This is a genomic window from Rhizobium sp. P1_E1 (assembly GCF_056406015.1).
In genome coordinates, this window is the sequence record NZ_JBFUAY010000025.1 from 1 (window position 1) to 57,671 (window position 57,671).

Genomic DNA, 57,671 nt, shown 5'->3' on the forward strand with positions numbered 1-57,671 from the left:
GACGGGCATACCTCTTGGTACGTCCGAGCCGATCGCCTTTGATCCTGGCGGAAAGATGCCCGGCCCTTCGGGTTGGCTGAAACGGGCCGGCTGATCGACCGGCCGGCTTGGCCGTAGAGCTTGGYTACGACGCGCGCCGGCCGGTCGACCATCCGACTCCGTTTGAGCCAACAGAATGCTTCAAGCTGACCAGGAAAGGCTCTAGGAAAACCGGAGCCCGGCAATTCCGTCGCCGGGCTCTGGCACCTCCAGCTTTTTGCCGCTAGGAAAAGRACGGCAGCATTCAGGGAGGAACTGGCATGGGCGACAATCCGATTTATGAGATCCGCGACGAACGCTTCGGCGCAATGGTCATCGGCAGCGCCGGCCTCGAGGAGCTTTATTCCGGCTGCCGCTGGACGGAAGGCCCAGTCTGGTTTTCCGACCTGAACTGCCTTCTCTGGAGCGATATCCCGAATGAACGCATGATGCGCTGGACACCGGACGGTACGGTCTCCGTCTTCCGCTCGCCCTCCAACTACGTCAACGGCAATACCCGCGACCGGCAGGGCCGGCTGGTCTCCTGCGAACATGGCGGCCGCCGCGTCACCCGCACCGAGACGGACGGCACCATCACCGTTCTCGCCGACAGCTACAAAGGCAAACGGCTGAACTCGCCGAACGACGTCGTCGTACACTCCGACGGCGGGGTCTGGTTCACCGATCCGACTTACGGCATCCTGTCCGATTACGAGGGCCACAAGGCCGAGCCCGAGCAGCCCACACGCAACGTCTACCGGATCGATCCGACAAGCGGGGCGATCGACGCCGTCGTCGAGGATTTCATCCAGCCGAACGGCCTTGCCTTCTCGCCCGATGAGACGAAGCTTTATATTGCCGATTCCGGCTCCGCAAAACATGACGTGCCGCGCCATATCCGCGTTTTCGACGTCATCGACCGCAGGACGCTTGCCAACAGCCGCTATTTCTGCAGCCTCGATGTTGGCCATCCCGACGGATTCCGTTTCGATGTCGCCGGCAATCTCTGGACGAGTGCCTCCGACGGTGTGCACTGCTTTTCGCCCGACGGAACACTGCTCGGCAAGATCAGGGTGCCGCAGACGGTGTCCAACCTCACCTTCGGCGGCCCCAAGAAAAACCGGCTTTTCATCACCGCAACGCGTTCGGTCTATTCGATTTATATCAAGACGACCGGCGCGCAATATCCATAGATCAGGCCTTCGGTCTATCGGGGCGGCCGTGCAGCGGCTCGGCCCGATGCCAGTTTTCCAGGATGCGGCCATCAGTGTGTTTCTGCCGCGCCCAGCGGACGCCGTTCGAGATCACCTTATGCACGGTCTTGTCGTGATAGATCGGGTAGGTCTCGTGGCCGGGGCTGAAGAAGAAGATGCGCCCGCGCCCGCGCTGGAAGGTGCAGCCGCTGCGGAACACCTCGCCGCCGGAATACCAGGAGATGAAGACAAGCTCGTCCGGCTGCGGAATGTCGAAGGGCTCGCCGTACATTTCCGAGGCATTGACCTCGAAATAGGGCGGCAGCCCCTCGGCGATCGGATGTGACGGATTGACCACCCAGACGCGCTCCAGATCGCCATCCGGCGTCTCGCGCCAGGAGAGGTTGGCATTGGTGCCCATCAGCCGGCGGAAGAGCTTGGAGTGGTGGCCGGAATGCAGCACCAGCAGCCCCATGCCCTTCAGCACGCGCTGCTGCACACGGTCGATCAGCCCGTCGCTGACTTCCTCATGGGCCATATGCCCCCACCAGAGCAGCACGTCGGTATCGTTGAGCACGCTGTCCGGCAGGCCTTCATCAGGGTCATCCAGCGTGCCGCGGCGGATTTCGAAATCCGGATGGGCGATGCCGGCGGCGATCGCTCCGTCGATACGATCAGGATAGATCTCCTGAACCTCCTTGTGGAGTTGCTCGTGGCGTCCCTCGTTCCAGATGGTGACCTTGATTGTCATGGCATTCCTCGATGTCTAGGCTGTGATGTTTCAGGCGAAATTGTCAGGCGGTTGCCGGACGAATCACCCGGCCGGCGGAATCGAACAGATGGCAGGCGGCGGGATCGGCCGTCAGCGACACGCGGTCACCCGGCCGCACGGCGATATCGCCCTCAGCGCGCACCACGATCGGCTGCTCTTGCGAGCCTACGGTCATGTAGGTCTCGACGCCGAGGCGCTCGACGATGACGACTTCGGCTGTAAAGTGGTCCTGGCCATCGGCGGCGATCTTCAGATGCTCCGGCCGGATGCCGAGCTTGGCATCGCCCTGCGGCAGCGCGCCGTTGGCATCGGCGAGATCGAGCGAAAGCCCGATCGGGCTGTTGAGATGCACCTTGCCGGCCGCCGGCCGCGTTATAGTGACAGGAATGACGTTCATCTTCGGCGAGCCGATGAAGGTCGCGACGAATTCGTTGTCCGGCTCATGATAGAGCGACATCGGCGCACCCGCCTGCGCTACCACGCCCTTGTTCAGCACGACGATGCGGTCGGCCATCGTCATCGCTTCCACCTGGTCGTGAGTGACGTAGACGACCGTCGCCTTCAGTTCGCGGTGCAGGCGTTGCAGCTCGGCGCGCATCTGCACGCGCAGCGCCGAATCGAGGTTCGACAGCGGCTCGTCGAACAGGATCAGCGCCGGCTTCTTGATGATAGCGCGGCCGATCGCGACGCGCTGGCGCTGGCCGCCGGAAAGCGCGGCCGGGCGGCGGTCGAGATAGTCGGTGAGCTGCAGGATCTCGGCAACACCCTCCACTTGCCGGCGGATCTCTGCCTCCGGCACCTTCTTCAGGCTGAGCGAGAAGCCGATGTTTTCGGCAACGCTCATATGCGGATAGAGCGCATAGGACTGGAACACCATGGCGATGCCACGTTTGTCGGGCGGCACGTCGTTGATGCGCTTACCGTTGAGGATGAGGTCGCCATCGTCGATGCCTTCGAGGCCGGCGATCATGCGCAGCAGCGTCGACTTGCCGCAGCCGGACGGACCGACGAACACCGCGAATTCGCCGTCTTCCACGGTGATGTCGACGCCCTTGATGACYTCGAGCGCGCCGTAGAACTTGCGAACGTTTCTGAGATTGATCATCTGTTTCTCTTTCTTGATCTCAGCCCTTCACGCCGCCCGAAAATGTCTGGACGAGGAAGCGCCGCGCAAAACCGAAGGCGACGACGGCAGGCAGCAGGTAGATGAATGCCAGCGCCGTCAGCAGGCCGTAATCGATCTCGTTGATGCGCAGAAAGGCGCGAAAGAGACCGAGCGGCAGCGTCTGCAACTCCGGCGACGACAGGAGGATCAGCGGCAGCAGGAAATCACCCCAGGCCGACATGAAGGCGAAAAGCCCGGCCGCAGCCAGCCCCGGCAGCGCAAGCGGGATCAACACCCGGCGGATGCGCTGTAACAGTGTTGCCCCGTCCATCAGCGCCGCCTCCTCGTAGTCCCTCGGCAGCCCGTCGAAGAAGGTCTTCATGATCCAGAGCGCCAGCGGCAACTGCATCGTCGCAAGCACCAGGATCAGCCCGAGATAACCGTCGATGAAACCGGTCCAGCGCATGATATCGCGGGCATAGCTGCCGAAGATCGGCCTGAGCACCGCCGCTTCCGCGTTGTTCAGCGTCAGCAGGAACTTGTAGAGCGGCACGACGAGCGCCGTCGGCGGCAGTACCCGGATGAGCAGGATCGCGTAGAGGAACGGCAGCTTCCACCAGGCCCGGGTGCGCGATAGCGCATAGCCGCCAAGTCCGGAAAGCACCATGACGAGCAGCGTCGCGCCGCCGACCACGAACAGCGAGTTGAACAGCCACTTCGCCCCGTCCTCCTTGGTGAAGACCCTGATATAGTTGGCGAAGGTCCATTGCTCCGGCCAATGCAGGAAGAGCTGCGCGTTGCCGTCGAGCGAGGCGAGCAGCACCCAGAAAAAGGGTATCGCGCAGAAGATCGAGATCAGCGACAGGATCGCATAGGCGATGACATCGGATCGACCCTTGTCTGCAGTTTCGCTCGGGGAAACGACGGCCATGTCAGACCTCCACCTTCATGGCCCGGACATAGGCGATGCCTAATATCAGCGAGATGACGAGCGCGACGACGGCGACCGCAGCACCGTAGCCCAGCTGGAACGCCGTGAAGGACTGGTTGTAGATATAGATGCTGACCACCTCGGTCGCCCCGCCCGGCCCGCCGCGCGTCAGCGCATAGACGAGGCCGAAGACGGCAATGGTGGAGACGGCCGAGATCAGCATGTAGAGCAGGATCGTCGGCATCATCAGCGGCAGGGTGATGCGGCGGAACATCTGCGAGGGTGTGGCGCCGTCCATGCGGGCGGCCTCATAGATCTCCGTCGGAATGGTACTGAGGCCGGCCGTTAACAGGATCATCGCCGTGGCGATACCACGCCAGGTATTGACGACGATGATCATCGACAGCGGGAAGACCTGCAGCCAGTCGGCCGGCGTGATGCCGACGAAGCTGATGATGCGGCTGAGTGTGGCATTGTCGCCGCCCGCCAGCATCGAGATCCACATGAAACCGGCGACGACTTCGGGGGCTGCGTTCGGCAACAGGATGATCGACGAAAACACCCGCCGAAAGCGGATCGGGCGGCGCAGCGCAATCGCCGAGATCAGCCCGAGCACGAACTGGCCGATCACCGCCGAACCGATGACGAAGACGAAGGTGACGAACAGCGAATTCCAGAACTTCGCGTCGTTGAAGAGCCGCGTATAGTTCCTGAAGCCGACGAAGCGGGGCCGAAGGGCCGCGGCCCCGGTCAGCGCCTCGTTGGTGAAGCTCAGATAGATCGAATAGAGGGCCGGATAGATGACGAAGGCCAGAAGCAGCACCAGCGAGGGCAGCAGGATCAGCAACCATTGCCGCTCGGCACGCTTTTCATGAGAGTTTCTGGCCATGGAAGCTCACAACCTTATCGAATGAAGCCGGCGATCGAATGAAAGCGGGAAGACGCGGCGATGGCGCCGCGTCCCCGTCCTGGCGGAAGAGAGGGTGCCGGAGCTTACTTGACCATGTCGTCGCCGAGCGTTTCCTTGACGTAGTCGACAAGGATCTTCTGGGCGCCGGCGGCATCGGTCTCCTTGCGCAGCAGCGCTTCGGTGGCCCGCGCCACGCCTTCCGAAACCGTGCCGAAACCGGAGGCCTGTTTCAGGAACACGCCGTTTCCGGCCGCCGCATGGATCGGAACCAGTTCCGTCAGCTTCTGGAACTCGGCATTGTCAGCCGCATCCTTGCTGGCCGGGATGTTGCCGATGCGGGCGGCGTAGGAAACCTGCGTCTCGATCGAGCCGATCTCCATCAGCGCCTTGATCGCCAGCTCGGTATTGGCCGACTTGGAATTGACGGCCCACGGCGCGGCGAGATTGGCAAGTACGTACTGGCCGCTGCTCTGGCCGGGAACGGTCCAGGTGCCGACCACCTTCGTCACGTCAGGGATCGGATTCTTGCTTTCGCGACCCCAGTCGAAAATATAGCACCAGGAGCCGCAGGTGGTGGCGACGAGCTTGCCGGCCGGGAACATCTGGTACTTCGGCACGACCCAGGGCTCAGGCCCGAGCAGCGGCTGCGTCGGCATCAGATCCTTGTCGATCAGTTCCTTGTAAACGTTGAAGACAYCCTTGATGCCTTCGCCATTCAGATCGAGCTTGCCGTCGGCATCGACGAGCTGCGGCGTCTTGGAACCGACGAGCAGATGCTGGAAGCCTTCGTCGAAGGCGCCGCTTCCCCACGAGACGCCGGCCGGGAAGAGCAGGCCGTAGGCGCCGGTCTTCTGCTTGATTTCGGCCGCGCGGTCGAGAAGCTCCCGCCAGGTCTTCGGCTGTTCGGTCGAGATGCCGGCCTTTTCGAGAACGTCCTTGCGATAATAGATTTCCTGGATGCCGAGCATGAACGGCATCACATAGGTTTCGCCATCCGGGCTGACGGCAAGCTCCTTGGCGACGTCATAGAGCTTGGCGTAGCCATCCCAAGCCTTGAACTCCTTGGTAACAGGCGCGAGGTAGCCGGCTTCCACCATGTCGGCGACCGCAGCCGTGGTCGGGATGGAAAAGAGGTCGGGCGCGTTGCCGGCGCCGAGCTCCGTCAGAAGTTTGGTCAGGTAGTCCTTGTCGGGCGCCGGATATTCGATGACCTCGACGGTGACGCCATATTTCTTTTCGATCCGCTCGACCGTCGACTTCATCGCGTCGATGCCGGCCTGACCGTGATTTGCAATGCGGATTGTTTCAGCCTGCGCCAGCGTCGAAACCGCGCTCAGCAGAACGGCGCATAGGCCGCCAAGAACCATCTTCTTCAATTGAAGTCCTCCCTTTTTTAGAGACACGGCGCCCTCCAGCACCGGTTGCGAAAATGTACACGCATTCCCAACACTGACAAGATGGTTTTTGAAAAGATTCGAACGCGAGTTTTAATATACTGATATTGCTTATCTATATAGATATTGCCATCGCTATACCGTTTGTGTAATCGTGTGCACAGTGCATTCAGGGAGGAATTTTCATGACTAGGAAATTGCGCCTCGGTGTCATTGGCGCTGGCTTGAAGGCGGCGGAATATGCCGAGAGCTGGGTCAAGATGCCGGAGGTCGAATTTGCTGCACTCGCCGACACCACGGCGGCTTCACGCCAGCGCCTGATCGACGTCTGCCTCGCCGCCGGCGCACCACAACCGAAGAGCTTCGAGGATTATCGCCGGATGCTCGCGGAATGCCGGGGCGAACTCGACATCGTCTACGTCTCTACCCCGCATGCCTTCCATGCCGAGCAGGCAGCCGCCGTTGCCGAGGCCGGCCTCGACCTCTTCCTGGAAAAACCGATGGTGACGACGGTCGCCGAGGCCGAGAGGCTGATCGCCGCGCAGAAAAAGAGCGGCGTCACCATCGTCACCGCCTTCCAGGGCGGCCTCTCGCCGCTGGTGCTCGACACGCGCCGGCGGGCTCTCGCCGGCGGATTCGGCGAGTTGATCGCCATATCCGGCATGATTTGGGAAAGCTGGTCGTCCAACTATGACGGCCATTGGAAGCAGCAGCCTGATATCTCCGGCGGCGGCTTCATGTTCGATACCGGCGCCCATATGATGAACACCGTCTGCCTGCTCGCCAATTCGGATTTCGACAGTGTGTCGGCCTACATGAACAACCACGGCAGACGGGTCGATATCGCCACCGCCGTCTCCGCCCGGCTGAAAAGCGGCGCGCTGGCGACATTGACGGCCGCCGGCGAAGGCCCTCCGGGCTGCGCCTCCTACATCACCTTCTTCTATTCAAAGGCGATCGTGCGCATCGACGCCTGGGGCGGCTGGCGCGAGATCAGTGTCGGGCGCACCGCCGAGCCGCGCGAGGAGGCCGAGATTCTCGGCAACCCGATGAAGAATTTCCTCGCCATTCGCGAGGGAAAGATGGAAAACTCCGGCTCCGTTGAAATGGGCCTCAGATTCGCTAGGCTATGGGATGCAATCAAGGAATCGGCAGCGGCCGACGGCGCTTCCGTCAGGATCGTCGCCCAATAGGCGCCGAAGATGAGCGGTATGAGCAGACGGCGGATCACATCGAAGGAACTGGCGAAACTCGCCGGCGTCTCCTCCGCCACCATTTCCCGCGCCTTCTCGCCGGATTCACGCATCGGCAGCGCGACGCGCGACCGCATCCTCGCCGTCGCCCGTGAACATGGCTACCAGCCGAACGCTATCGCCCGCTCGCTGAACAACCAGCGCTCGCGCCTCGTCGCCCTGGTCGTCAATGCGATCGGCAACCCTTGCGAGGCCGAGGAGCAGCAGCTTCTCGTCCACCGCCTGCAGGCCAGACAATTGCTGCCGATCATCCTCTGCTGCGCCGATCATTCCGACCGGCTGCAGTTGATGCGCCTTGCCTCCACCTATCAGGTCGATCACGTCGTCGTCTTCTCCGACATGGTATCGATGCAGGATGCCGTCGATATCTTCCACACGACGAAGCCGATCATCGTCTCCTTCGAGCCGCTCGACAACGAAAACGTCTCCAGCATCCGCATCGACGGCTCTGAGGCCGCCGACGAGATCATCGACAAGATCGTCCGCGACGGTAAGAAGCGTTTCGCCTACCTCTCCGGCACCAATTCCAGCTGGATCGACAAGCTCAGGCGCAAATGGTTCGCTGATGCGCTGACCAAGCGCGGCCTCGCCTTCGAGACGCAGGCCTTCGGCGATTATTCCTATGATTCCGGCTTCAAAGAAGCCGTGCTCCTGCTGCACCGGGACAAGGTCGACGCCATCATCTGTGGCAATGATGTCATGGCGATCGGCGCACGCGATGCGGCCCGCCGGGTGCTCGGCAAGAACACCCCTGATGATATCGCCATCGTCGGCCAGGATGGCATTGCCATGGCCGCCTGGGATTGCAATGACCTCACCACGCTGAGCCTCGACCACGTCGCCTTCATCGATGCCGTCGTCGAATTGATCGAACGCCATGACGCTGAGATCGAAGGCCCGCACAGCATCACGCTCACCTGCACCGCCCGCTGGGGCTCGACCGCCTGATGCATGTCGCCTGGAAGTGTACAGCGGTTCCGGGATGACGACATGCATGAAAAAAGCTAAAGCCCGTCGCATGAATCAAGTTCGCTGTGACGTGCTTAAGCGGCTCGCCCATCCATTGCATCGAGGAGGAATACCGATGACCCGATTTTCACGCGCCGAGAGGCGCCGCAATGTCCCTGATGCCGCAATCTGGAGAGCCTGAAATGCGTTCCGTCGTTTCCTTCAATGAAGGCTGGAGTTTCCACGAGGGCTTCGGCCAGCGCCTGCTCGAAACTTTCGATGCCGCCAAGTCGGTCAGCCTGCCGCATACCGCCGTCGAACTGCCCTTCAGCTATTTCGACGAGACCAGCTATCAGCGCGCCTTCACCTATCAGAAGGTGCTGCGCTGGCTGCCGGAATTCGAGGGCCGCGAAGTCTCGCTCGTCTTCGACGCCGCCATGGCCGACAGCGTCGTCTATCTGAACGGCGAGGAAATCATTGCCCATAAGGACGGCTACACCCCCTTCGAGGCCCGCCTCACCGGCAAGCTCGCCAAGGGCGAGAACCTCGTCACCGTCAAGATCGACGGCAGCGAAAATCCTGACATTCCGCCTTTCGGCGGCCGCATCGATTATCTGACCTATGCCGGCATCTACCGCGATGTCTGGCTGAAGGTCACCGACCCGGTCTCGATCCGCAATCTCAAGATCGAAACCACAGACGTTCTCGACCCGGAGAAATCGGCGACCATACGCGTCGACATCGCCAATCCCGAGGGCCGCAGCTTCTCGGCGACGGTCACCGCCACGCTGAAACAGGCCGACGGCACGGTGGTCGCCACTGCCGCAACCGAAACGATCGGCGACAGCACCAGGCTTTCCTTCGGCGGCCTCACCGGCATCGCCCTCTGGGACATCACCGATCCCACGCTCTATGACGTCACCGTCGAGCTCAGGACCGAACATGGCTCCGACCGTCTCTCCACACGGTTCGGCTTCCGCACCGCCGAATTCACGCCGGAAGGTTTCCTCCTCAACGGCAAGCCACTGAAGCTGCGCGGCCTCAACCGCCACCAGGCCTTCCCCTATGTCGGTTATGCCGCCGGCCGTTCCGCCCAGGAGCGCGACGCCGACATCATGAAGACGGTGCTGAAGTGCAATATCGTCCGCACCTCGCATTATCCGCAGTCGAAATGGTTCCTCGACCGATGCGACACGATCGGTCTGCTGGTTTTCGAGGAGATCCCCGGCTGGCAGCATATCGGCGATGCCGACTGGCAGCAGGAATCGATCGAAAACGTCCGCCGCATGATTGAGCGCGACTGGAACCACCCCTCGATCATCATCTGGGGCGTGCGCATCAACGAATCGCAGGATAGTCACGATTTCTACGCCGAGACCAATCGCCTCGCCCGTGAACTCGACAGCACCCGCCAGACCGGCGGCGTGCGTTATCTCACCGAGAGCGAGCTGCTCGAAGACGTCTATACGATGAACGACTTCATCCTCGGCAATGAAGAGCTGCCGGGCGCCAACCGCCCGCGCACCGCGCTGCGCGCCCAGCAGGAAAATACCGGACTGTCCCACAAGGTGCCGTACCTCATCACCGAGTTCAACGGCCACATGCACCCGACGAAGATTTACGACCAAGAGCAGCGCCAGGCCGAGCATGTGCGCAGGCACCTGGAAGTGCTGAATGCCGCCTATGGCGATCCTGATATCTCCGGCGCTATCGGCTGGTGCATGTTCGATTACAACACCCACAAGGATTTCGGCTCCGGCGACCGCATCTGCTATCACGGCGTCATGGACATGTTCCGCGAGCCGAAATTCGCGGCCTATGCCTATATCAGCCAGTGCGACCCTTCCGAGGAGATCGTCATGAAGCCGGCGACCTTCTGGGCGCGCGGCGAACGCAATATCGGCGGCGTGCTGCCGCTGATCATCCTGACCAACTGCGACGAGGTGGAGCTGCGATATGGCGCGCTCAGCAAGCGCATCGGTCCTGATCGCGAGAATTATCCGCATCTGCCGCATCCGCCCGTCGTGCTCGACCATCGTCATTTCACTGCCGACGAACTCGGCACCTGGGGTCTCGAATGGATCGACGGCACCTTCACCGGCTATATCGGCGGCGAGCCGGTGGCCAGCCTGACGCTGGCGGCCGATCCATTGCCGACGACCCTGGAGGTCGTTGCCGATAGCAGCACGCTGAAAGCCCGTGAACGCGATAGCACGCGCGTCATCATCCGCGCCCTCGACCAGCGCGGCCAGCGCCTGCCCTTCATGAACGACAGCATTTCGCTGAAGGTGCACGGCCCGGCAAGGATCGTCGGTCCGACCAACGTGCCGCTCCAGGGCGGCACCGCCGGCTTCTGGCTAGAGGCGACGGGGTTCACTGGCGAGATCACCGTCGAAGCGGTTTCGACGCGTTTCGCGCCGGTGTCGCTCAGCGTGACAGCTGCCTAGCGCATAATCCCGAAAATCGAAATCGATTTTTGGAAAGGATTATGCGCAAACTCAAAGTGTTAGAGCGTCCCTAGCGCGCCTTATAGACGCGCGGCGCTCTAATGACTGTTACGAAATCCTGAGCTGGCTCTCGGGATCGAAGAAGACGGCCTTGTCGAGATTGAATGCGAGGCGGGTGTTTTGTCCTGGAGCGATGCCGGTATCGGCGCGCAGGCGGGCGACGACGGATTTGCCGCCGAGCTTGGTGACGGCGAAGGTGTCGGAGCCGGCCGGTTCGACCACCTCGATCAGGCAGTCGCCCTCGGTCAGCGAGCGCGCCTTGCGGTCGGCGCCATCGGGATCGGTCAAGGCCTCCGGCCGGATGCCGAAGATCACCTGTTTGCCGGTATAGGCGGTCAGGCCATTGTTRCCTGCGATGACSGGGAGCCTCAGCGGGGCGGCATTCGGCCGSTCCAGCGAGACYTCGAGCCCGCCGGCGCCGTTCTCGACGGTGGCGGTGAGCAGGTTCATTGCCGGCGATCCCATGAAGTCGGCGACGAAGATGTTGGAGGGGCTGTTATAGATCTCGGCCGGCGTGCCGAACTGCTGCAGCACGCCATCCTTCAGCACGGCGATCTTGGTCGCCAGCGTCATCGCCTCGATCTGGTCGTGGGTGACATAGACGAAGGTGGTGCCCATGCGCTGATGCAGCCGCTTGATCTCGGTGCGCATGTCGACGCGCAGCTTGGCATCGAGATTGGAGAGCGGCTCGTCGAACAGGAAGACCTGTGGATTGCGCACCAGCGCTCTCCCCATGGCGACACGCTGGCGCTGGCCGCCGGAGAGCTGGCTCGGCTTGCGGTCGAGCAGATGACCGATCTGCAGCATGTCGGAGACTTGCCCGATCGCCTTGACACGCTCCTCCTTCGGCACGCCGCGGATCTCCATGCCGAAGGCGATRTTGCCSGCCACCGTCATGTTCGGATAGAGCGCATAGGACTGGAACACCATGGCGATGTCGCGCTTGGAGGGATGCAGGCCGCTGATGTCGCGCCCGTCGATCTTGATATCGCCGGAGGTGATCGTCTCCAGCCCGGCAATGGTGTTGAGCAGCGTCGACTTGCCGCAGCCGGACGGGCCGACCAGCACGAGAAAGCCGCCCTTTTCGAGTTCGAGGTCGATCCCCTTGAGAATGTCGACGGCACCGAAGCGTTTTCTGAGACCGGAGATTTCGAGGAAGGCCATGGATTACCCTTTGACAGCGCCCGCCATCAGACCGCGCACGAAGTAGCGGCCGGCGAGGATATAGACGATGAGCGTCGGCACGGCTGCGATCATCGCAGCCGCCATGTTGACATTGTATTCGACCACCCCGGTCGAGGTGTTGACGACATTGTTCAGCGCCACCGTCATCGGCATGGATTCACCGGTGCCGGCATAGGCAGACGCAAACAGGAAGTCGTTCCAGATATTGGTGAACTGGTAGATCACGGTGACGACGATGATCGGCAGCGAGTTCGGCAGCATGATGCGGCGGAAGATCTGGAAGAAGCTGGCGCCATCGACCTGGGCGGCCCGGACCAGCTCGGTCGGAAAGGCCTCGTAGAAATTGCGGAAGAACAGCGTCGTGAAGCCGAGGCCATAGACGACATGCACGAAGACCAGATTGACCGTCGGATTGCCGAAGCCGAAGCTCAAACCCGTGGCATTCTGCAGCGTCATGCCGAAGCGGCCGAGGCTGCCGAGGATCGTTGCCATCGGCAACAGCACCGACTGGAACGGGATGAAGCAGGCAAACAGCATCAGCCCGAACACCAGTGTGTGGCCGGGGAAGCGCCATTTGGTCAGGACATAGCCGTTCAGCGCCCCCATGATGGTGGAGATCGCGACAGCCGGCACGACCATCTTGATCGAGTTCCAGAAGTAGCCCTTGATGCCGGCGCAGGTCAGGCCGACGCAGGTCTCGCCCCAGGCCTTGACCCAGGGGTCGAAGGTCGGCGATTGCGGCAGCGCCAGCATGTTGCCGTTCTGGATCTCGTCCATGGTCTTGAACGAGGTGGTCAGCATGACGAAGAGCGGCATCAGATAGAGGACGGCAAAGATCAGCAGCAGGCCGTAGATGACAGTGCGGCCGATCCAGCGGGTGTTGTTGCTGTTCTTGCTGTCGTTCCTGTGATCGCTGCCATGCGGCAGCGGTGCGGTCGAGGTTGCTATCGGAGAGGTCACGCTGCTCATCGCGCCTTCTCCTTCAGTTCGGAATAGAGATAGGGAACGATGATTGCCGAGATGGTCATCAGCATGATGATGGCGCTGGCCGAACCGACGGCCATCTCGTTGCGCTTGAAGGTGTATTCATACATGAAGTTCGACGGCAGCCAGGCCGAGCCGCCGGGGCCGCCCGAAGTCAGCGCCACCACCAGGTCGTAGGACTTGATCGCCATATGGGCGAGCACGATGAAGGCGGACAGGAAGATCGGCCGCAGCAGCGGAATGACGATGCGCCGATAGAGCTGGAAGGCGGAAGCGCCATCGATCTGCGCTGCCTTCATGATCTCGCCGTCGATGCCGCGCAGACCCGCCAGGAACATCGCCATGACGAAGCCCGACGCCTGCCAGACGCCGGCGATGACGACGGTGTAGATGACGAAGTCCTTGTTCTTGATCCAGTCGAAGTGGAAGCTCGTCCAGCCAAAATGGTGCAGCGTCTGTTCCAGCCCGAGGCCGGGATCGAGGAACCATTTCCAGGCAACACCGGTGACGATGAAGGAGAGCGCCATCGGATAGAGGAAGATCGGCCGGAGCAGACCCTCGCCGCGGATCTTCTGGTCGAGCAGGATGGCGAGGAACAGGCCGAGCGCCAGGCAGATGCCGATATAGAGGAAGCCGAAGATCGCCATGTTGGTGATCGAGGTGTACCAGGAGGACGGCGGATCGCTCTCGAAGGTCCAGCGCCACAGCCGCTGATAGGCGCGTGCGCCGGTCAGCGCATAGGAGGGGAAGGTCTTGGAATTGGTGAACGACAGATAGGCCGTCCAGACGATGAAGCCGTAGACGAAGATGATGGTGATGACGAAGCTCGGCGCCAGCACGATCTTCGGCAGCGCATCCTGCAGCCGGCCTCTCAACGAGATCGCCGTCGATTGCCTCGGCGTCAGAACCGGATCGGTGGTCGCAACGGTGCTCATGGAATGTCATCTCCTTCCCGCAATCGGCCCCGCATGATCATCCCTGCATGATCGGCGCGGAGCCTGAAGCTTCCCCGCGAGCAGGCGGGGAAGCATTTTTAGTCGACAGTGGCCTCAGCGGGCGTCGTCGATCGCCTGGACGAGCTGCTTGACGGCTTCGTCGGAGGTCTTGATCTGGCCGTGGACGAACTTCGAGACGACATCCTTATAGGCATTGGCGATGGCCGGAGGAGCGCCGTACCCTTGCGCCAGCGAGCCGAACAGCGTGCCGCCTTCGTTGGCTGCCTTCAGGTCGGCGATGCCCTTCTTGCCGCAAGCGTCGAAGTCGGTGTCGGGAACGTCGGTACGGGCCGGCACCGAACCCTTGACGACGTTGAAGGCCGACTGGAAGCTCTTCGACAGCGTTGCCGTTGCCAGCGCCACCTGGGCAGCCTTGCGGTCGTCGGGGACGTTGAACATGCCGAACATGTCGGAGTTGTAGACCACGCTGCCGTCGGTGCCGGGGAAGCGGTAGCAGAGGAAGTCGGTATCCGGCGTCTTCTTGGCGGCGACGAATTCGCCCTTGGCCCAGTCGCCCATCACCTGCACCAGCGCATCACCCTTGATGACCATGGCGGTCGCCAGGTTCCAGTCGCGGCCCGAGAAGTTCGGGTCGACATATTTGATGATCGTCGCCAGATTGTCGAAGGACTTCTTCATCGTGTCGGACTTCAGCGATTCCTCGTCGAGATCGTTGAAGGCCTTCTTGTAGAATTCCGGCCCACCGGTCGACAGCACGATGGAATCGAACATCGTCGCTTCCTGCCAGTTCTGGCCGCCAAGAGCGAGCGGAATGACACCGGCGGCCTTGGCCTTGTCGAGCAGTGCAATCAGCTCGTCGAAGGTCTTCGGCTGGGTGCCGCCGATCTTGTCCATCACAGCCTTGTTGATCCACAGCCAGTTGACCGAGTGGACGTTGACCGGGGCTGCAACCCACTTGCCGTCATAGACCGAGAACTTCTGCAGCGCTGCCGGAACCGACTTGTCCCAGCCTTCCTTCTTCGCCGTCTCCGTCAGATCGCCCATGACGCCGGCCTGGGCATAATCGAGCACGGTATAACCGAGCATCTGCGAGGCTGTCGGATAGGTGCCGGCCGCGACCATTGCCTTCAGCGCCGTCATCGCCGCATCGCCGCCACCGCCGGCAACCGGCACGTCCTTCCAGGCAAAACCTTCCTTCGAAAGATCCTGCTTCAATACGTTCAGCGCCGCTGCCTCGCCGCCAGACGTCCACCAGTGCAGCATCTGCACTTCCTTCACGTCGGCGGCATGGGCAGCACTGAGGCCAGCCATCATCACGACAGCAATAGCTGCCGAGCTCAAAAACTTGCGCATGAATTTCCTCCCATTTGCAAATCGGCGGCGGGACCCTCCCTGCCGCCCGATGCTTCCCGCCATTGCAGCGGTCAGCATACGGCCGCACTCCTCCGCGCGGTTGACAATTTAAAACGTTATAAGCCTCCTGTCGTCAAGCCCTTTCTCGACTCTCGAGAAAAATATGGCTATTTCCGTAAGTTACTGAATATAATTAATATTTAATCCGTGGCTAACAGAAAGTTAAAAATTAAAACGTTTTCATTCGTCGATTGCACGCCGGATTCATCGTGTTATGGTATCGGCAATTCCAGCATGGAAAGCCAAGGGTGACCGAACCGTCCCGACCGCAGCGCGGCGAAAATCTCGATATCACGCATAAGCGCGGCAAGCCGACCTTGCGAACGATCGCCACGATCGCCGGCCTTGCCGTGACGACGGTGTCACGGGCGCTTTCCGATGCGCCGCAGATTTCGCTCGAGACCCGTCAACGCGTGCACCGCATCGCCCGCGAGATCGGCTATCTCCCTGACCGGGCCGCGCAGCGCCTGAAGACCGGCCGCACCAATGTCATCGCTATCCTGCTCGATTCGCACGAGGAAGTGGTCGGCTTCAGCACCTCGATCATGTACGGCATCGCCAAGGCGCTGAAAGAGACCTCCTACCATCTTGTCGTCGCCCCGAACTTCCTGTCGACGACCGATATCGAGGCCGCCGAATATATCATCCGCAATCACCTCGCCGACGGGCTGATCTTCACGCGCACCGAACCGCTCGATGCCCGCGTCCGCCTGCTGCTCGAGACCGGCTTTCCCTTCATCTGTCATGGCCGCACCGAATATTCGACGCCTCACCCCTATGTCGACTACGACAATTTCACCTTTGCCTATGAGGCGACGCGCCGGTTGATCACCAAGGGCCGCAAAAAGGTGGCGGTGATCCTGCCGCCGAAACGGCTTACCTTCTGCCAGCATATCCTGCATGGCTTCATGACGGCGGTGCGGGAGGCGGGCATCGCCTATGAGATCCCCGAGGCAGTCGATCTCGATACGCCAGCAGGCGTGCTGCGCGACTTCATCAGCAGCCGCGCTGATGCTCCGGATGCTCCGGATGGTTTCATTTGCCCCGGCGAAGTTTCGGCGCTTGCCGTCATCAGCGGCATGAGCGATGCCGGCCGCATACTGGCCGCCGATTATGATATCGTCGCCAAGGAGACGTCCCGCCTTCTCAGCCAGTTGCAGCCGAAGGTCGACACGATCCACGAGGATCTGACGGCGGCCGGCGAGGATCTGGGACGCATGCTGCTGCAGCGCATCAACAATCCGGACGCCCAGGATCTGCAGCTTCTTCTGCCGCCGCAGATCAACTTTCCGATCGGTTAGGCTACCCGGCTGCGAGGAGCGTTGGGATCAGACCCAAAAGCCATGAAAACCCCAGTGAAATCAACGACATCTCATTCCGCAATGACGCTCACGCTTCAAAACTGTTTCCATGACGCGTGATTTGTCCTAGAAGCACCGCGTAATCCGGTCGCAGCCCACCCGGTCAAAACAAGGGATCCAAAATATGAAAACCATCGTCGTCTGCTCAGGCGGACTGGACTCCGTTTCGCTTGCCCACAAGGTCGCGACGGAAAAGCAACTTATCGGCCTGGTCTCATTCGACTACGGCCAACGGCATCGCAAGGAACTCGACTTCGCCGCCAGCTGTGCCTCACGGCTCTCCGTTCCCCATCATATTATCGACATCGCCAGCATCGGCGGTCATCTCAGCGGATCGGCCCTGACGGACAATGTCGAGGTTCCCGATGGCCACTACGCCGAGGAGACCATGAAAGCCACCGTCGTGCCGAACCGCAATGCCATCATGCTGGCAATTGCGTTCGGTCTGGCTGCGGCGCAAAAGGCAGATGCCGTTGCCGTCGCCGTGCATGGCGGCGACCACTTCATCTACCCGGACTGCCGACCGGGCTTCATCGATGCTTTCCAGCGCATGCAGAATGAAGCGCTGGAAGGTTATGCCAGCGTGAAACTGCTTGCCCCCTATGTCGATGTTTCCAAAGCGGCGATCGTTGTTGACGGCGCGAAACACGGCACGCCGTTTTCGGAGACCTGGTCCTGCTACAAAGGCGGCGAGCTTCACTGTGGACGCTGCGGAACCTGCGTGGAACGCCGTGAAGCTTTCCATCTTGCCGGTGTTCCCGATCCCACGGAGTACGAAGACCGCGATTTCTGGAGAGCGGCCGTGTCGCGATACTCGGCCACGGAGGTGCGTTGATGTACCGCATCACCAAGGAGTTTCATCTCTCCGCCTCCCATCAATTGGATCACCTGCCTGCCGACCATCAATGCGCTCGGCTTCACGGTCACAACTACATCGTCATCGTCGAACTAGCTGCGGAAAGCCTGAATGATGATGGCTTCGTTCGTGATTATCACGACCTCTCGCCACTCAAGCGCTATATCGACGAAACATTCGATCATCGTCACCTGAACGACGTCTTCGGCCATTCGAAAGTCACCTCGGAATTTCTGGCAAGGCACTTTTACGACTGGTGCAAGCAGCGCTTTCCAGAGACCTCATCCGTTCGCGTCAGCGAGACCCCCAAAACCTGGGCGGAGTACAGGCCGTGAGCGTGGGGAGCATTCGCGTCAGCGAAATCTTTGGCCCGACCATACAGGGTGAAGGTGCCTTGATCGGGCTGCCGACGGTGTTCGTGAGGACAGGCGGCTGTGACTTCAGGTGTTCCTGGTGCGACAGTCTTCACGCGGTCGACAGCGCGTTCCGGGATCAATGGATTCCCATGTCCACTGAGGCGGTCTGGCATAAGGTTACGGAACTCTCGGGGGGCAAGCCACTGACGGTTTCTCTCTCCGGAGGCAATCCGGCGATACAGCCCTTAAGGCCATTGATCGAACTCGGCCATTCCCAAGGATACCGCTTTGCACTGGAAACACAGGGAAGTGTGGCCCAGGCTTGGTTTCGCGATCTCGATATCCTGGTCATCAGCCCCAAACCGCCATCAAGCGGAATGCTGACGGACTGGGACCAGGTGGATCACTGCCTTCAACTGGCCGCCGGTGGACCGGAGGTCGCATTGAAGATTGTCGTCTTCGACGATGCCGACTACGAATTCGCCCAGCGCGCGGGTCGGCGCTATCCCCAAATTCCCTTGTTCCTTCAGCCCGGCAATCATACGCCGCCGCCGCCCGATGACGATGACGCGCGCATTGATATCGACGGCGTGATGGATCGGATGCACTGGCTTGTCGAAAGGGTGACGGCCGACCAATGGTTTGCGGTACGCGTACTACCCCAATTGCACGTGCTGCTCTGGGGTAACAAGCGAGGAGTATAAGTTTCTAGCGCTCCGGAAAGGCGAAGACATCGACCGGCTCGCCGAGCCCGCGCAGCGGGAAGGTGCCGAGGCTGTCCATGTCTTTCGCGCAGTCCGCCATTTCGACAAAGGCCCGCGACAAGAGTACCGGACGCTTGACCTCCTTGGTCAGGGTTTCCAGCCGTGAGGCGACATTGACCGCCGGGCCGATGACGGTGAAATCGAGCCGCCGGCGCGAGCCGATATTGCCGTACATGACGTCGCCGACATGCACGCCGACGCCGTAGCGCAGCGGTTCGCGTCCGTTGCCCGCATACTGCTGGTTCAATTGCGCCATCAACGCCTGCCCTTCGCGGATCGCCTGCAGCAGATCGTGACAGGCCGTGTCCTTGCTCAGCGGGAAGATCGCCAGCAATCCGTCGCCCATGAACTTCAGGATTTCTCCGCCATACCGTTCGATCGGGTCGGACATGGCGTCGAAGTAATCGTTGAGCAGATGGATGACATCGTCACGCGGCCAGAGATCGGAAATCTCAGTAAAGTCGCGCAGGTCGCAGATCATGATTGCCGCACCGACGGTCGCGCCGCTGCCGCGCGTCGTGACGCCCGACAGGATCTGTTCGCTCGCATGCGGTCCGACATAGGTCTGCAGCAGCGTGCGCGCCATGATGTTCTTCAGCCGGATTTCGCTGACGAGGGTCAGTGCCGGCAGCAGATCGCGCAGGAAATCGACATGCTCGTTCGTAAAACCGCCCGGCCGGCTGGTGGAAAATGTCGCGACGTGCCGTTTGCCGAAAGTGTGCTCGACTGGCCAGGCGATATACTCCGTGAGACCGTCGTCGCGCAGTTCCTGATAGAATGAATCCTCGTCGTCGGCTGTATCTTCCAGCTGTTTGCGCACCTCCTCCGCCCCCTGATGGATCGCGTTGACGGGACTCTTCAGGAACTCCGGCGTATTTTCGATACCATAGGCAAATGTGTTGATCTTCGCCTCGGCCAGGCCCAATGTCGCCCGCGCCACCGGCACTCCTGATGCCAAAAGCTTCTCGCACATCTCCACCAGGATATTGTCGATGAACCGCTCGCCGCGCGTCTCGTTCACCAGCCAGTCGAGAATCCGTCTTCTGCGGACCGGCCAGACGCCTTCGCCCGCCTCGACGGCAGTCCCGGCCTTGTTCAAAAAAGACGACATCAAAAACTCCCGCTACGCCACGTCACAGGCGAGGACCAAATTTAGTTTCCGCTGAATGTGGGCGATGAGAGAGCAAATGATAAGAGGGAGACTGCGATCAAGCCTCAGAAATCCCAGTCCTCGTCCTCGGTCGCGACAGCCTTGCCGATCACATAGGAGGAACCGGAGCCGGAGAAGAAGTCGTGGTTCTCGTCGGCATTCGGCGAAAGCGCCGACAGGATTGCCGGATTGACCTTGCACGCCTCAGCCGGGAACAGCGCCTCATAGCCCAGATTCATCAGCGCCTTGTTGGCATTGTAGTGCAGGAATTTCTTGACGTCCTCGGTCAGCCCGACGCCGTCATAGAGCGCTTCGGTATATCTAGCCTCGTTGTCATAGAGCTCGAGCAGCAGCTCGAAGGCGAAATCCTTGATCTCCTGCCTTCTCTCCTCACCGAGCCGCTCCAGCCCGCGCTGGAACTTGTAGCCGATATAATAGCCGTGCACCGCCTCGTCGCGGATGATCAGTCGGATCATGTCGGCCGTGTTGGTGAGCTTGGCGCGGCTCGACCAGTACATCGGCAGGTAGAATCCGGAATAGAACAGGAAGCTTTCAAGGAAGACGCTCGCGACCTTCTTCTTCAGCGGATCGCCGGAGCCGTACTGCTCCATGATCAGCGCCGATTTCCGCTGCAGGAATTCATTCTCCTCCGACCAGCGGTAGGCATCGTCGACGTCAGGCGTCGAGCACAGCGTCGAGAAGATCGAGGAATAGGAGCGCGCATGCACCGCCTCCATGAAGGAGATGTTGGAAAGTACCGCCTCCTCATGCTGCGTCACCGCATCCTCCATCAGCCGGATGGAACCGACGCCGTTCTGGATCGTGTCGAGCAGCGTCAAACCGGTAAAGACGCGGATGGTCAGCTGCTGCTCGACCGGCGTCAGCGTCGCCCAGGAAGGAATGTCGTTCGAAAGCGGCACCTTCTCCGGCAGCCAGAAATTGCCGGTGAGCCGGTTCCAGACTTCGAGATCCTTATCGTCCTCGATGCGGTTCCAATTGATGGCGCGCACGCGGGACGCAGGTTTGATTTGCATGTTCATCGGGTGGTCCTTTTCGGGCGTCAGCGTCTGCATGGCGAAGGGAACTGCGGAACCCTCCCGCTTCTTGCAGCGTCAGCCGCAATCAAATCATAAGGTGCAGGATACGCAGCCCTGCACCTCGGTGCCGGACAGCGCCATCTGGCGAAGGCGTATGTAGTAGATCGTCTTGATGCCCTTCTTCCAGGCATGGATCTGCGCCTTGTTGATGTCGCGCGTCGTTGCCGTGTCGCGGAAGAACAAGGTCAGCGACAGGCCTTGGTCGACATGCTGGGTCGCCGCCGCATAGGTGTCGATGATCTTCTCCGGCCCGATCTCGTAGGCATCCTGATAATAGTCGAGATTGTCGTTGGTCATGAACGGCGCCGGATAATAGACGCGGCCGATCTTACCTTCCTTGCGGATTTCGATCTTCGAGACGATCGGATGGATCGAGGAGGTCGAGTGGTTGATATAGGAGATCGACCCCGTCGGCGGAACCGCCTGCAGGTTCTGGTTATAGAGGCCGGAGGCCATCACCGCCTTCTTCAACGTGGCCCAATCTTCCTGCGTCGGAATGTGAATGCCTGACGTCTCGAACAGCGCCCTGACCGTCTCCGTCGCCGGCTCCCAGAGCTGCTCTGTATATTTGTCGAAATAGTCGCCGGAGGCATATTTCGAATTCTCGAAGCCCTTGAAGCTCGTACCGCGTTCGACCGCCAAAAGGTTCGAGGCGCGGATTGCGTGATAGGTCACCGTATAGAAATAGATATTGGTGAAATCGACGCCTTCCTCGGAGCCGTAGAAGATACGCTCGCGGGCGAGATAACCGTGCATGTTCATCTGGCCGAGGCCGATCGCATGGCTCTCGTCATTGCCCTTCTCGATCGAGGGAACCGAGGAAATGTGACTCATGTCGGAAACGGCTGTCAGCGCCCGGATCGAGGTCTCGATCGTCTTGCCGAAATCTGCCGAATCCATTGCCGCCGCGATATTCAGCGAGCCGAGATTGCAGGAAATATCCTTGCCGAGATGTTTGTAGGAAAGGTCGTCATGATATTCGCTCGCCTCGCTGACCTGCAGGATTTCCGAGCATAGATTGCTCATCGAAATACGTCCGGCGATCGGGTTCGCCCGGTTCACCGTGTCCTCGAACATGATGTAGGGGTAGCCGCTCTCGAACTGGATTTCGGCAAGCACCTGGAAGAATTCGCGCGCCTTGATCTTCTTCTTCGAAATGCGGGCATCCGCCACCATCTCGCGATATTTTTCCGTCACCGAAATCTCGGTGAAAGGCACGCCATAGACGCGTTCCACGTCATAGGGCGAGAACAGATACATATCCTCATTGTTCTTGGCGAGTTCGAAGGTGATATCGGGCACGACGACGCCGAGTGACAGCGTCTTGATGCGGATTTTTTCGTCGGCATTTTCGCGCTTGGTGTCGAGGAAGCGCATGATATCGGGATGATGGGCATTGAGATAGACCGCACCCGCGCCCTGCCGCGCCCCGAGCTGGTTGGCATAGGAGAAACTGTCTTCGAGCAGCTTCATCACCGGGATGATACCCGAGGACTGGTTCTCGATATGCTTGATCGGCGCGCCTGCCTCGCGGATATTCGTCAGCGACAGCGCCACGCCGCCGCCGCGCTTCGACAATTGCAGCGCCGAATTGATCGACCGGCCGATCGATTCCATATTGTCCTCGACGCGCAGCAGGAAGCAGGAAACCAGTTCGCCGCGCTGCTTCTTGCCGGCATTGAGGAAGGTCGGCGTCGCCGGCTGGAAACGGCCGGAAATGATCTCGTCGACCATGTCGCGGGCAAGGGCCTCGTCGCCACGCGCCAAGGCCAGAGCCACCATGCAGATGCGGTCCTCATAGCGCTCGAGATAGCGCTTGCCGTCGAAGGTCTTCAGCGTATAGCTGGTGTAATATTTGAAGGCGCCGAGGAAGGTCGGGAAACGGAATTTCTTGGCATAGGCCTGGTCGAACAGATCCCGCACGAAATTGAAGGAATACTGGTCGAGAACCTCCTGCTCGTAATATCCCTCGGTCACGAGGTAATCGAGCTTTTCCCTCAGATTGTGGAAGAACACCGTGTTCTGGTTCACATGCTGGAGGAAATATTGCTTGGCCGCCAAACGATCCTTGTCGAGCTGAATCCGCCCCTCATCGTCATAGAGGTTCAGCATCGCGTTCAGCGCGTGATAGTCGAGGGTTTCGGCTGCTTTCGGCGGCCTCTCCCCGGCGGGCTGAGCAAAAATTTGATGCGGTTTTGCGCCCGCATCCCGCGTCAGGGTTGTTCCCGTGTCCAAAATCGTTCCATTCCGTGTTTGACCTTGGCGACGTCGTCGTCGGTGCCCATGAGCTCGAACCGGTAAAGGTACGGCACCTGGCATTTCTGCGAGACCACGTCGCCGGCGAGCCCGTATGTCTCGCCGAAATTGCTGTTGCCCGCGGCGATCACGCCGCGGATGTGTCCTCGGTTTTCCGCATCGTTGAGGAAACGGATCACCTGCTTGGGAACGGCACCCTTGCCGCCGTCGCCGCTATAGGTCGGCACGATCAGCACGAAGGGTTCGCGGATATGGAACGCGTCTGCGCCACCTGGCGGAATGCGCGCCGCGCGCAGACCGAGCTTGGCGACGAACCGATGGGTGTTCTCGGATCGGCTGGAATAATAGACGATCAGGCCCATCGCTTGTCCTCAGGTCAGGAGAGCGCGCTGATCATGTCGGGACGGAAGCCCGCCCAATGCTGCTCGCCGGCGATGACGACAGGCGCCTGCATGTAGCCGAGGCTGCGGACGCGATCGAGCGCTTCGGCATCCTGCGAGATATCGACGATGTCATAATCGACGCCCAGACGGTCGAGGGCGCGGTAGGTGGCAGTGCACTGGACGCAGGCAGGCTTGCTGTAGACGGTAATGGTCATGATATTCCTCGTGACGATGCGATTGGGCGCAGGACATCGATCGGAAATCTGTCGATATCCGTCGAAAAATTCTCTGATGATTTTGAGCTGTGCGGCTGTTTAGCCGCTGGGCGTACTCCGCCCTCTACCTCTAGCGGGTGGCGGCCTGAACTGAAATTCTGACATGACTTCACCCCGAAGTGGCTCATGAGGAGGTTCGGGCCTGCGAAACGCGATGCGGAGATTCCCCGCAGCCATGCAACGCGACCTTCCGGACACCCCGCCCGTGGACGTTTCGTTCGAGGCAGGTCTCCTGGCTCACGGGTCAAAGCGCCTGCCCAGCCTTCCCGGAGCATCATGCTCCAGTGACCTGAAATCGGACAGTTGCTCGCCGCTTACAGTTGCGGGGGCAGCCCCGGCATTGCCGCGCCATGATGGCGAAGCGCACCGAATTCCCGTCTTAGTCACCGATCCTCACGAATCGACGGAACCTCGAACACTAGATATGGTACGCGAATCGATCATGACGTCAACAAGTTGTTGTGGCGGCGCAACAATGGCGGCAACGAATCGCCGCGCCTGTGTATGATGTGGATAACGAAGCGTTAACGGAAAAGCGCTGTGGAGAACGCATCATAAAGAGAGCCGGCAGAAGCCGGCTCCTCAAACGACATTCATATTTTTATCCGAAGCAACCGCAGTGCATTGATCGTCACCAGCACGGTGGCGCCGGTATCGGCAAGAATCGCTGGCCAGAGCCCGGTGATCCCTATGATCGTCGTCACCAGAAACAGCGCCTTCAGCCCGAGTGCGATGGTGATATTCTGCAGGATGTTGCGCATCGTGCGTTTGGAAAGTTCGATCATCCGCGCCACGTCGCCAACGCGTCCGTGCAGCACGGCAGCATCCGCCGTCTCCAGCGCCACATCGGTGCCGCCGCCCATGGCGATGCCGATGTCGGCAGCGGCCAGCGCCGGAGCATCGTTGATGCCGTCGCCGACCTTGGCCACGATGAAGCCCTGGCGCTTCAATTCGCCAACGACCCGCTGCTTATCCTCTGGCATCATCTCGCCGCGCCAGTCGATGCCGAGCATGCCGGCAACGGCTGCTGCCGTCCGCTTGTTGTCGCCCGTCAACATCATCGCCTTGACGCCTGCTGATTTGAGGGCAGCGAGCCCGGCCTCGGCATCCTCACGCGGCTCGTCACGCATGGCGATCAGGCCGGCCGCAACACCGTTGACGAGCAGCACCGACACGCTCTTGCCCTCGTCGTTCAGCGCCGTGATGCGTGCATCCTGTTCCGCGCTGAGCGTCCCGCGCTCGCGGGCGGCAGGTGGCGACAGCAGATCCAGCGCCTCACCGCCGACTTTGCCGCTGACACCCTTGCCCGGCARCGCTTCAAGCTCGAAGGCCGGCGGCACGGGAACGCCGTCCGTCTTGGCGCGGTTGAGGATCGCCAGCGCCAGCGGATGGCTGGAACCCTGCTCCAGCACCGCCGCGCGCGACAGCACCTGCGCCTCGCTCAGGCCAAAGGAAATGATGTCGGTCACCTGAGGCTTGCCTTCTGTCAGCGTGCCTGTCTTGTCGAAGGCGACCATCGTCACCTTGCCGAGCGTTTCCAACACCGCGCCGCCCTTCATCAGCAGCCCGCGCCGCGCACCGGATGAAAGCGAGGCGGCGATCGCCGCCGGCGTCGAGATGACGAGCGCGCAGGGGCAGCCGATCAAAAGGATCGCAAGGCCCTTATAGACCCATTCGCCCCACGGCCCAGCGAACAGCAACGGTGGAACGACCGCGACAAGCGCTGCGACCACGACGACGCCGGGCGTGTAATAGCGCGAGAACCGATCGATGAAGCGTTCGGTCGGCGCCTTCGATTCCTGAGCTTCCTCCACCAGCTTGACGACGCGGGCGATGGTATTGTCGGCGGCAGCCGCCGTGACGCGAACCCTGAGCACCGCATCGCCATTCACCGTGCCGGCAAAAACGACGGCATCGACGCCCTTGCGAACCGGCGTACTCTCGCCCGTCACCGGCGCCTCGTCGATCGCGCTCTCGCCTGAGATGATGATGCCGTCCGCCGAGATCCGGTCGCCAGGACGAACCATGATGATGGCGCCGACCGAAAGGCTTTCCGCCGGCACCTCCCGTGTCTGCCCATTGTCTTCGAGTAGCGCACTCTTCGGCACCAGGGCCGTCAGCGACTGGATGCTTTCGCGCGCCTTGCCCGCTGCCACCCCTTCCAGCAGCTCGCCAACGAGGAACAGGAACACGACAGTTGCCGCCTCTTCGCCGGCATTGATGATGACGGCGCCGACAGCGGCGATCGTCATCAGCATCTCGATCGAAAACGGTGTTCCTGAGAGGGCAGCCATGACAGCGCGCCGAGCGATCGGCACCAGCCCGATCAGCATGGCGACGATGAAGACATAGGACGCAATCGCCGGCACGAGATGGCCGACGGCATAGGCGGCAACGAGTGCCGCACCCGAAAGGATGGTCAGCCGGCCTTTCCTGCTCTGCCACCAGGGACCGGCCATCGGCGCATGGTCGTGCCCGTGCAGCCCCTCGATTTCCTTCTCGCCATGTTCGTGAGAATGGTCGTGGTCATGACTTGCATGATCGTGCCCTTCATGGTCGTGGTCATGGCCCGCGTGATCACCGTGATCATGTCCATGGTCATGACGGTGCTGCGAGCCGTGTTCATGCGCAAGCGCAGCGTTTCCGGCAAGCGGCGCGACGGAATAGCCGAGCCCGGTCACCTTCTTCTCAATCGTCTTGAGATCGCTGCTGCCATCATGCCGGACGGTCATCGTGCCCGCCATCACCGAGACGGAAACATCGGCGACACCCGCCACGCGCCTGACCGCCGTATCGATCTTGGTTGCGCAGGCGGCGCAATCCATGCCGCCAACCCGGTATCGTGTTTCGCTCTCAGCCATGAACCGCTTCCTTGTCAAGTAGAAGCATCCCTCCTACATCCTCTAGCGACTAGAGGTGCAAGAGGAAAATTATGAAAAGGATCACGATCGGTGAAGCCGCCCGCCAGAGTGGCGTCAAGGTACCGACAGTGCGTTATTACGAGAGCATCGGGCTGCTCGCGGCGCCGAGCCGCAGCGAGGGCAACCAGCGCTCCTTCGAACCCACCGATATCAGCCGCCTCGCCTTCATCCGCCACGCCCGCGAACTCGGATTCGAGATCGAGGCGATCCGCACGCTGCTCACCCTGCAGGATGATCCGCACCAATCCTGTGCCTCGGCCGACGCCATCGCCAAGGCCCGCCTCATCGAGGTCGAGCAGCGCATCCGCAGCCTGATGGCGCTGAAAGCCGAGCTGGAAACCATGGTGGAAGGCTGCGGCCACGGCCGCGTCGATCAATGCCGCGTCATCGAGGTTCTCGCCGACCACGGCCAGTGCACGCATCCCCACCACTGATCTCCGCCCTTGCAGGCGATCCGCGACCGCGCCAAAACTGAACGAGACAGAATCGGGCGAAGACATCAATGAACCAGAAGCGGATTGCAATCATCGGCGGCGGCCCGGCGGGTCTAGCGGCTGCCGAACTGCTTTCCCGTTCCGGTCATGCGGTGACCGTCTATGACGCCATGCCGACCTTTGCCCGCAAGTTTCTGCTGGCCGGCAAGTCCGGTCTCAACATCACCCATTCCGAGGATTATGCCCGTTTCACCACGCGCTTCGGAGCGGCCTCCGCCCGTCTGCGCCCCGCTCTTGATGCCTTTACCCCTGATGATATCAGGAATTGGGCAAGCGAGCTCGGGACGGAAACCTTCATCGGCTCGTCCGGCCGGGTTTTTCCGAAGGTGATGAAGGCCTCGCCTTTGCTGCGCGCCTGGCTCAGGCGGCTGGAGGCACAGGGCGCCACGCTGCGCACCCGCCACCGCTGGACCGGTTTTGCCGAAGACGGCTATGTTTTCGAAACGCCCGAAGGGCGCGGCATCGTCCATTGCGACGCAGCCCTGCTGGCGCTCGGCGGCGCAAGCTGGCCGCGCCTCGGCTCGGATGCTACCTGGGTACCTTGGCTGGCCGGCAGGGGTGTGGAAATTGACACTTTTCAACCCGCCAATTGCGGCTTCGTCGTCGGATGGAGCGGGAACTTCAGCGAGCGTTTCGCCGGCGAGCCGGTAAAATCAGTCACCGCCACGTCCGAGGCCGGCACTTTTCCCGGCGAATTCGTCATCACCGGCAGCGGCATCGAAGGCAGCCTCGTCTATACCCATACGGCCGCGTTGCGCGACCGGCTGCTGAACCATGGCAGCGCTTCCCTGACCCTCGACCTTGCACCCGGCCGCACCATCGACAGGTTGAGCCGCGACCTTGCGCGGCAGGACGCTAAATCGAGCTTTTCAAACCGCCTGCGCAAGGGCGCCGGCCTCAACGGCGTCAAGGCGGCGCTGCTGCGCGAACTCGCTGCCGAGCGCGACCGAGCCGATCCGGAGCGTCTCGCCCGCATGATCAAGGCTCTGCCGGTGCCGGTGATCGAAACCCGCCCGATCGCCGAAGCGATCTCCTCAGCCGGCGGCATCCGCTGGACCGGCGTCGACGAAAGCTACATGTTGAAGGCACTGCCGGGCACCTTCGTCGCCGGCGAAATGCTCGACTGGGAGGCGCCGACTGGTGGCTATCTCCTCACCGCCTGCCTAGCGACCGGCCGGGCGGCAGCCCGTGGCATCGAGGCCTGGCTGCAGCGCTAGAGCGCTGGAAGCTGTCAGCCTTGAGGCAAAACAACAAGATCATCCTCAATCAGACCGAGGCCGGATGGAAGGTCATAGCGAGACCATTCATGCAGTAGCGAAGCCCGGTTGGCTTCGGGCCGTCATCGAAGACATGGCCGAGGTGACCGCCGCAACGGCTGCAGTGCACGGCGGTACGTGCCATGCTGAAGGTCGTGTCGCCGGTCGTGCCGACGGCATTTTCAAGCGGCGCCCAGAAGCTCGGCCAGCCAGTGCCGCTGTCGAATTTGGTGGTCGAGGAAAAGAGGTCCTGGTCGCAGCCGGCGCAGGCGAAATTGCCCTTTCGCTCCTCATGCAGCAAGGCACTGGTGAAGGGATGTTCCGTCCCCGCCTGGCGCAGGATGACATATTGATCCGGCGTCAGCAGCTTGCGCCATTCCTCCTCGGTGTGGGTCACCGCAAACCTCTCGCCGGCGATTGCCTTGCCGGCCGGGCCTGAGCGAACCGCAAGCGCCCCAAAAGCAGCGCCCATCAGCAACAATCGTCTGTTCAGCATGGTCGGATCTCCTCATCTGGCAAACCTTGCTTCTGTACAGAACTACGAGGGAGAGGGGTCATTTGTTACGCCATGGCTGCCCAAACACCGAAACGTGATTTCAGCCACTTTCGTCAGGAGGCGCCGCACGCTGACGAGCGCCAGCGCCGGCCGATTGCAAACCAGCCGCTTTTCCATCAGAGTGTGCTGAAATTCGGTGGGAGGAGCCGATGCACGAACACTCAGCGCACGCCGAGTACGTCTACACGTCTGCCCAGCGCGACTCTGCGGCAGCCAGTTCTCCTGTTGTCGCCTCATGGCGGCGGTGCATGACCATGCACCAGCTCGCCCCCGAGGACCAGCGGGCTCCACTGCGCCTCACCGACCTGGAATTCCGCCGTGCGCGCGAGCAGTCCGATCAGCTGATCGCCAGCGCGACGGAAGAGCTCGATCGCCTCTTTACCACCGTTGGCAGGGCCGGCTGTTGCCTGCTTCTGACCGACAAGAACGGCATCGCGCTGGAGCGCCGGGGCGCTGCCGGCGACGACAAGGAATTCCGCGAACTCGGCCTCTGGACCGGCTCGGTCTGGACAGAGGCCAGCATCGGCACCAACGGTATCGGCACTGCACTTGCCGACGAGCGTGCCGTCGCCATCTTCCGCGATCAGCATTTTTTCAGCTCGAATACCAGCCTCAGCTGCACGACGGCGCCGATTCGCGATCATCGTGGCCGGGTGGCCGCAGCCCTCGACATCTCCGCATGTCGCGAAGACGTCAACGAGATGACGCTGGCGATCCTGACGCAGACCGTGCGCGATGCAGCGATGCGCATCGAGCTCAACCTCTTCCGCTCGGCCTTTGCCGGCGCCCGTTTCCTGATGGTCCCGGCCGGCACCAATTCCGCCGCCGCTTTGCTGGCCGTCGACAGGCACGATTTGGTGCTCGGCGCGACGCGCGCCGCCCGCGTCGCGTTGCAGCTGGACGACAAACGCATCGCCGCCGGCATTCCGGCAGCCGATGCCCTGCGCGAGGCTGGCGTTTCCCAGCAGGACGAGATGGTCGAGGCGGAGAAGGCGGCACTGCTGCGGGCGCTGTCGCGCGCCGGCGGCAATGTTTCGCAGGCGGCGATCGCGCTCGGCATCAGCCGCGCCACACTACACAGGAAGATGAAGAAGCTCGATCTCCACTGATCGGAGCAAAGGTCCCGCTCCTGGAGCAATCGTGACCCGATGCTGTCGCAGGTCTGCGACACTGTGCACTGCGGTATGGAAGACCCGCCCTGTTCCTTCCCCCAAAACATGCTCATTTTCCTCTCACTGGTTCGCTTGGGAACCTGGATCATCAAGGGAGGATGACATGCTTCATCAGAAAATCGTCGAGTCGCCGTTCAAGCTGAAATACGGCAACTATATCGGCGGCGAGTGGCGCGAGCCGGTCGAAGGCAAATACTTCGAAAACCTCACGCCCGTCACCGGCGGCAAGCTCTGCGACATTCCCCGCTCCAATGAAAAGGATATCAATCTCGCGCTCGACGCCGCCCATGCGGCAAAGGAAAAATGGGGCCGCACCTCCGCTGCCGAGCGCTCCAATATCCTCATGAAGATTGCCCAGCGCATGGAAGACAAGCTGGAATTGCTCGCCCAGGCCGAGACCTGGGACAATGGCAAGCCGATCCGCGAAACCATGGCGGCCGACATTCCGCTGGCGATCGACCACTTCCGCTACTTCGCCTCCTGCATTCGCGCCCAGGAGGGTTCGATCGGCGAGATCGACCACGATACCGTCGCCTATCACTTCCATGAGCCACTCGGCGTCGTCGGTCAGATCATCCCGTGGAACTTCCCGATCCTGATGGCCACCTGGAAGCTGGCACCTGCACTTGCCGCCGGCAACTGCGTCGTGCTGAAGCCCGCCGAGCAGACACCGGCCTCGATCCTGCTCTGGGCCGAGATCGTCGGCGATCTGCTGCCGCCCGGCGTGCTCAACATCGTCAACGGCTTCGGCATAGAAGCCGGCAAGCCGCTGGCGACCAGCCCGCGCGTCGCCAAGATCGCCTTCACCGGCGAGACGACGACCGGCCGGCTGATCATGCAGTATGCCAGCCAGAACCTCATTCCGGTGACATTGGAGCTCGGCGGCAAGTCGYCGAACATCTTCTTCGCCGATGTGATGGCCGAGGACGACGACTTCCTCGACAAGGCGCTCGAAGGCTTTGCGATGTTTGCCCTCAACCAGGGCGAAGTCTGCACTTGCCCGAGCCGCGCCCTCGTCCAGGAATCGATCTACGACCGCTTCATGGAAAAGGCCGTGAAACGCGTTGAGGCGATCAAGCAGGGCAACCCGCTCGACACCGCGACGATGATCGGCGCCCAGGCTTCGACGGAGCAGCTGGAAAAGATCCTCGCCTATCTCGACATCGGCAAGCAGGAAGGCGCCGAGGTACTGACCGGCGGCTCGCGCAACGATCTCGGCGGCGAGTTGGCGAACGGCTATTATGTCAAGCCGACGATCTTCAAGGGTCACAACAAGATGCGTGTGTTCCAGGAGGAGATCTTCGGACCGGTGGTTTCGGTCACAACCTTCAAGAACGAGAAGGAGGCGCTCGAAATCGCCAACGACACGCTCTACGGCCTCGGCGCCGGTGTCTGGAGCCGCGACGCCAATCGCTGCTATCGTTTCGGCCGCGAGATCCAGGCCGGCCGAGTCTGGACCAACTGCTACCACGCCTACCCGGCCCATGCCGCCTTCGGCGGCTACAAGCAGTCGGGCATCGGTCGTGAAACCCACAAGATGATGCTCGACCACTACCAGCAGACCAAGAACATGCTGGTGAGCTACAGCCCGAAAGCACTCGGCTTCTTCTGAGAGCAGCCGATGATGTTATGATGAAAAGCCTTCTCCCCCGACACGGGGAGAAGGCCTTGTCTTTAGAGCGGCACGCATCCCGTAGGACGCTCTAACGCTTTGAATTTGCGTATAACCTTTCCGAAAATCGATCCGATTTTCGGGGTTATCCGCCGGAGGAGGCAGCCATGGAAACCACCGTCAACGGCGAAGCGCGTGTTCTCGCAACCGACACAGCTCTCGATTTGGTCGCAGAAATCAAGCGGGATCATCCCGATATCCTCTTCCACCAGTCCGGCGGCTGCTGCGACGGCTCCTCGCCGATGTGTTATCCGACTAATGAATTCATGATCGGCGACAACGACGTCAAGCTCGGCGAGATCGGCGGCGTACCGGTCTACATCAGCGCCAGCCAGTTCGAGGCATGGAAGCATACGCAGCTGATCATCGACGTCGTACCGGGCCGCGGCGGCATGTTCTCGCTCGACAATGGCCGGGAGAAACGCTTCCTGACCCGCTCCCGCCTCTTTGGCGGCGGCGAGGCTTGCACAGTGCCTGATGTGAAGGTCAGGGCGGTTTAATGCCGTCGCCTTATCGGGTACGAATTTTGCCTGTAGTATTCCCATAGTACCTGCACTCTGTCGCTGTTTGCTACTCTCCGCCAGTTGGTTTCAAAGGGAGGAAACGATGCCAGCCTCAAAGATCCTGATGATCACCGGTGATTTCACCGAAGAYTACGAAACGATGGTGCCGTTCCAGACGCTGCTCGCCTGCGGCTACACAGTCGACGCCGTCTGCCCCGGCAAGAAGGCCGGCGAGACCATCGCCACTGCCATTCACGATTTCGAAGGCGACCAGACCTATTCCGAAAAACGCGGCCATAATTTCGCTCTGAATGCCACCTTCGACAGCGTGCGCGCCGAAGATTACGATGCGCTCGTCATCCCCGGCGGGCGGGCGCCCGAATATCTGCGCCTCAATGCCGAGGTCATCAAATCCGTGCGACACTTCTTCGACGCCGGAAAACCCGTCGCCGCCATCTGCCACGGCGCACAGCTGCTTGCCGCTGCCGGGGTTTTGAAGGGCCGCACCTGCTCGGCCTATCCCGCCTGCCGGCCGGAAGTCGAACTTGCCGGCGGCATCTATGCCGACATCGCTATCAGCGATGCAGTCTCGGACGGCAATCTGGTCACGGCACCCGCCTGGCCCGCCCATCCCTCGTGGCTGCGTCAGTTCATGGCCGTGCTCGATGCCGCAGCACTGCTGGAAACCAACGCCGCCTAAGAAGGGCGGCACCGGGAGGACGACATGTGTGAATTGTTCATCAAGGCGGATGCGCGGCTCTGGGAAAGCGCCACCCGGTCACTGCGCATCGACGGCATGGTCACCAGCGTCAGGCTGGAGAATTTCTTCTGGTCGAAGCTCGAGGAGATCGCCCGCCGCGACGGCATGAACGTCGTCCAGCTGATCACCCGGCTGCATCATGAATCGATCGATGCCGGCCATGATCTTGGAAACTTCACATCCTTCCTGCGGGTCTGCTGCGCCCGCTATCTCGACCTGCAGCTCGCAGGTGACATCCCGGCCGACGTCACCCGCCCAATCTCCGGTCTCGACGCCCCTGGAATTCTCGGCCGAGAACGGGCGAAGTATCACTGAAAGCCGGTCCGACCGGACCATCGGACAATGACGGACGGAACTGCCCGCGGATAACTCCTCGGGCAGTTCCGCAAGATGTCTGACCTGGTCTTCCCCAGCGGGCTTGCACTGCCGGCCAGCCTGGATCAACAATGCGCGGCATCATCCAGCACCGGCACCGTCAGGAGATCGATTGCCATGAACGACCAGAAAGCCGTGATCGTCACCGGAGCCGGCGGCAACCTCGGCAGCGCCGTTGTCCGCGAGCTTGCCAACGCCGGCGCAAAACTCGTCTGCATGAACCGTTCGAGCAGTGAGCTGGAAGCCTTGGCCGGTGATCTTCCTGCCTCCACCGAGTTTCTGTCGATCGCCGGAACGGATCTCACCGATTATGCTTCCTGCGCCGCCGCCGTCGCCCGGGCCGTAAAGCGCTTCGGCGGTGTCAGCGCATTGGTCAATACCGTCGGCGGTTTCCAGATGGGGCCGGTCGGGCCGGAGGCCCCCGCGCAGTGGGAGACGATGATGACCGCAAACGCCCGCACCGCGCTGACGATCAGCGCCGCGGTTCTCCCGACCATGAAGGCCGCGGGCTACGGCCGCATCGTTCATATCGCCGCCGCGCCCGGCCTGAAGGCCGGCGCCAAGCAGGCCGCTTACGCCGCCTCGAAAGCCGCTGTCATCCGTCTGACCGAGGCGATCGCTGCCGAATGCCGCGACGACCGCATCACCGCCAACTGCATCCTGCCCGGGACAATCGACACGCCTGAGAATCGCGCGGCCATGCCCGATGCGAAGACCGATGGCTGGGTGTCGCCGCAATCGATCGCCCGCCTCATCGCCTTCCTGATTTCGCCGGCCGCAGCCGTCGTCACTGGCGCAGCAATCCCCGCGACCGGCCGCGAATAGTGGAAGACGCGGCGTGAGCCGCCGTCGAAACGCGCTTCAACCGCCGCGCCGAGCTTTGGCCGGCCTCGCCTTGCCTTCCGTTTCGGCGGCAGTCCGTTTGTCGTGAGCAATGGGTGATGAGACTACAGAGACCTGCGAGTTTTAATCAGTGACACACGATCTGGCTTGAGGTTCGGTTCGCCTTAAGGCAGCCTCGTCTCCGCCCGCTCATGCGACGGGCACAAGACAGCGGGCGGACACAATGGTCGTGAGGATCGCATTGCGGCGGCATTTGCCAGAAGGCGGGTGGTTTCGATGACAGACGGTCCGGCATTGCGCGCTGTCGGCGCAAACAGCCTGCTACGCGAGGAATGGTTCCTGGGCGTCAGCGTCGCAACGAGCTTGGCGTTTCTTGTTTTCCAGGAGCAGCTCTTCGGGCAGCTTTCCGATCCGCTTTGGTTCACTGTCGTTTTCGCGTGGCTGTTCGCTGCCGTCCTCGGCTCCGCTCTGTCGGTTGTCCGGCACGCGGATCATTTGGCTGAGCGGCTGAAGGAACCCTACGGCACGCTCATTCTGACGCTTGCCATCACCTCGATCGAGGTGATGGCAATATCAGCCGTCATGCTTCACGGCGAGAACAATCCCACGCTTGCGCGCGACACCCTGTTCGCCGTCGTCATGATCATCCTGAACGGCATGGTCGGTCTGTCCTTGCTGCTGGGCGCATGGCGGCGACCGGAACAGCAACATAATCTGCAGGGCGCCAACGCCTATCTCGGGGTCATCGTACCGCTGGCGACCCTGAGCCTGGTGATGCCGACATTTCTTGCAGGCCCGGACGGACAGCATCCATCCGCACCGAGACAACTGATACTGGGTATAATATCGGTCGGCCTTTACGCTACGTTTCTGTTTCTTCAGGCCGGCCGCCATCGGGACTATTTCACTGACGACAGCAACCGGCACGAGCCCATCAGCGAACGTGTCCCTCGCCACGGACCGGTCTGGCCTCATGCCATTCTGCTTTTCGCCTATATGGCTCCCGTCGTCTTTCTCGTCGAACAGCTTGCCCTGCCGATCGATTACATTATCGAAACCCTGCATGCTCCAACCGCATTTGGCGGTGTTGTCATGGCCATCCTGGTCGCTACGCCTGAGGCAATCAGCGCCGTGCGTGCGTCCATCGCCAATAATCTTCAGCGTTCCGTCAATATCTTCCTTGGTTCGGTGCTGTCGACGATCGGGCTGACGGTGCCGGCGATGCTTGTTGTCAGTCAGCTTTATGGACACCCCGTGACACTCGGCCTGGAGCATGGAGATCTGGTGATGCTCCTGCTCACTCTTGCCGTCAGCATCATCACCTTTGCCAGCGGCCGCACGCATCTCATGCAAGGCGCTGTCCATCTGGTGCTTTTCCTGGCTTACGTGCTGCTCATTTTCCAGCAATGAAACCGCCCGATGGCGACCGCGCGAGGGCAAGCAAGTAAAGATTCCCGCGCTTGGTCTGTCTTCCGCTATGATGACGGGAGCTATGGCACAGCTTGCAAGATGGCTGCACGACTTACGTGGCGATACGGAGACCGGACTTGGGCTCACTAGTGGTTGGCGGGCTTGTATTTCTATGTCTGTCGATGGCGACGTCGATAGGATTGATCGTGCGTGCCCGCTTGCCCGATCACCATCTCAATGCGGAATCCAAGGACGCCATCAGGCTGGCAACCGCAGTGGTGGGAACGCTGTCGGCCCTGGCGCTCGGCCTTCTGATCGCATCCGCCAAGTCGACCTACGACAACGCCGAAGTGGAGATGAGAACGGCGGCTGCACGGGTACTGCTGCTTGACCGCGTCATGGCGCAATACGGGCCGGAAACCGACAAGGCGCGGCAATTGCTGCGTGAACTCATCGAGAAACGACTGAGCCGCGGCTGGACTGCCGAAACCACCGACGAGCCATCCGCCAAAGCGCTGGGAGAATATCAGGATATAGAGTCGGTTCAGGCCGACCTTCGATMACTGGCGCCGAAGGATGCGGCGCAGCGCTCTCTCCAGGCGCGTGCTCTGGAGGTGAGCGGCATGGTAGCCGAAACCCACTGGCTGCTGGTCGAATCCGGTAAGGAGGGTTTGCCCTGGGCCTTCCTTACCGTTCTCGTCTGTTGGCTCGCGCTGCTTTTCGCGACCTTCGGGCTGCAGGCGCCGACCAATCCGACGGTGCTGTCAATTCTGCTTGTTTGCGCCCTGTCCGTTGCGGGCGCGATTTTCCTGATTTCGGATATGGCCAATCCCTATGTCGGGCTGGTCCATGTTTCGGATGCACCTTTGCAGTCTGCCATCGAACGCCTCGGGAAACCCTAGAGCCACGTCATGGCGTCCGTCGAGAGTGAGCTTCGACACAGTTTAATTGTGCGCCAGCCGCTATTGCAATTTGCAGCAATGCCGCGACATAATATCGCATGCCCGGAACTTTTCGGAGAGGGGTCGTCTCCGCCGAGGCACGCATGAAGACTGGGGCTCGTAAACATCGGGGCGGCGGCAATGCGTGTGAGATTGTATCAGGGTCTGCACCTGTCCGTGGTGCTTGCCGGCATGGCAATTCTCGCTGGCTGTGAGGAAAGTGGCAATACTTACGTTGCTCCTCCTCCACCTCCAGTACGCGTCGCCCAACCGGTGCAACAGCCGGTGACGATCTATTTCGAACTCACCGGCAATACCGCGCCGCTCAATGCTGTCGATATCGAGGCGCGCGTCCAGGGCTATATCCAATCGATCGACTACCAGGACGGCATGACGGTAATGAAGGGCACCAAGCTCTTCGGCATCGAGCGCGACACCTATCAGGCGCAACTGGATCAGGCGAAGGCGTCACTCGCCTCGCAGCAGGCTTCCCAAGTCGGCGCCAAGCAGGAGTATGACCGCCAGCTTAATCTGTCGAAGCAACAGGTCACCACGCAGACCGCAGTCGACAGCGCCAAGGCAACGCTCGACGAAGCGAATGCATCCATCCTCAACGCTCAGGCCAATCTCGATCTCGCGACGATCAACCTCGGATATACCGAGGTGCTTGCCCCCTTCGACGGCACCGTCACGGATCACCTCGTTGATATCGGTGCGCTTGTCGGCGTATCCGGCCCCACCAAACTCGCCAGCATCGTGCAGACGGATCCGCTTTATGCCTATTTCAACGTCAGCGAAACTCAGGTGCTGATTATCAAGGAAAGCCTGGCGAAGCAGGGTCATACCTTCAAGCAGACGGACCTTCCCAGCATTCCTGCGGAAATCGGCCTGCAGACGGAACAAGGTTATCCGCACAAGGGCCATCTCGACTACGTCTCGCCGCAGCTCGATGCCTCCACAGGCACGCTTCAAGTGCGCGCGCTGTTCGACAACAAGGACCGCGCCATGCTGCCCGGTCTCTTCGTGCGGGTTCGGGTGCCGGTCGGCCATAACGACAAGGCTCTGCTGGTGCGCGACGACGCCATCGGAACGAACCAGTTGGGCAGCTACCTGCTTGTCCTCGGCAAGGACGACGTCATCGAGCAGAAGCAGGTCAAGACCGGCCAGCGTGAAGGTGCGCTCCGCGTCATCGACTCCGGTCTCGATCCGGCCGACTGGGTCGTGACCCAAGGTATCCAGCAGGCCATCCCCGGCAGCAAGGTCACGCCCGAGAAAATAGAAATGAACCCGCCGGCAGCTGCCGCCGGCGATGCCAAAGCCAAGACCACCACGCAATGAATTCGCCACCATGGTTCATCTGAACGTCTAAGGACAACAGCATGATCTCGCGCTTCTTCATCGAGCGACCGATACTCGCCAACGTTCTGGCGTTGGTTTTCGTGCTCATCGGCGCGGTGGCCCTTTTCCAACTGCCTGTGGCGCAATATCCGAATGTCGTCCCGCCGACGGTACAGGTGACGACACGCTTTCCGGGCGCCAACGCCCAAACCCTCGTTGACACCGTCGCGCTGCCGATCGAGCAACAGGTCAACGGCGTGCAGGACATGCTCTACATGCAGTCGACGAGCGCCAGCGACGGCACTTATTCGCTGACCGTGACCTTTGCCATCGGAACGGATCCGGACCAGGCCCAGGTTCTCGTACAAAACCGCGTTGCCATAGCGATGTCATCGCTTCCCGAAGCGGTGCAGCTTCAGGGCGTGACGACGCAAAAGAAATCGACGGCGATCCTCGGCTTCGTCACCCTGACCTCGCCCGATAGCCGCTATGACAGCCTGTTCCTGTCGAACTATGCCGTCATCAACCTGCAGAATGAACTTGCCCGCCTGCCGGGTGTCGGCAACGTTACCGTGTTCGGCGCCGGCCAGTATGCCATGCGAATCTGGATGGATCCGAACCTGCTGCAGGCGCGCGGCCTGACACCGCAGGATGTCGTCAGCGTCGTGCAGCAGCAAAGCCAGGAGGTCGCTGCCGGCCAGATCGGCATTCCGCCGGTGCCGAAAGGGCAGGTCTTCCAATACACGCTGAACGTCAATGGCCGGCTGAACGAGGCGGCAGACTACGAAAACATCATCGTCAAGGTCGAGAGCGGACAGGGCGGCCGCGTTACCCGCATCCGCGATATCGGCCGCGTCGAACTCGGCGCCCAAACCTACAGCCAGTCCTTCATGCAGAACGGTCGACCGGCGGCCGGTATCGGCATTTTTCAGCTGCCGGAGGCGAATGCCATCGCGGTGGCCCAGGCGGTGAACACGAAAATGCAGGAGCTCTCGAAGAGCTTCCCGCAGGGCCTCGAATATCACGTGCCGTTCGACACGACGAAATTCGTCGAGGCCTCTATCAACGAGGTTTACGTCACCTTGATCGAGGCGGGTGTTCTCGTTCTCATCGTCATTCTCGTCTTCCTGCAGGATTGGCGGGCGATGCTCGTGCCGGCAACCACCGTTCCGGTTACCATCATCGGCGCCTTCGCGGCCATGGCGGCATTGGGCTTCACCGTCAACCTGTCGACGCTGTTTGCCATCGTTCTCGCCATCGGCATCGTCGTCGATGATGCCATCGTCATCGTCGAAGGGGTTGCCCGGCACATCGAGGCGGGCATGTCCGGCCGACAGGCGGCCGAGAAGGCGATGGAGGAACTGCTCGGCCCGGTCATCGGCATTACGCTGGTGCTGATGGCCGTTTTCATTCCGGCCGCCTTCCTGCCCGGCCTGACCGGGCAGCTCTATCGGCAGTTCGCCCTCGTCATCGCAGCCACGGCGCTGATCAGCGCGATCAATGCCGTCACCCTGAAACCGACGCAATGCGCGCTTTGGCTGCGCCCGCCTGTCCCACCAGAGAGACGCAACGTCTTCTATCGCGGCTTCAACAGGGTCTACGACAGGGGTGAACGCAGCTATGCCGGACTGATCGGATCGATGACCCGCCACAGCGGTATCATGGTCATAGCAGCATTTGCGCTGATCGGGGTCGCCGTCTGGGGGCTCGCCCGCCTACCGACTGCGTTTCTGCCCATCGAGGATCAAGGCTATGTGCTGATCAGCGCGCAGTTGCCCGACGGCGCCTCGAAAGAGCGCACCGACGCGGTGATGGAAGAGGTCGGCAAGATCGCCGAAGCCACACCCGGCGTCGATCAGGTGCTGACCATCAGCGGCATTTCCGTTCTCGATAACAATGCCAGCCTGCAGAATGCCGGCGTTGCCTATGTCGTGCTGAAAGATTGGGACGAGCGCGGCAAGCAGAAGGGGGAGGATCTGCTGTCCATCTACCAGCATCTGAATAGCGCGCTGCAAAGTGTGCTGGCCGCCAAGACGCTGGTGATCGTCCCGCCTCCGATCCAGGGCGTCGGCAATGCCAGCGGCTTTACCATGCAGGTCGAAATCAGGAACGGCATTTCCGACTACCCGCTGCTGCAATCGCTTGCCGATACGATCGTCAAGAACGGCAGTGCCCAATCGTCGCTGCAAAGGCTGAGCACGCCTTTTCGCTCGAACGTGCCGCAACTCGCCGTTTCCGTCGATCGCATCAAGGCGGAGACGCTGGGAATTACGGTGGGGCAGGTCTTCTCCGCTCTCTCCGGCTATGTCGGATCGAGCTATGTGACCCAGTTCAACAAATTTGGCCGCACCTTCCAGGTCTATGCGCAAGCCGCTTCCGATTTCCGGGTCAGCGCCGAAGACATCCGCAATCTGAAGGTCAAAGCCGGTGACGGGACGATGGTGCCACTCGGCACGGTCGTCGATGTCTCGACGACGCAAGGCCCGTCTCTGATCAGCCTCTACAATCTCTACCCCACAGCAACCATCGTTGGTGGGTCTGCCGCCGGCTTCAGTTCCGGCCAGTCGCTCGACGTCATGGAGCAGATTGCCGATCGCACACTGCCGCCGGGCACAGGTTTCGAGTGGACGGCGCTGTCCTATCAGGAGAAGGCCGTGGGAGGGCAGATCTATTTCATCTTCGCGCTCGCCATGCTCCTCGTCTATTTCGTGCTCGCGGGCCAGTATGAAAGCTGGATCTTGCCTTTCGCCGTCATTCTCGCCGTGCCGCTCGCCCTCCTCGGCACGGTGGCAGCACTCACGGCAGCCGGCGTTGCCAACAATCTCTATACGCAGATCGGCCTTATTCTGCTGATCGCGCTTGCATCGAAGAATGCCATCCTGATCGTCGAATATGCGCGGGAAAAGCGGGCGGAAGGCATGGAAATCCTGGACGCGGCCGTCGAGGCCGCCCGCCTGCGCTTCCGGCCAATTCTGATGACCTCCTTCGCCTTTATCCTCGGCGTCCTGCCGCTGGTGCTGGCGACCGGCGCCGGCGCATCGGCCCGCAAGTCAATCGGCATATCGGTCTTCAGCGGCATGATCGCCTCGACCTGCCTGGCTGTGCTCTTCGTACCGTCCTTTTACGTCGTGTTGCAGCGCCTCGAGGAATATTGGAAAGGCCGCGCAAAGGCCGCAGGCGTCGCAGAGGCAGAGATGCCGAAGGTTCAGTAAGGCTGTTGCAACAACCTGTTGCGCGATCACCTGCGGTTTCGCGCCGGGGCAGGTTGTTGGCGGCACTTCACAGTGCGAGTTTCGAACAAGCGCTATAATCCCGAGGTCAGTACCCTGTGGCAGGCAGGCGACACACGTTGCAGATTGTCCCGCAGGCAAGCGATACCCCGCCCTCCACCCAAAGGCACCATGCGGCATAGGGCCTGGAAATCCGATCCGCAGGTTTCGCGCAGGATCATCAGTTCCTCGCGTGGCGAGAAGGCCGGCATCATGGCCCGAGGAGCAGGCGTGGTCGCAACCGTCGCAGCAGCACCGCCGGTGGCTGGGCTTGATCCGGCTGATCCTCCCCCAGTTGATCCTCCTAAAGCCGCAACGGCTTGTTGGCACGGCGCCGATAGAGCGGCATTGTGCTGTTGCAAGCAGCTGAGTGCCTCCGTGCCGCCCGGTGTGACGCCCGAGCATTGCGTCATGAAATCGCGTTGGCAGGCCGATTTGACGGCGTTGCGCTGCGCCTGCGTCGGCTGATGTGCCGGTGCGCCCGTCGCCGGCGCTGGGGTGGTCGACCCAGTGGTCGCGGGCGCAGCCGGAGCCGGCTCCGCGGATGTCGACTTGGGTTTGCTCACCGCCGACACCGCCTTCCGGCAGCCAGCCGACAGTGTGGCATTATGCTGTTGTAGACAAGTGAGCGCCTCGATGCCGCCCGGCGTCACCCCTGAACATTGCGCTATGAAATCGGATCGGCATTCCGCCCTGATCGCATTGCGCTGCTCTTCAGTCGGCGCCTGTGCGGACGCGACTCCAGCTGAGAACGCCGCTACACAGAGCGCTGGCAATCCCAAGACAGCAAACCAAAGACGACGCCTTCCATGCGGAGCCGTCAGTAAAGAAGATGCCCATTGCCGCATTTATTCCTCCCCCTATAAATCCATGATCTACTTCATGAAATCGAACGCCCTGCTGAATAGGATAATAAACGCCCGCCATTCGGTGGGACGTTGCTTGCCGTTGCGAAAATATTAAAACGCCGGCTCCACGTATATTAGAATATTGCTATTTTAGCAACGATCGTGCGCCTGAAAACTGATCAAGGGAAACGTATCACTCATCAGCTTTCTGATCGGAAACCATGCATATCAAAGCAAGTTAACAGGCTCTGCGAATACGTGCTGCCGTCATGCCGCAGCCTCGTATCCTCTTGAAGCCGGGCTCTCGCGGCCTTCAAGCCGAAAGCGTGCAATCATGTCGGTAAGTGCAAGCGCCTCGGACGATAGCTGTTGGGTGGCAGCATTCGTCTCTTCCACCATCGCCGCATTTTGCTGCGTCATACGATCAATATCGTTCACCGACGCGTTGATCGAATGAAGTGTCGTTGCCTGTTCGCGGCTTGACGAGGCGATGAGTTCAATATGGCCGACGATGTGGACGATCTCGCTGGAAATCTCCGTCAGCGCATCGCCCGTGCGGCCGACGAATTCGGAGCCGGACGCAACCTCTCGAACGGAATTATTGATGAGCTCGCCGATTTCCTTGGCTGCGCGAGCCGATCGCTGCGCCAGCTCCCGCACCTCCTGCGCCACGACAGCAAAGCCCTTGCCGGCCTCACCGGCTCTCGCCGCTTCGACTCCCGCGTTCAGGGCCAAGAGATTGGTCTGGAAAGCGATGGAGTCGATGGCGCTGACAATCTGAACGATCTTGCCCGACGCGTCCTCAATCCGTCCCATGGCCGAAACCGCGTCTTGGACCACTGAAGCCGAGGCGTCGGCGCCCTGTTTGGCGCGTTGGACAAGCGCAAGCGCTGCTGCTGCCCGTCCTGAAGAGGTGTTGACGGCGGAAGAAATCTCCTCCACTGCCGCTGCGGTTTCTTCAAGTGCAGCCGCCTGCTTTTCCGTTCGACTGGCCAGGTCATCAACGGCTTCCGCCATCTGTCGGCCATTGTCGCTAATGAGGGAAGACGTCTCGCGGATATCGCAGAGCGTCTCCCTGAGACCCGCCACCGACATGTTGAAATCGATACGGATCCGGTCGAGTTCGGCGGCAAAGGGCGTATCGATCGAAAAATTCAACTCCCCGCGCGACAGCCGTGTGAGTCCGTCTGCAAGCGCCTCAATTGCGGCGTCAACCTGGGCCTTGGCGCTACGTCGCTGGAGTTCGTTGTGGGCGCGCTCAGATTCCGCATCACTACGTGCGATCTCGGCCTGTTGTTCCATTTCGACATTCGACAGCGCATTTTGTTTGAAGACGGAAAGCGCACGGGCCATTTCCCCGATTTCGTCGCCCCGTGCCTCGCCGGTGATTGTGGTATCGAGCCTTCCCTCTGCGATCTTGCGCATCGCTGCGGTAATCTGGGTGATCGGTCCCTTCAGGGTGACGACCAGCGCGGCACCTGCGGTCATAGCAATCAGGATGCCAATGACAATCGCGCCGCCGGATATCCTATTGGCCTGTTGACGATCCTGCCCAGCATTTTGCCTCTGCGTCTCGGCGAATTGAGCAAGCAGGTTCCAGGTGTTGTCGATCTGCCCCGCAGCGCTGTCGAACTCAGCCAGCTTGCGCACCGCACCTTCGGAGAGCGCTGCCGCGTCCGCCGCAAGCAGATCGAGGACGGGTTGAGCCTTCTTCGGAATTTCGGCAAAGACCGGATCGTCGTTCACCACGCCGGCGAGACGGTCGAGCTCGGTCTGATACATGTAGATCGACTGCTGGACTTTCTTCACTCGCGCGTCGTCTGGATTGCCAGCGAGTTCGGCGAAGCCGACGCGGATCTCGTTATTGCTGTTAACGATGGCGCGCAGTTCGTTGCCGACATTCGTCGCCTGAGAGATATCCTTGTCCGACGCGGCAAGCGCAAGCACGGAGGTCCGCATCAGATCGTCGCCAATCGTCTTGAGACTGTCGCCAGTTGCAGCAAGATTGGCGACGGCGGTATCCGTTGCTGGGACATCCAAAATGTCAGGCGACACCTTCGAAGCGTTGGCGATGGCATCCACAGCAGCGGCATACTGCGCGGCGAGGGCTTCGGTCGCTACAGCAGGCGAAAGCTGCTCCTTTGCCTTTTGCAAATCGGGCGCATATTTGGCTAGCAGGCTTACTTTGTCAGCCGGCGTCGTCGCGTTCGTATAGTCATTGCGAAGTTTTGTCGCGACACTGGCGGCGGCGCTGATGGAGACGGAATTGCTCAGGCCGCTCTTGTTGGCATTTTCCATCTTTTTCGCACTGGCCATCAGCATGAACGAGCGCTTGCCAACCTGCCCTTGCAGGTCAAGTAGTGCAGCGGAAGCAGCGTCCACATCACTGAGAATTTTCTGCTGTCCCGTTTCGATTTRCCAGATCGCTTCGATCTTTTGCGGGATGATTTGCGACTGATCAAGCGCCCGGTCAAGAAGCCCCACATCGGTCGTCGGCCTTAGCCTCTCGATCGTCTGCTTCAGGTTTGCCAGTTGCTCTCGGGCGTCCGCAAGCGCGGTATCACGAGCTTCCTGCGACGGTTTCATCAGAAAGCCGGTCATGCTGGAAGAAACATGTTTGAACCCGTTCAGGGACTGCAAGACATGGTTGGAGATCTCCATCCGTCCCTCGAGCAGGCTGGACGCGTAGTACCCCGTCAGTCCCACTGCGCATAGACTAATGACGAATGGTGCCAAAAGTACGAGCACCTTCGTCTGAATGCGAACCCGCGACATCAAGCCATTTACCACGAATGCACCCTCACCACCGATTGCAGCTAAGCTGTCATTCTTTGCTTAAGAACCGATAAATGAGTTGATCCGAGGACCATGCACGCTTCGCCTATCGGGGAGAAGGGCGTGGTTCAGACACTCGAACAAGCATGTAAGCAGATCGGGTATTAATCATAAGCGGCCCGTGCTGAGGAACTTCTGGAAACGCAAAAAGCCCTCCTTGTCGTCTGCGCTGAACAGGCAATGCACCCGCTCTACGAGGACGTAGTTGGTATCGATTATCTCTTATCAAGAGCCAAGGGGCTTATTCGCCCATCTATGGCTGGCTGCACGCTCCGCGTATGTCTGTTGATGCGCGATCTCGCCGTGGAGGCGATCCTCATTGCCGATTCATCGCCGACGACGTCACAGGAAGTGTGAGCAGGCCGCCGGTTGAGGGAGTATATTGGTCAGATTATCCCGCAGATCTTCACTTTACGGCCTTCTCATAGACGTTCGGTTTTGGGGCTGCCAACGACTAAGAGGCCATTCCTACTCGTAACTCGAGCTCGCCAAAAGGGATGCCATGGACACGCGACAAATTCCCTTCAAGGTGACCGCCGTTCGCTTCGTACGAGCGGTCAGGGTCTTCATGACATCGGAGGTCGGCAGCAAAGCTGGCTTGATGTTTGCCGGGCTCGTGGCGCTCTTGTTCGCGCTCAGCAGCCTGAACGTCGTCAACAGTTACGTTGGCCGTAACTTCATGACCGCGATCGCCAATCGCGAAACGCCCGAATTCATCCGGCAGGCAATATTCTATATCGGGGTCTTTGCGGCATTCACCATCGTCGCGGTCGTCTCCCGGTTCATTGAGGAACGCCTTGCGCTGCTCTGGCGGGAATTCCTCACCCGGCGGGCCATCAATCTCTATCTCGCCGACAGGGCTTATTATCAGCTGGATGTGTCGGGACAGCTTAGCCACCCCGACCAGCGGATCACTGAGGACATGCGTGTATTCACGGTCACTACGCTGTCCTTCGTCCTGATGGTACTCAACAGCAGCCTCACAATCATAGCCTTTTCCGGTGTGCTGTGGTCGATAAGTCCCCTGCTGTTTGTGGTGGCCGTTCTGTATGCCGCTTGCGGGTCGTACCTGACGATCGCGCTTGGGCGACCGCTCATCAAACTGAACTACGATCAGCTCGACAAGGAGGCCAGCTTCCGCTCCGGCCTAATTCAAGTTCGAGAAAACGCCGAATCCATTGTGCTGGCGCATTGCGAAGAACAGCAGAGCTTTCGTCTACTGCAGCGACTCGAGGACGCGGTCACCAATTTTCGCAAAGTCACCGCGATCAATCGCAACGTGGGATTCTTCACCACGGGTTACAACTGGCTGATCCAAATCATTCCCGCCTTAATCATTGCTCCTGCCTACATGAGAGGGGACATCGACTTCGGCGTGATCACCCAGTCCGGCGCAGCTTTCGCAATGCTGGTGGGAGCTTTTTCGCTGATCATAACCCAGTTCCAGTCCATCTCGACGTTCGCTGCGGTCGTGGCGCGGCTTAGCTCGCTGATGGAGGCTATAGAACAGGTACGAGCACCCGTAGGATCAGGTATCGCGATTGTCGAAGAAAAAGGGCGTCTGGCCTATGAGACGTTGACTCTGCTGTCATCGGCGAGCGAAGTTCCTTTCGTCAAAGACTTGTCGGTTTCGATCCCCATCGGGATGCGTGTCTTGATCACGGGGCCGGCTCAAGCTGCACGCGTCGCGCTGTTTAGAGCGACAGCCGGCATTTCCTTCAWGGGCTCCGGGCGCATCATTCGCCCAGGTCCCGACGATATACTCTTTCTCCCTCAGCGGCCTTATCTGCCGACAAGCACGCTGCACCAGATTCTCGTACGCAACGTACGCTCGAGCAAAATCCCGGACGACCGCATCATCCAGCTCCTGCACGAGCTCAATCTCGAACGGGTGCTAGCACAAGCGGGCGGGTTACATGCCGAGAAGGATTGGGAAAAGTTGCTTTCGCTGCAGGAGCAGCAGCTCCTCGCGCTCGTCAATATTCTTCTCGCGGCCCCGCAGTTCGTCTTCCTGGATCGAATCGACACGACGCTCGGTCTCGAACAATTTCCCAGGATCCTGCAGATACTTTCTGATAATTCGATCACCTGCATCAACAACGCGGAAACTGACGTCCTGCGCGATTGCCACGATGCGGTGTTGGAATGCGGTGAGGATGGCAGCTGGACATGGACGGTGAACCGCGCCTGAGACAGGGCGCGGCAACGCCGTTAATTTGGTTGTCGTACACCCGCAACAGGTTTAATTTAGCAAATCCTCGTTGCCCTCTTTGGGGGAAGGTCGTGCGGAGATGCTAGTCAAAGATGTGATGACCACGAAGCTTGTCGGTGTATCACCGGATAACAGCGTTCGGCGAGCCGCCGAAATCATGCTCGCAAATCAGGTTAGTGGCGTCCCGGTCATCGACGATGCGGGTCGCCTGATCGGGATCCTCAGTGAAGGTGATCTGCTGCGGAGAACGGAGTTAGGAGGGGCAGCCGCCGCCGAACTCGGAACGTTTGCCCTTACCGCCGAAGAGAAAGCCACGGCTTACGTCAAGAGCAACGCGTGGAAAGTTGCCGACGTCATGAGCCGCGACCCGGTCGTCGTAGGCGAGGACACGTCTCTGGGCCAGGTCTCAGCCTTGATGCAGAAACACCGGATAAAACGTATTCCCGTGATGAGAGATGGCGTGCCGATTGGCATCATCAGTCGTGCAGATCTGCTGAAGGCGATCGTTGCTGCCGATCGTGATGAAACCGCACCAGGTGACGAGGCCATCCGTCGCAGCATTGCGATACGCCTCAGCGAAAATTCAAGTCTTCTAGGAAAAGACATGGCCGTAACGGTTACTGACGGTGTGGCCCACCTGTGGGGAAGCATCGACACGGAGGAATGCAAGAGGGCAGCGCGCGTCGCTGCCGAAAGTGTCAGGGGCGTGACGCGAGTGGTTGAACACTTCTCCGGCGATCGTCCGTGAGAGTCAGCGGGCTCTTTGCCATCGGCTTCGGATTAAACCTCAGACACCTTCGAATTTGACTGTGCTTCAGACGCGTTTCGTGAGAGTATTAGCTCTTACGCATAGACAGCCTGGCACGAAGCCGTTTTCGACGGCAGGGCGATACATAGGAGCTGGAGGCATTGGTGATGGACCGCCGCAACGGCGTGCCAGCGCCTTAGGCTGATTGAAACGGGCACCATATCGCATATTCGGTCGATAACGATCGCGGGGCAGATTATGCCTCGCGCTTAGCATTCCTTCCGCCAAGCATCGCACCGCCCTCTTCAATCGCTGGCACTTAAAAACTCCTGGCATTTAAAAACTCGACGATTTCTCGCCTTGGAAGATCTTACCGTAGCAATCTGGGCTCAGAGGAGGAGATACCATGGTTTCGCTCAAGACGACTGGAGACGCAAAGGTCGCCATACACAAGAAGATAGCAACGGGCGGCCCCCTTTCGAAAAAAGAATTACAGTCGATGGACGCCTATTGGCGGGCATCGAACTATCTGTCGGTGGGTCAGATCTATCTTCTCGACAATCCGCTGCTGAAAAAACCATTGAAACGCGAGCATATAAAGCCACGGCTGCTTGGCCATTGGGGCACGTCGCCGGGCTTGAACATGCTTTACGTGCACCTCAACCGCGTGATCAAACGCGATGATCTTGAAATGATCTACGTCATCGGACCCGGACATGGCGGACCGTCGCTGGTTGCACACGCCTATCTCGAAGGCACCTACAGCGAAGTCTATCCCAATATCGGCCAAGACGACGAAGGCATGAAGAAGCTGTTCAAGCAGTTCAGCTTCCCCGGCGGCATCCCCAGCCATGTTGCGCCGGAAACCCCCGGCAGCATCCACGAGGGCGGCGAGCTGGGCTATGCCCTTAGCCACGCCTACGGGGCGGCGTTCGACAACCCGGATCTGATTGTCGCTTGCGTTGTCGGCGACGGGGAAGCCGAAACGGGGCCGCTTGCGACGGGATGGCACGGCAACAAGTTCCTCAATCCGGCTCGCGACGGCTGCGTGCTGCCGATCCTGCATCTGAACGGCTACAAGATCGCCAACCCGTGCTTCCTGGCCCGCATTCCCCGTGAAGAGCTAAGGAAATTCTTCGAAGGCATGGGTTACACRCCATATTTCGTCGAAGGCAGTGACCCAGAAAGCGTGCACCAGCAATTGGCCGGCGTGCTCGACACAGCAGTGACGGATATCCAGGAAATATGGGCAGCAGCCCGCACCAAGGGCAACGTGAAACGTCCGATGTGGCCGATGATCGTTTTCCGCACGCCGAAAGGCTGGACCTGCCCCCCCGAGATCGACGGTAAGAAGTGCGAGGACTACTGGCGGGCGCACCAGGTGCCGATGGGCGACATGGACAAGTTGGAGCACATCCAAATCCTGCAGGAATGGATGAAGAGCTACCGCCCAGAGGAACTGTTTGACGACAATGGCCGCTTCAAGCCAGAGCTGGCGGCGCTGGCCCCCGTGGGGCATCGTCGGATGAGCGACAATCCGCATGCCAATGGTGGATTGCTGTTGCGGGACCTGAAGATGCCCGACTTCCGCGACTACGCAGTCTCCGTTCCAAGGCCCGGGCAAACCCACACCGAGGCGGCGCGGGTGATGGGTAAGTTTCTCCGTGATATCATGAAGATGAACATGGACAGCAAGAACTTCCGACTGTTCAGCCCCGATGAGAACAACTCCAATCGCTGGCAGGATGTATTGGAGGTCACCGACCGCTGCTACATGGCGGAGATCTATCCGGAAGATGATCATCTGTCGCCCGATGGCAGAGTGATGGAGGTGCTCAGCGAGCATCAATGCCAAGGTTGGCTGGAAGGTTACCTGCTGACCGGCCGGCATGGCTTCTTTTCCTGTTATGAAGCTTTCATCCATATCATCGACTCGATGTTCAACCAGCACGCCAAATGGCTGAAGGTGTGCAACGACATTCCATGGCGGCGATCGGTCGCCTCGCTTAACTACTTCCTGAGTTCCCACGTCTGGCGGCAAGACCACAATGGCTTTAGCCATCAGGACCCGGGGTTCATCGATCACGTGGTCAACAAGAAGGCGGAGGTTGTCCGGGTCTATCTGCCGCCGGACGCCAATACATTGCTCTCGGTGACGGATCACTGCTTGCGCAGCCGCAACTACGTCAACGTCGTTGTCGCAGGCAAGCAGCCCGCCCCGCAGTGGCTCACGATGGATCAGGCCATCAAGCATTGCAGCGAGGGTCTCGGCATTTGGGAATGGGCAAGCAACGACAAGGGAAGTGAGCCAGACGTCGTGATGGCATGTTGTGGCGATGTTCCAACAGTTGAGACGCTGGCGGCAGTCGAGCTGATCCGGGAGCACCTGCCGGAACTGAAAGTCCGCGTCATCAACGTGGTGAACCTGATGAAACTTCAACCGCCATCCGAGCATCCACACGGGCTGCCGGATCGCGATTTCGATGCACTGTTCACCAAGAACAAGCCGATCATCTTCGCCTTCCACGGCTATCCGTGGCTCATTCACCGGCTCACCTACCGCCGTACCAATCACGGCAATCTACACGTCCGCGGCTACAAGGAAGAAGGAACGACGACGACGCCGTTCGACATGGTGGTCCTGAATGAAATGGACCGTTTCCATCTGGTCGAGGACGTCATCGACCGGCTGCCGCAACTCGGTGCGCGCGCTGCCTATTTCAAACAGGCAATTCGCGAGAAGCTGATCGAACACAGGCAATACATCGAGAAATACGGCGACGACATGCCAGCAATCAGCGGCTGGAAATGGGGCTCGAAAGGCCAGCCGGGAAGGTCCCAAAGAACCTCGACCGAAGGGGATAATGCTTGAGCGGCGGCGTCCAATCGAACGGAGGTTCCAGTGGCAACGAGCACGTCCGACGCAGCACGACATGACAATATCGCGGAGCCGGCGAATCCCGGCTCCGCGGTCGCCTTGCTTTCCAACGATCGGTATAGTGTGCTGGTCACGGCCGCCGGGGCCGGTTACGGAATGTGGCAAGGCCTGGACATTACCCGGTGGCGCGAGGACAGCACCCGCGATTGCTGGGGCCAATTTTGTTATATCAGGGATCTGACGGACAACGATCTCTGGTCCATCGGAAAGCAGCCAATATTTCGCCGTTTAAATGTCTACAAGCACGCCTTTCACGGAGACAGGGCCGAATTTGGCTGTCACGCCGGTGACATTGAAATCGTCTCGAAGATCTGTGTCGCGTCCGATGTGGACGCGGAGGTGCGTGTGCTCATGATCATGAATCATGGTACACGGGAACGAACCCTCGAACTGACAAGCTATGCCGAGGTCTGCCTGATCAATCGTCGCGCGGATATGGCGCATCCGGGTTTTGCCAAGCTATTTATAGAAACCCGGTTTGACGAGGCGACAGGCGCTCTGTTTGCCCGCCGCAGGCCACGTGCTGCCGGGGAGAAAGCCACTTGGGCAGTTCACGTTTCCTCATCGAACGTGCCGTCTGCCGAAGCGGCCGAATATGAAACCGATCGGCTGAGATTTCTTGGCCGAGGCCGGACGATAACCAACCCCTCGGTATTCGACGTGGGCGCATCGCTCTCCGGAACAACCGGCCCTGTCCTCGACCCGATTTTCTGTCTGCGGCGAACGGTTCGTCTGGCGCCAGGCGCCGACGCGCGCGTCGCCTTTGTCACAGGAGCGGCAGACGATCAGTCGGCCGTGYAGCGCATCGCCGAGAGATACGCCAAGTTCGACGCGGTCGAACGAGCTTTCTCCGATGCGTCAAGGAAATACGAAAGCGAGCTCCGGACACTGAACCTGAAGCCCGACGATATCTCGCTGTTCAATCGGCTGGCCGGGAGCGTCGCATTTGCGAACCAGGCCATGAGGCAGGCGCCCGTTATCCCGAGAGATCGATGGGATCAAGCGGCTCTCTGGGTTCAAGGTATCTCCGGCGACCTCCCGATCGTGCTGGTCCGCGCGGATGGCGATGGGGATCATGCGCTCGTTCGCCAGGTGACGATGGGCCATGATTTCGCTCGACGGAGGGGCTTGAGATTTGACCTGATCCTGCTTGACGGGGGTGGTGCAGAAAGCGCCAAGCGGCTGGCCGAAAAGCTGCAATCAGGCCCGCAAGCGGACATGATCGGCAAACCCGGCGGAATCTTTATCCTTTCCGAGCCCGGTACCGAAAGCGACCACCTGGCGACCATCGCCGCGGCGGCGCGCATCGTTCTGCTGGGAACCGGCGGTGAACTCAGCGATCAACTCAACCGGCCCTTCCCGGCCACGTCACCTCTTTCGCCCACCATCACCACTGGGCTGAGCGAGCAACCCACAGCCCCTCCGCCTAAACCAGCCGAGGATTTGCAATACTGGAATGGGTTCGGCGGCTTCACAGCCGATGGACAGGAGTATGTGGTGCACGTGAGCGCGCTGAAACCCCAAGCCGCCGCCCTGCCGCCTGCGCCTTGGAGCAACGTGATCGCAAACCCGCATTTTGGCTGTCTGACGACTGAAGCCGGTCTCGGCTACACATGGTCGGAGAATAGCCAGATGAACCGGCTAACACCGTGGTCGAACGACCCGGTTACGGATGCGCCGGGCGAAGTCCTCTATTTGCGGGATGAGGAAACCGGAGATATCTGGACGCCGACACCCCTGCCCATCGGTCCTGGTGCGGCGGTGACCGTTCGACACGGCCAAGGCTACAGCCGTTATATCGGTCACTGCCGTCACCTCGATCAAGAGCTGACGGTCTCCGTTTCACTCAACGATCCGGTCAAGATCATTCGTCTCAGGCTTACTAACAATGATGTTCGGGCTCGGCACGTCACCGCAACCTATTTCGCTGAGTGGGTACTTGGGACCCACCGCGAAGACGCGGCGACGCGGATTGTCTGCACGCGGGATACGCGGTCGGGCGCCATCGTCGCCAGAAACCCCTGGGGCGGAGCCTTTGCCGGGAAGCTGGCTTTCGCAGCCGCCAGTCAGCCGGCGCGCTCGGCGACATCTGACCGCGCGGAGTTTCTTGGCAACTATGGTTCCGTATTTCAGCCAGCGGCTATGCTGCGAGCCAATCTTGCAGAACGGTTCGGTCCATTGCTGGATCCCTGCGCTGCGCTGATGGTGGATATCTCCTTGTCACCCGGCGAAAGCAGAGAAATCGTCTTTGTCTTGGGAGAGACTACCGACCTCGATGAAGTCCGCAGGCTGGTCCACGAGCATGCCGACTCCGAGCGTGCGGTCAGTAGCCTGTCGGCTGTTGTCCGCCAGTGGGACGATATTCTAAACTCGATCCAGGTGACCACGCCCGATGTCGGGATGAACTTGATGATGAACCGCTGGTTGCTGTACCAGGTTCTGGCGTGCCGTGTCTGGGCGCGTACATCCAATTATCAGTCCGGAGGCGCTTACGGCTTCAGGGATCAGCTCCAGGACGTGATGGCTCTGGTCTACAGCGCTCCGAGCGAGGCCCGCTCCCAGATCCTGCGATCGGCAGCACGGCAATTTGAGGAGGGGGACGTCCAGCACTGGTGGCATCCTCCATCCGGTATCGGCGTGCGTACCCGGATCACCGATGACCTCTATTTCTTGCCTCTGGTCGTTCACCACTACGTGTCCACGACGGGCGACGTTCAACTGCTTGATGAGATGGTTCCCTTCATCACGTCGCCGGTGTTGAAAGAAGACCAGGAGGAAGACTTCAGCCAGCCGGCGACCAGCGAACAGTCCGGCTCCATCTACGAGCATTGCATCCGTGCGCTGGAGCATGGCTATCGATTGGGCAGCCACGACCTTCCTCTCATGGGAACCGGTGACTGGAACGACGGCATGAACAAGGTCGGCGCCGAAGGCAAGGGAGAGAGCGTCTGGAACGGCTGGTTCTTCCTCACGGTCCTGAAATCATTTGCCGAGATTTCAGTGTCGCGTGGAGATCAAAGCAGAGCCGCCTGGTGCCGCGAGCGAGTCGAGGCGCTGCGCACAGCCCTTGAGGCCAACGCCTGGGACGGTGGTTGGTATCGCCGGGCCTATTTTGACGATGGCACGCCGCTCGGGTCGGACCTGAACGACGAATGCCAGATCGACGCCATCCCGCAGGCCTGGGCTGTCATTTCGGGCGAAGCCGATGCTGGACGAGCTTCAAACGCGATGCGTGCGGTCCACGACCGGCTGGTACGCCAAGAGGACAAGCTGATCAAACTCTTCGACCCGCCTTTTGACGAAGGCTTGCTACAGCCCGGCTACATCAAGGGCTATGTCCCGGGCATCCGTGAAAATGGCGGCCAATACACGCATGCGGCAACCTGGGTTGTCTGGGCGACCGCTTTGCAAGGCGACGGCGATCTCACCTTAAAGCTTTGGAACCTGATCAATCCGATTTGTCATGGCGCCACGCGAGATCAAGTCGAACGCTACAAGGTGGAACCATATGCGGTCAGCGCCGATATCTATGGCGCGCCGCCACACACTGGGCGCGGTGGATGGACCTGGTACACCGGATCGGCCAGCTGGTTCTACCGCGTAGCGCTCGAGGCAATCCTCGGCTTTCGCCAGCAAGGGCCGTTTCTGCGGTTCGAGCCGTGCGTTCCGGCAGGCTGGCCGGCCTATGAGATCGCATACCGATATCGATCAGCGACCTACCGCATCCGTTTCGACAACGCGAAGGGCATCGGCCGAGGCGTGCACTCCGTCACTCTGGACGGTGAACCAGTCGCGAACGAAGCCGTCTCGCTTGTGGATGACGGACGCATGCATAACGTCCACATCATAGTTGGTTAGCGGCCATGCCCGAAATGCTCTCAACCGACGCTGATCTCGACCGCATGCCAACGGACCAGGACCTCGCTCGGCTGCAATTCACCACTCTTTTGTACTATCTCCAATGCACAAACCCGGACAACGGCCTGGTGCGCGACAAGACAGAACCGAACGCCCCGGCAAGCATCGCGGCGATTGGCATGGCGTTGGCGACCATCCCCGTGGTTGTAGAACGCGGCGTCCTCATCCGCGAATTTGCGGCAAAGATCACCCGCAATCGCTTGAGATACCTGATGGCATGCCCGCAGGGGCCGGAGCCGGATTCATCCGGCTACAAAGGGTTTTTTTATCACTTTCTAGACATCGAAACGGGGCGCCGGGTTTGGCAATGCGAGTTGTCGACAATCGACTCGGCTTTCCTGTTCGCAGGTGCCTTGACCGTTGCCACCTACTTTGATGGCGACACGGCCGCTGAGGCTGAAATCCGCCAGCTCGCGATGGCGCTTTACGAGCGTGCCGACTGGAATTGGGCCTGCGATGGCGGTGCAACTTTAACGCATGGCTGGCGTCCGGAGAGCGGTTTCATTCCCTATCGATGGCGTGGCTATGATGAAGGCCTGCTGCTCTACATCATTGGTCTGGGATCCCCAACTCACCCTTTGCCGCCCGAGTGCTATGCCGCCTACACCGAAACCTACGAATGGCGGAATATCTACGGCCGCGAGTTGTTGTATTCAGGACCGCTTTTTACCCATCAACTGTCGCACATGTGGATAGACTTTCGAGGCATCCGCGATGCGTTCATGCGCCACCATGACACCGACTATTTCGAAAACAGTCGGCATGCGACATATATCCAGCAACAATACGCAATCCGCAACCCGATGAACTTTGTAGGGTATGGCGAACATTGTTGGGGGTTCACCGCATGCGACGGCCCGGGTTGGGGTAAGCGGACGATAGATGGGGTCGATCGGGAGTTCTTCGACTACGTAGCCCGCGGGGCTCCTTTCGGACCTGACGATGGGACTATCGCGCCATGGGTCGTTGTCGCCTCGCTGCCGTTCGCGCCGGAGATTGTCGTGCCAACTGTCCGCAACTTTGCGCGGATGAAGCTCGGTATGACGCGGCTTTACGGCTTCAAACCGTCGTTTAACCAGACATATGCGGTGGAAAACAGTCAAGCCGGATGGTGGGTAAGCCCTTATCACTTCGGCATCGACCAAGGACCGGTGGTGCTGATGATCGAAAACTATCGGACCGGCTTGCTCTGGAACATCATGCGCCAATGCAAGCCCATCGTGACCGGGTTGAGACGTGCGGGATTTTCAGGGGGCTGGCTTTAGATTGGATGCCGCTTGGATTCTATCGCCTCACGCCCGCGGATGCCAACTCTCGCCTTCGTTGTCAATTGGTATCTTCCGGGCATGCGAAGGCGAGCTGGATTACTTCAACTTGGCGGGATCAAGGGGTCGGCGGCTGTTTTGTTCGCCGCATGCTCAGTCGACAATATGATAGCCGCCGTCCACATAGAGCTCCTACCCAGTGATTGGGCGCGCGGCGCTTCTCGGGCCGAAAGGGTTGATCATGCGCATTACATCGGTTTCAGGGTGCTGTTATGAGTGCAAGCGTGTGGCGGGCGATCATCAGTTCCTCATCCGTCGGCAGGACGTAGAGCGCGACGCGGCTCGCAGAAGTGGAAATGAGCACCGCGCCCGCTTCGTTGGCCGCGGGATCGAGTTCGGCTCCCAGCCAGGCAAGCCGTTCGGCGATGCGAGCGCGGATTGGCGGCGAATTCTCCCCGACGCCAGCCGTAAAGACGAAAGCGTCAAGACCTCCAAGCGCGGCGGCAAGCATGCCGGCACTGAGCGCACAGCGATGGACGAAGTGATTGATGGCGAGGGCCGCACGCGGGTCATCGCTGGCAAGAAGATCGCGCATGTCGGCCGAAATGCCTGACAGCCCCTTCAGACCGGACGCCCTGTAGAGAAGGTCAGTAACCTCCCCCATGGTCATTCCTCTGTGATCGAGCAGGTATAGCACGATGCCGGGATCCATCTGGCCCGGGCGGGTGCTCATCGGCAAGCCATCGAGTGCCGTGAAGCCCATCGTAGTCTCAAGGCTGCGTCCGTCCATCAGCGCGCACATGGACGCACCGCTGCCGAGGTGGGCAACTATGATGCGTCCACCGGCGATTCCGGGCGCGACTTCGGCCAACCGCTCGGCAATGTATTCGTAGGACAGGCCATGAAAGCCGTATCGTCGTACTCCGTGCTCGTAGTAGTCCCAGGGTAAGGCGTAGCAATCAGTATGCGGGGCGTGGCCGCGATGGAAAGCGGTGTCGAAACAGGCGACCTGCGGCACATCCGGATTGATTTCCATCGCGAGGCGGATCGGCGCGAGGTTGTTCGGCTGGTGCAGCGGAGCAAGCTCCTGGAAAGTCGCAAGCTTGTCGAGTGTGTCGCGGTCTATGAGGATCGGTTTCGCATAGTCCGGGCCGCCATGAACGACGCGATGACCAGTGGCACGGAGCGTGAAACCCTTAAGGGTCAGCAACCACGCACGGATTTCAGCGATTGCCGCCGGCAGGTGGTCGACTACCTCCGGCGCATATCGACGATCAACCAGGACCGTTCCGTCGGCGGCGCTCGCCGCTAGACGGGGCCGTACTCCGAT

44 protein-coding genes and 1 riboswitch (1 of these 45 running past the window's edge) are annotated in these 57,671 nt (G+C 60.5%); of the genes, 25 read left to right on the forward strand and 19 right to left on the reverse strand.

Going from position 1 to position 57,671, the window contains the following annotated elements:
• Nucleotides 1–299: 299 nt before the first annotated feature.
• The gene (locus AC1D1Z_RS11970; protein ID WP_130759669.1) at nucleotides 300–1,211 is read left to right on the forward strand and encodes an SMP-30/gluconolactonase/LRE family protein; all 912 of its coding nucleotides are present in this window, start codon (nucleotides 300–302) and stop codon (nucleotides 1,209–1,211) included.
• Nucleotide 1,212: 1 nt separating this feature from the next.
• Here the strand turns inward: AC1D1Z_RS11970 and AC1D1Z_RS11975 are convergent, their stop codons facing one another.
• From AC1D1Z_RS11975 to AC1D1Z_RS11995, 5 genes are all read right to left on the reverse strand, one after another.
• Nucleotides 1,213–1,962: a ThuA domain-containing protein gene (locus AC1D1Z_RS11975; RefSeq protein WP_047623163.1), complete on the reverse strand. Its 750-nt coding sequence runs from the start codon at nucleotides 1,960–1,962 to the stop codon at nucleotides 1,213–1,215.
• 43 nt (nucleotides 1,963–2,005) lie between these two features.
• The gene (locus AC1D1Z_RS11980) at nucleotides 2,006–3,088 is read right to left on the reverse strand and encodes an ABC transporter ATP-binding protein (protein WP_130759670.1); all 1,083 of its coding nucleotides are present in this window, start codon (nucleotides 3,086–3,088) and stop codon (nucleotides 2,006–2,008) included.
• 19 nt (nucleotides 3,089–3,107) lie between these two features.
• A complete protein-coding gene (locus AC1D1Z_RS11985; RefSeq protein WP_130759671.1) occupies nucleotides 3,108–4,019 on the reverse strand; it encodes a carbohydrate ABC transporter permease in 912 nt (303 codons plus the stop codon).
• A 1-nt stretch (nucleotide 4,020) separates the two neighbouring features.
• Nucleotides 4,021–4,908, reverse strand: coding sequence for a carbohydrate ABC transporter permease (locus AC1D1Z_RS11990; RefSeq protein WP_130759672.1), 888 nt, complete (start codon nucleotides 4,906–4,908; stop codon nucleotides 4,021–4,023).
• A 104-nt stretch (nucleotides 4,909–5,012) separates the two neighbouring features.
• Complete coding sequence (locus tag AC1D1Z_RS11995; protein ID WP_477850609.1) at nucleotides 5,013–6,305, reverse strand: ABC transporter substrate-binding protein; 1,293 nt, start codon at nucleotides 6,303–6,305, stop codon at nucleotides 5,013–5,015.
• A gap of 203 nt (nucleotides 6,306–6,508) precedes the next feature.
• On the opposite strand from AC1D1Z_RS11995, the gene AC1D1Z_RS12000 reads away from it, so the two are divergent.
• The 3 genes from AC1D1Z_RS12000 to AC1D1Z_RS12010 all read left to right on the forward strand — a co-directional run bounded on the left by AC1D1Z_RS12000 (nucleotide 6,509) and on the right by AC1D1Z_RS12010 (nucleotide 10,971).
• On the forward strand, nucleotides 6,509–7,516 hold the full coding sequence (locus tag AC1D1Z_RS12000; RefSeq protein ID WP_130759674.1) for a Gfo/Idh/MocA family protein: 1,008 nt from the start codon (nucleotides 6,509–6,511) through the stop codon (nucleotides 7,514–7,516).
• 9 nt (nucleotides 7,517–7,525) lie between these two features.
• Nucleotides 7,526–8,524 carry a LacI family DNA-binding transcriptional regulator gene (locus AC1D1Z_RS12005; protein ID WP_018243688.1) on the forward strand — a complete coding sequence of 333 codons (999 nt, stop codon included), beginning with the start codon at nucleotides 7,526–7,528 and terminating at the stop codon, nucleotides 8,522–8,524.
• A gap of 203 nt (nucleotides 8,525–8,727) precedes the next feature.
• On the forward strand, nucleotides 8,728–10,971 hold the full coding sequence (locus tag AC1D1Z_RS12010; RefSeq protein WP_130759675.1) for a glycoside hydrolase family 2 protein: 2,244 nt from the start codon (nucleotides 8,728–8,730) through the stop codon (nucleotides 10,969–10,971).
• Between the two features lie 108 nt (nucleotides 10,972–11,079).
• On the opposite strand, the gene AC1D1Z_RS12015 is transcribed toward AC1D1Z_RS12010, so the two are convergent.
• From AC1D1Z_RS12015 to AC1D1Z_RS12030, 4 genes are all read right to left on the reverse strand, one after another.
• Nucleotides 11,080–12,195 carry an ABC transporter ATP-binding protein gene (locus AC1D1Z_RS12015; protein WP_477850612.1) on the reverse strand — a complete coding sequence of 372 codons (1,116 nt, stop codon included), beginning with the start codon at nucleotides 12,193–12,195 and terminating at the stop codon, nucleotides 11,080–11,082.
• Between the two features lie 3 nt (nucleotides 12,196–12,198).
• The gene (locus AC1D1Z_RS12020) at nucleotides 12,199–13,185 is read right to left on the reverse strand and encodes a carbohydrate ABC transporter permease (RefSeq protein ID WP_131703077.1); all 987 of its coding nucleotides are present in this window, start codon (nucleotides 13,183–13,185) and stop codon (nucleotides 12,199–12,201) included.
• Complete coding sequence (locus AC1D1Z_RS12025) at nucleotides 13,182–14,135, reverse strand: carbohydrate ABC transporter permease (protein WP_115156922.1); 954 nt, start codon at nucleotides 14,133–14,135, stop codon at nucleotides 13,182–13,184. The genes AC1D1Z_RS12020 and AC1D1Z_RS12025 overlap by 4 nt, the downstream gene beginning before the upstream one ends.
• 114 nt (nucleotides 14,136–14,249) lie before the next feature.
• Nucleotides 14,250–15,509 carry an ABC transporter substrate-binding protein gene (locus AC1D1Z_RS12030; protein WP_047623007.1) on the reverse strand — a complete coding sequence of 420 codons (1,260 nt, stop codon included), beginning with the start codon at nucleotides 15,507–15,509 and terminating at the stop codon, nucleotides 14,250–14,252.
• A gap of 308 nt (nucleotides 15,510–15,817) precedes the next feature.
• On the opposite strand from AC1D1Z_RS12030, the gene AC1D1Z_RS12035 reads away from it, so the two are divergent.
• The 4 genes from AC1D1Z_RS12035 (at nucleotide 15,818) to queE (ending at nucleotide 18,846) form a co-directional block, all read left to right on the forward strand.
• Nucleotides 15,818–16,870, forward strand: a complete 1,053-nt coding sequence (locus AC1D1Z_RS12035; RefSeq protein WP_112905307.1) for a LacI family transcriptional regulator — start codon at nucleotides 15,818–15,820, stop codon at nucleotides 16,868–16,870.
• Nucleotides 16,871–17,054: 184 nt separating this feature from the next.
• Entirely contained in the window at nucleotides 17,055–17,765 is a 711-nt protein-coding gene (gene queC / locus AC1D1Z_RS12040) for a 7-cyano-7-deazaguanine synthase QueC (RefSeq protein WP_047623009.1), read from the forward strand.
• The gene (gene queD / locus AC1D1Z_RS12045; protein WP_018446446.1) at nucleotides 17,765–18,121 is read left to right on the forward strand and encodes a 6-carboxytetrahydropterin synthase QueD; all 357 of its coding nucleotides are present in this window, start codon (nucleotides 17,765–17,767) and stop codon (nucleotides 18,119–18,121) included. The genes queC and queD overlap by 1 nt, the downstream gene beginning before the upstream one ends.
• Nucleotides 18,118–18,846, forward strand: coding sequence for a 7-carboxy-7-deazaguanine synthase QueE (gene queE / locus AC1D1Z_RS12050; RefSeq protein ID WP_130717984.1), 729 nt, complete (start codon nucleotides 18,118–18,120; stop codon nucleotides 18,844–18,846). The genes queD and queE overlap by 4 nt, the downstream gene beginning before the upstream one ends.
• 4 nt (nucleotides 18,847–18,850) lie before the next feature.
• Here queE and AC1D1Z_RS12055 read toward each other — a convergent pair whose 3' ends face one another.
• The 6 genes from AC1D1Z_RS12055 to AC1D1Z_RS12080 all read right to left on the reverse strand — a co-directional run bounded on the left by AC1D1Z_RS12055 (nucleotide 18,851) and on the right by AC1D1Z_RS12080 (nucleotide 26,928).
• Entirely contained in the window at nucleotides 18,851–20,017 is a 1,167-nt protein-coding gene (locus tag AC1D1Z_RS12055) for an adenylate/guanylate cyclase domain-containing protein (protein ID WP_477850618.1), read from the reverse strand.
• A 104-nt stretch (nucleotides 20,018–20,121) separates the two neighbouring features.
• Nucleotides 20,122–21,096: a class 1b ribonucleoside-diphosphate reductase subunit beta gene (gene nrdF / locus AC1D1Z_RS12060; protein ID WP_047623038.1), complete on the reverse strand. Its 975-nt coding sequence runs from the start codon at nucleotides 21,094–21,096 to the stop codon at nucleotides 20,122–20,124.
• An 87-nt stretch (nucleotides 21,097–21,183) separates the two neighbouring features.
• Complete coding sequence (gene nrdE / locus AC1D1Z_RS12065) at nucleotides 21,184–23,388, reverse strand: class 1b ribonucleoside-diphosphate reductase subunit alpha (RefSeq protein ID WP_130759676.1); 2,205 nt, start codon at nucleotides 23,386–23,388, stop codon at nucleotides 21,184–21,186.
• Nucleotides 23,367–23,771 carry a class Ib ribonucleoside-diphosphate reductase assembly flavoprotein NrdI gene (gene nrdI, locus AC1D1Z_RS12070; protein ID WP_130759677.1) on the reverse strand — a complete coding sequence of 135 codons (405 nt, stop codon included), beginning with the start codon at nucleotides 23,769–23,771 and terminating at the stop codon, nucleotides 23,367–23,369. The genes nrdE and nrdI overlap by 22 nt, the downstream gene beginning before the upstream one ends.
• 14 nt (nucleotides 23,772–23,785) lie before the next feature.
• Nucleotides 23,786–24,007 carry a glutaredoxin-like protein NrdH gene (gene nrdH / locus AC1D1Z_RS12075; RefSeq protein ID WP_018243700.1) on the reverse strand — a complete coding sequence of 74 codons (222 nt, stop codon included), beginning with the start codon at nucleotides 24,005–24,007 and terminating at the stop codon, nucleotides 23,786–23,788.
• Nucleotides 24,008–24,272: 265 nt separating this feature from the next.
• A riboswitch (cobalamin riboswitch) is annotated at nucleotides 24,273–24,496 on the reverse strand.
• Nucleotides 24,497–24,660: 164 nt separating this feature from the next.
• Nucleotides 24,661–26,928 (reverse strand): heavy metal translocating P-type ATPase, encoded by a 2,268-nt coding sequence (locus AC1D1Z_RS12080; protein WP_130759678.1) that lies wholly within the window; start codon nucleotides 26,926–26,928, stop codon nucleotides 24,661–24,663.
• A 71-nt stretch (nucleotides 26,929–26,999) separates the two neighbouring features.
• Here AC1D1Z_RS12080 and AC1D1Z_RS12085 point away from each other — a divergent pair, with 71 nt between their 5' ends.
• Both AC1D1Z_RS12085 and AC1D1Z_RS12090 read left to right on the forward strand, forming a co-directional pair.
• Nucleotides 27,000–27,422, forward strand: a complete 423-nt coding sequence (locus AC1D1Z_RS12085; protein ID WP_130717990.1) for a MerR family transcriptional regulator — start codon at nucleotides 27,000–27,002, stop codon at nucleotides 27,420–27,422.
• Nucleotides 27,423–27,490: 68 nt separating this feature from the next.
• Nucleotides 27,491–28,699 (forward strand): TIGR03862 family flavoprotein, encoded by a 1,209-nt coding sequence (locus AC1D1Z_RS12090; RefSeq protein ID WP_130759679.1) that lies wholly within the window; start codon nucleotides 27,491–27,493, stop codon nucleotides 28,697–28,699.
• A gap of 49 nt (nucleotides 28,700–28,748) precedes the next feature.
• Here the strand turns inward: AC1D1Z_RS12090 and msrB are convergent, their stop codons facing one another.
• A complete protein-coding gene (gene msrB / locus AC1D1Z_RS12095; RefSeq protein ID WP_018243704.1) occupies nucleotides 28,749–29,234 on the reverse strand; it encodes a peptide-methionine (R)-S-oxide reductase MsrB in 486 nt (161 codons plus the stop codon).
• Nucleotides 29,235–29,443: 209 nt separating this feature from the next.
• Between msrB and AC1D1Z_RS12100 the strand changes: the two genes are divergently transcribed.
• The 10 genes from AC1D1Z_RS12100 (at nucleotide 29,444) to AC1D1Z_RS12145 (ending at nucleotide 41,520) form a co-directional block, all read left to right on the forward strand.
• Entirely contained in the window at nucleotides 29,444–30,403 is a 960-nt protein-coding gene (locus tag AC1D1Z_RS12100) for a helix-turn-helix domain-containing protein (protein WP_130759680.1), read from the forward strand.
• 166 nt (nucleotides 30,404–30,569) lie between these two features.
• A complete protein-coding gene (gene adh / locus AC1D1Z_RS12105) occupies nucleotides 30,570–32,078 on the forward strand; it encodes an aldehyde dehydrogenase (protein ID WP_477850624.1) in 1,509 nt (502 codons plus the stop codon).
• Nucleotides 32,079–32,245: 167 nt separating this feature from the next.
• Nucleotides 32,246–32,638, forward strand: a complete 393-nt coding sequence (locus AC1D1Z_RS12110; protein ID WP_130759682.1) for a DUF779 domain-containing protein — start codon at nucleotides 32,246–32,248, stop codon at nucleotides 32,636–32,638.
• A 106-nt stretch (nucleotides 32,639–32,744) separates the two neighbouring features.
• A complete protein-coding gene (locus tag AC1D1Z_RS12115) occupies nucleotides 32,745–33,341 on the forward strand; it encodes a DJ-1/PfpI family protein (protein ID WP_028734550.1) in 597 nt (198 codons plus the stop codon).
• 24 nt (nucleotides 33,342–33,365) lie between these two features.
• Nucleotides 33,366–33,716, forward strand: coding sequence for a ribbon-helix-helix domain-containing protein (locus AC1D1Z_RS12120; RefSeq protein WP_018243709.1), 351 nt, complete (start codon nucleotides 33,366–33,368; stop codon nucleotides 33,714–33,716).
• Nucleotides 33,717–33,893: 177 nt separating this feature from the next.
• Nucleotides 33,894–34,601, forward strand: coding sequence for an SDR family NAD(P)-dependent oxidoreductase (locus AC1D1Z_RS12125; protein WP_018243710.1), 708 nt, complete (start codon nucleotides 33,894–33,896; stop codon nucleotides 34,599–34,601).
• Nucleotides 34,602–34,895: 294 nt separating this feature from the next.
• Nucleotides 34,896–36,029, forward strand: a complete 1,134-nt coding sequence (locus AC1D1Z_RS12130; protein WP_018243711.1) for a calcium:cation antiporter — start codon at nucleotides 34,896–34,898, stop codon at nucleotides 36,027–36,029.
• Nucleotides 36,030–36,166: 137 nt separating this feature from the next.
• Nucleotides 36,167–36,931: a bestrophin-like domain gene (locus AC1D1Z_RS12135; RefSeq protein ID WP_477850628.1), complete on the forward strand. Its 765-nt coding sequence runs from the start codon at nucleotides 36,167–36,169 to the stop codon at nucleotides 36,929–36,931.
• Nucleotides 36,932–37,111: 180 nt separating this feature from the next.
• Nucleotides 37,112–38,308, forward strand: coding sequence for an efflux RND transporter periplasmic adaptor subunit (locus AC1D1Z_RS12140; protein WP_026230669.1), 1,197 nt, complete (start codon nucleotides 37,112–37,114; stop codon nucleotides 38,306–38,308).
• Nucleotides 38,309–38,349: 41 nt separating this feature from the next.
• Nucleotides 38,350–41,520 (forward strand): efflux RND transporter permease subunit, encoded by a 3,171-nt coding sequence (locus AC1D1Z_RS12145; RefSeq protein ID WP_130759683.1) that lies wholly within the window; start codon nucleotides 38,350–38,352, stop codon nucleotides 41,518–41,520.
• A 92-nt stretch (nucleotides 41,521–41,612) separates the two neighbouring features.
• On the opposite strand, the gene AC1D1Z_RS12150 is transcribed toward AC1D1Z_RS12145, so the two are convergent.
• Nucleotides 41,613–42,425: a hypothetical protein gene (locus AC1D1Z_RS12150; protein ID WP_026230668.1), complete on the reverse strand. Its 813-nt coding sequence runs from the start codon at nucleotides 42,423–42,425 to the stop codon at nucleotides 41,613–41,615.
• A 267-nt stretch (nucleotides 42,426–42,692) separates the two neighbouring features.
• Nucleotides 42,693–45,215: a methyl-accepting chemotaxis protein gene (locus tag AC1D1Z_RS12155; protein WP_477850631.1), complete on the reverse strand. Its 2,523-nt coding sequence runs from the start codon at nucleotides 45,213–45,215 to the stop codon at nucleotides 42,693–42,695.
• A gap of 547 nt (nucleotides 45,216–45,762) precedes the next feature.
• Between AC1D1Z_RS12155 and AC1D1Z_RS12160 the strand changes: the two genes are divergently transcribed.
• The 5 genes from AC1D1Z_RS12160 (at nucleotide 45,763) to AC1D1Z_RS12180 (ending at nucleotide 56,341) form a co-directional block, all read left to right on the forward strand.
• Entirely contained in the window at nucleotides 45,763–47,451 is a 1,689-nt protein-coding gene (locus AC1D1Z_RS12160; RefSeq protein ID WP_477850632.1) for an ABC transporter ATP-binding protein/permease, read from the forward strand.
• A 100-nt stretch (nucleotides 47,452–47,551) separates the two neighbouring features.
• Nucleotides 47,552–48,220, forward strand: coding sequence for a CBS domain-containing protein (locus AC1D1Z_RS12165; RefSeq protein ID WP_018446430.1), 669 nt, complete (start codon nucleotides 47,552–47,554; stop codon nucleotides 48,218–48,220).
• 406 nt (nucleotides 48,221–48,626) lie between these two features.
• On the forward strand, nucleotides 48,627–51,092 hold the full coding sequence (locus tag AC1D1Z_RS12170) for a phosphoketolase family protein (RefSeq protein ID WP_113544240.1): 2,466 nt from the start codon (nucleotides 48,627–48,629) through the stop codon (nucleotides 51,090–51,092).
• A gap of 30 nt (nucleotides 51,093–51,122) precedes the next feature.
• The gene (locus AC1D1Z_RS12175; RefSeq protein WP_477850633.1) at nucleotides 51,123–55,016 is read left to right on the forward strand and encodes a GH36-type glycosyl hydrolase domain-containing protein; all 3,894 of its coding nucleotides are present in this window, start codon (nucleotides 51,123–51,125) and stop codon (nucleotides 55,014–55,016) included.
• A gap of 5 nt (nucleotides 55,017–55,021) precedes the next feature.
• On the forward strand, nucleotides 55,022–56,341 hold the full coding sequence (locus AC1D1Z_RS12180; protein ID WP_028734540.1) for a glucoamylase family protein: 1,320 nt from the start codon (nucleotides 55,022–55,024) through the stop codon (nucleotides 56,339–56,341).
• Nucleotides 56,342–56,600: 259 nt separating this feature from the next.
• Here AC1D1Z_RS12180 and AC1D1Z_RS12185 read toward each other — a convergent pair whose 3' ends face one another.
• A protein-coding gene (locus AC1D1Z_RS12185) for an acetate/propionate family kinase (RefSeq protein ID WP_130759687.1) crosses the window boundary here: on the reverse strand, nucleotides 56,601–57,671 show its 3' portion. Its footprint extends 108 nt past the window's final position; the window shows 1,071 of its 1,179 coding nt (coding positions 109–1,179); its start codon lies beyond the right edge, outside the window; it ends in the stop codon at nucleotides 56,601–56,603.

Bases quoted from the DNA above. Each gene is read 5' to 3' on its own strand.
- AC1D1Z_RS12085 (WP_130717990.1), top strand. From the start codon at position 27,000: ATGAAAAGGATCACGATCGGTGAAGCCGCCCGCCAGAGTGGCGTCAAG.
- nrdH (WP_018243700.1), bottom strand. From the start codon at position 24,007: ATGACCATTACCGTCTACAGCAAGCCTGCCTGCGTCCAGTGCACTGCC.
- AC1D1Z_RS12005 (WP_018243688.1), top strand. From the start codon at position 7,526: ATGAGCGGTATGAGCAGACGGCGGATCACATCGAAGGAACTGGCGAAA.
- AC1D1Z_RS12090 (WP_130759679.1), top strand. From the start codon at position 27,491: ATGAACCAGAAGCGGATTGCAATCATCGGCGGCGGCCCGGCGGGTCTA.
- AC1D1Z_RS12055 (WP_477850618.1), bottom strand. From the start codon at position 20,017: ATGTCGTCTTTTTTGAACAAGGCCGGGACTGCCGTCGAGGCGGGCGAA.
- queD (WP_018446446.1), top strand. From the start codon at position 17,765: ATGTACCGCATCACCAAGGAGTTTCATCTCTCCGCCTCCCATCAATTG.
- AC1D1Z_RS12145 (WP_130759683.1), top strand. From the start codon at position 38,350: ATGATCTCGCGCTTCTTCATCGAGCGACCGATACTCGCCAACGTTCTG.
- queC (WP_047623009.1), top strand. From the start codon at position 17,055: ATGAAAACCATCGTCGTCTGCTCAGGCGGACTGGACTCCGTTTCGCTT.
- AC1D1Z_RS12140 (WP_026230669.1), top strand. From the start codon at position 37,112: ATGCGTGTGAGATTGTATCAGGGTCTGCACCTGTCCGTGGTGCTTGCC.
- AC1D1Z_RS12000 (WP_130759674.1), top strand. From the start codon at position 6,509: ATGACTAGGAAATTGCGCCTCGGTGTCATTGGCGCTGGCTTGAAGGCG.
- AC1D1Z_RS12120 (WP_018243709.1), top strand. From the start codon at position 33,366: ATGTGTGAATTGTTCATCAAGGCGGATGCGCGGCTCTGGGAAAGCGCC.
- nrdF (WP_047623038.1), bottom strand. From the start codon at position 21,096: ATGAACATGCAAATCAAACCTGCGTCCCGCGTGCGCGCCATCAATTGG.
- AC1D1Z_RS12110 (WP_130759682.1), top strand. From the start codon at position 32,246: ATGGAAACCACCGTCAACGGCGAAGCGCGTGTTCTCGCAACCGACACA.
- AC1D1Z_RS12030 (WP_047623007.1), bottom strand. From the start codon at position 15,509: ATGCGCAAGTTTTTGAGCTCGGCAGCTATTGCTGTCGTGATGATGGCT.
- AC1D1Z_RS12150 (WP_026230668.1), bottom strand. From the start codon at position 42,425: ATGCGGCAATGGGCATCTTCTTTACTGACGGCTCCGCATGGAAGGCGT.
- AC1D1Z_RS11975 (WP_047623163.1), bottom strand. From the start codon at position 1,962: ATGACAATCAAGGTCACCATCTGGAACGAGGGACGCCACGAGCAACTC.
- AC1D1Z_RS11985 (WP_130759671.1), bottom strand. From the start codon at position 4,019: ATGGCCGTCGTTTCCCCGAGCGAAACTGCAGACAAGGGTCGATCCGAT.
- AC1D1Z_RS12130 (WP_018243711.1), top strand. From the start codon at position 34,896: ATGACAGACGGTCCGGCATTGCGCGCTGTCGGCGCAAACAGCCTGCTA.
- AC1D1Z_RS12180 (WP_028734540.1), top strand. From the start codon at position 55,022: ATGCCCGAAATGCTCTCAACCGACGCTGATCTCGACCGCATGCCAACG.
- nrdI (WP_130759677.1), bottom strand. From the start codon at position 23,771: ATGGGCCTGATCGTCTATTATTCCAGCCGATCCGAGAACACCCATCGG.
- AC1D1Z_RS12010 (WP_130759675.1), top strand. From the start codon at position 8,728: ATGCGTTCCGTCGTTTCCTTCAATGAAGGCTGGAGTTTCCACGAGGGC.
- AC1D1Z_RS12020 (WP_131703077.1), bottom strand. From the start codon at position 13,185: ATGAGCAGCGTGACCTCTCCGATAGCAACCTCGACCGCACCGCTGCCG.
- AC1D1Z_RS11990 (WP_130759672.1), bottom strand. From the start codon at position 4,908: ATGGCCAGAAACTCTCATGAAAAGCGTGCCGAGCGGCAATGGTTGCTG.
- AC1D1Z_RS12100 (WP_130759680.1), top strand. From the start codon at position 29,444: ATGCACGAACACTCAGCGCACGCCGAGTACGTCTACACGTCTGCCCAG.
- AC1D1Z_RS11970 (WP_130759669.1), top strand. From the start codon at position 300: ATGGGCGACAATCCGATTTATGAGATCCGCGACGAACGCTTCGGCGCA.
- AC1D1Z_RS12025 (WP_115156922.1), bottom strand. From the start codon at position 14,135: ATGAGCACCGTTGCGACCACCGATCCGGTTCTGACGCCGAGGCAATCG.
- msrB (WP_018243704.1), bottom strand. From the start codon at position 29,234: ATGCTGAACAGACGATTGTTGCTGATGGGCGCTGCTTTTGGGGCGCTT.
- AC1D1Z_RS12125 (WP_018243710.1), top strand. From the start codon at position 33,894: ATGAACGACCAGAAAGCCGTGATCGTCACCGGAGCCGGCGGCAACCTC.
- AC1D1Z_RS12165 (WP_018446430.1), top strand. From the start codon at position 47,552: ATGCTAGTCAAAGATGTGATGACCACGAAGCTTGTCGGTGTATCACCG.